General features: G+C 69.4%; 50 protein-coding genes. 29 read left to right on the top strand and 21 right to left on the bottom strand.

The features are described 5' to 3' along the window. Positions 1-568, top strand: a 568-nt coding sequence (locus LAO51_06535; GenBank protein ID MBZ5638402.1) for a hypothetical protein, incomplete at its 5' end; no start/stop codon positions are given. 167 nt (positions 569-735) lie between these two features. Further along, positions 736-1,476, top strand: a complete 741-nt coding sequence (locus LAO51_06530; GenBank protein ID MBZ5638401.1) for a hypothetical protein — start codon at positions 736-738, stop codon at positions 1,474-1,476. Between the two features lie 70 nt (positions 1,477-1,546). Here LAO51_06530 and LAO51_06525 read toward each other — a convergent pair whose 3' ends face one another. The 7 genes from LAO51_06525 to LAO51_06495 all read right to left on the bottom strand — a co-directional run bounded on the left by LAO51_06525 (position 1,547) and on the right by LAO51_06495 (position 8,067). Further along, positions 1,547-2,332: a hypothetical protein gene (locus LAO51_06525; protein ID MBZ5638400.1), complete on the bottom strand. Its 786-nt coding sequence runs from the start codon at positions 2,330-2,332 to the stop codon at positions 1,547-1,549. Between the two features lie 50 nt (positions 2,333-2,382). Then, positions 2,383-3,105, bottom strand: a complete 723-nt coding sequence (locus LAO51_06520) for a zinc-ribbon domain-containing protein (GenBank protein MBZ5638399.1) — start codon at positions 3,103-3,105, stop codon at positions 2,383-2,385. Next, complete coding sequence (locus LAO51_06515; GenBank protein MBZ5638398.1) at positions 3,102-3,983, bottom strand: M23 family metallopeptidase; 882 nt, start codon at positions 3,981-3,983, stop codon at positions 3,102-3,104. Before LAO51_06515 ends, LAO51_06520 begins: the two co-directional genes overlap by 4 nt. Before the next feature lie 95 nt (positions 3,984-4,078). After that, positions 4,079-4,867 carry a hypothetical protein gene (locus tag LAO51_06510; protein MBZ5638397.1) on the bottom strand — a complete coding sequence of 263 codons (789 nt, stop codon included), beginning with the start codon at positions 4,865-4,867 and terminating at the stop codon, positions 4,079-4,081. Positions 4,868-4,917: 50 nt separating this feature from the next. Further along, positions 4,918-5,829 (bottom strand): hypothetical protein, encoded by a 912-nt coding sequence (locus LAO51_06505; GenBank protein ID MBZ5638396.1) that lies wholly within the window; start codon positions 5,827-5,829, stop codon positions 4,918-4,920. Then, the gene (locus LAO51_06500) at positions 5,826-7,196 is read right to left on the bottom strand and encodes an SPASM domain-containing protein (GenBank protein ID MBZ5638395.1); all 1,371 of its coding nucleotides are present in this window, start codon (positions 7,194-7,196) and stop codon (positions 5,826-5,828) included. The genes LAO51_06505 and LAO51_06500 overlap by 4 nt, the downstream gene beginning before the upstream one ends. Positions 7,197-7,206: 10 nt before the next feature. Beyond that, positions 7,207-8,067: a hypothetical protein gene (locus LAO51_06495; protein MBZ5638394.1), complete on the bottom strand. Its 861-nt coding sequence runs from the start codon at positions 8,065-8,067 to the stop codon at positions 7,207-7,209. A gap of 84 nt (positions 8,068-8,151) precedes the next feature. Here LAO51_06495 and LAO51_06490 point away from each other — a divergent pair, with 84 nt between their 5' ends. The 3 genes from LAO51_06490 (at position 8,152) to LAO51_06480 (ending at position 12,392) form a co-directional block, all read left to right on the top strand. Continuing rightward, a complete protein-coding gene (locus LAO51_06490; protein ID MBZ5638393.1) occupies positions 8,152-9,225 on the top strand; it encodes an HlyD family efflux transporter periplasmic adaptor subunit in 1,074 nt (357 codons plus the stop codon). Next, complete coding sequence (locus LAO51_06485) at positions 9,222-10,982, top strand: ABC transporter ATP-binding protein/permease (protein MBZ5638392.1); 1,761 nt, start codon at positions 9,222-9,224, stop codon at positions 10,980-10,982. Before LAO51_06490 ends, LAO51_06485 begins: the two co-directional genes overlap by 4 nt. A 321-nt stretch (positions 10,983-11,303) precedes the next feature. Further along, positions 11,304-12,392 (top strand): TlpA family protein disulfide reductase, encoded by a 1,089-nt coding sequence (locus LAO51_06480; GenBank protein ID MBZ5638391.1) that lies wholly within the window; start codon positions 11,304-11,306, stop codon positions 12,390-12,392. Here LAO51_06480 and LAO51_06475 read toward each other — a convergent pair. From LAO51_06475 to LAO51_06465, 3 genes are all read right to left on the bottom strand, one after another. Continuing rightward, on the bottom strand, positions 12,382-13,122 hold the full coding sequence (locus LAO51_06475; protein MBZ5638390.1) for an HAD-IA family hydrolase: 741 nt from the start codon (positions 13,120-13,122) through the stop codon (positions 12,382-12,384). The two genes, LAO51_06480 and LAO51_06475, sit on opposite strands and share 11 nt — an antisense overlap. 137 nt (positions 13,123-13,259) lie before the next feature. Then, the gene (locus tag LAO51_06470; protein MBZ5638389.1) at positions 13,260-15,410 is read right to left on the bottom strand and encodes an insulinase family protein; all 2,151 of its coding nucleotides are present in this window, start codon (positions 15,408-15,410) and stop codon (positions 13,260-13,262) included. Positions 15,411-15,423: 13 nt separating this feature from the next. After that, the gene (locus tag LAO51_06465; GenBank protein MBZ5638388.1) at positions 15,424-16,947 is read right to left on the bottom strand and encodes an insulinase family protein; all 1,524 of its coding nucleotides are present in this window, start codon (positions 16,945-16,947) and stop codon (positions 15,424-15,426) included. 178 nt (positions 16,948-17,125) lie between these two features. On the opposite strand from LAO51_06465, the gene LAO51_06460 reads away from it, so the two are divergent. The 18 genes from LAO51_06460 to LAO51_06375 all read left to right on the top strand — a co-directional run bounded on the left by LAO51_06460 (position 17,126) and on the right by LAO51_06375 (position 33,422). Next, positions 17,126-17,788 (top strand): DUF1054 family protein, encoded by a 663-nt coding sequence (locus tag LAO51_06460; protein ID MBZ5638387.1) that lies wholly within the window; start codon positions 17,126-17,128, stop codon positions 17,786-17,788. A gap of 117 nt (positions 17,789-17,905) precedes the next feature. Beyond that, positions 17,906-18,577 (top strand): TetR family transcriptional regulator, encoded by a 672-nt coding sequence (locus LAO51_06455; protein MBZ5638386.1) that lies wholly within the window; start codon positions 17,906-17,908, stop codon positions 18,575-18,577. 10 nt (positions 18,578-18,587) lie between these two features. After that, positions 18,588-19,565 carry an efflux RND transporter periplasmic adaptor subunit gene (locus LAO51_06450; protein MBZ5638385.1) on the top strand — a complete coding sequence of 326 codons (978 nt, stop codon included), beginning with the start codon at positions 18,588-18,590 and terminating at the stop codon, positions 19,563-19,565. A gap of 14 nt (positions 19,566-19,579) precedes the next feature. Further along, on the top strand, positions 19,580-20,533 hold the full coding sequence (locus LAO51_06445; GenBank protein MBZ5638384.1) for an ABC transporter ATP-binding protein: 954 nt from the start codon (positions 19,580-19,582) through the stop codon (positions 20,531-20,533). Continuing rightward, positions 20,530-21,906 (top strand): TolC family protein, encoded by a 1,377-nt coding sequence (locus LAO51_06440; protein ID MBZ5638383.1) that lies wholly within the window; start codon positions 20,530-20,532, stop codon positions 21,904-21,906. The genes LAO51_06445 and LAO51_06440 overlap by 4 nt, the downstream gene beginning before the upstream one ends. A gap of 2 nt (positions 21,907-21,908) precedes the next feature. Next, on the top strand, positions 21,909-22,862 hold the full coding sequence (locus LAO51_06435) for an ABC transporter ATP-binding protein (GenBank protein MBZ5638382.1): 954 nt from the start codon (positions 21,909-21,911) through the stop codon (positions 22,860-22,862). Continuing rightward, entirely contained in the window at positions 22,859-23,977 is a 1,119-nt protein-coding gene (locus LAO51_06430; GenBank protein ID MBZ5638381.1) for an ABC transporter permease, read from the top strand. Before LAO51_06435 ends, LAO51_06430 begins: the two co-directional genes overlap by 4 nt. Positions 23,978-23,979: 2 nt before the next feature. Beyond that, a complete protein-coding gene (locus LAO51_06425) occupies positions 23,980-25,116 on the top strand; it encodes an ABC transporter permease (GenBank protein MBZ5638380.1) in 1,137 nt (378 codons plus the stop codon). A 117-nt stretch (positions 25,117-25,233) separates the two neighbouring features. Further along, positions 25,234-25,767 (top strand): hypothetical protein, encoded by a 534-nt coding sequence (locus tag LAO51_06420; protein MBZ5638379.1) that lies wholly within the window; start codon positions 25,234-25,236, stop codon positions 25,765-25,767. Between the two features lie 172 nt (positions 25,768-25,939). Beyond that, a complete protein-coding gene (locus LAO51_06415; protein ID MBZ5638378.1) occupies positions 25,940-28,894 on the top strand; it encodes a VWA domain-containing protein in 2,955 nt (984 codons plus the stop codon). Positions 28,895-28,964: 70 nt separating this feature from the next. Continuing rightward, positions 28,965-29,399 (top strand): hypothetical protein, encoded by a 435-nt coding sequence (locus LAO51_06410; GenBank protein ID MBZ5638377.1) that lies wholly within the window; start codon positions 28,965-28,967, stop codon positions 29,397-29,399. Positions 29,400-29,479: 80 nt separating this feature from the next. After that, complete coding sequence (locus LAO51_06405; GenBank protein MBZ5638376.1) at positions 29,480-30,436, top strand: DUF4097 family beta strand repeat-containing protein; 957 nt, start codon at positions 29,480-29,482, stop codon at positions 30,434-30,436. 82 nt (positions 30,437-30,518) lie between these two features. After that, the gene (locus tag LAO51_06400; GenBank protein ID MBZ5638375.1) at positions 30,519-31,019 is read left to right on the top strand and encodes a methylated-DNA--[protein]-cysteine S-methyltransferase; all 501 of its coding nucleotides are present in this window, start codon (positions 30,519-30,521) and stop codon (positions 31,017-31,019) included. 96 nt (positions 31,020-31,115) lie between these two features. Continuing rightward, entirely contained in the window at positions 31,116-31,487 is a 372-nt protein-coding gene (locus LAO51_06395) for an OsmC family protein (protein MBZ5638374.1), read from the top strand. An 11-nt stretch (positions 31,488-31,498) separates the two neighbouring features. After that, on the top strand, positions 31,499-31,993 hold the full coding sequence (locus tag LAO51_06390; protein MBZ5638373.1) for a hypothetical protein: 495 nt from the start codon (positions 31,499-31,501) through the stop codon (positions 31,991-31,993). 83 nt (positions 31,994-32,076) lie between these two features. Further along, positions 32,077-32,493 carry a hypothetical protein gene (locus tag LAO51_06385; GenBank protein MBZ5638372.1) on the top strand — a complete coding sequence of 139 codons (417 nt, stop codon included), beginning with the start codon at positions 32,077-32,079 and terminating at the stop codon, positions 32,491-32,493. A gap of 78 nt (positions 32,494-32,571) precedes the next feature. Further along, complete coding sequence (locus LAO51_06380) at positions 32,572-33,078, top strand: hypothetical protein (GenBank protein ID MBZ5638371.1); 507 nt, start codon at positions 32,572-32,574, stop codon at positions 33,076-33,078. A 14-nt stretch (positions 33,079-33,092) separates the two neighbouring features. Further along, the gene (locus LAO51_06375; protein ID MBZ5638370.1) at positions 33,093-33,422 is read left to right on the top strand and encodes a YbjQ family protein; all 330 of its coding nucleotides are present in this window, start codon (positions 33,093-33,095) and stop codon (positions 33,420-33,422) included. 31 nt (positions 33,423-33,453) lie between these two features. Here the strand turns inward: LAO51_06375 and LAO51_06370 are convergent, their stop codons facing one another. Further along, a complete protein-coding gene (locus LAO51_06370; protein ID MBZ5638369.1) occupies positions 33,454-37,566 on the bottom strand; it encodes a carboxypeptidase-like regulatory domain-containing protein in 4,113 nt (1,370 codons plus the stop codon). Positions 37,567-37,777: 211 nt separating this feature from the next. Between LAO51_06370 and LAO51_06365 the strand changes: the two genes are divergently transcribed. Continuing rightward, on the top strand, positions 37,778-38,209 hold the full coding sequence (locus tag LAO51_06365) for a response regulator (protein ID MBZ5638368.1): 432 nt from the start codon (positions 37,778-37,780) through the stop codon (positions 38,207-38,209). Between the two features lie 19 nt (positions 38,210-38,228). Here LAO51_06365 and LAO51_06360 read toward each other — a convergent pair whose 3' ends face one another. The 4 genes from LAO51_06360 to LAO51_06345 form a co-directional block, all read right to left on the bottom strand. Further along, entirely contained in the window at positions 38,229-38,504 is a 276-nt protein-coding gene (locus tag LAO51_06360; protein MBZ5638367.1) for a cupin domain-containing protein, read from the bottom strand. A gap of 67 nt (positions 38,505-38,571) precedes the next feature. Next, complete coding sequence (locus tag LAO51_06355; GenBank protein MBZ5638366.1) at positions 38,572-40,914, bottom strand: nitric-oxide reductase large subunit; 2,343 nt, start codon at positions 40,912-40,914, stop codon at positions 38,572-38,574. After that, a complete protein-coding gene (locus LAO51_06350; protein ID MBZ5638365.1) occupies positions 40,911-41,528 on the bottom strand; it encodes a hemerythrin domain-containing protein in 618 nt (205 codons plus the stop codon). Before LAO51_06350 ends, LAO51_06355 begins: the two co-directional genes overlap by 4 nt. Before the next feature lie 68 nt (positions 41,529-41,596). After that, on the bottom strand, positions 41,597-42,004 hold the full coding sequence (locus tag LAO51_06345; protein ID MBZ5638364.1) for an Rrf2 family transcriptional regulator: 408 nt from the start codon (positions 42,002-42,004) through the stop codon (positions 41,597-41,599). 214 nt (positions 42,005-42,218) lie between these two features. On the opposite strand from LAO51_06345, the gene trxA reads away from it, so the two are divergent. The 5 genes from trxA to LAO51_06320 all read left to right on the top strand — a co-directional run bounded on the left by trxA (position 42,219) and on the right by LAO51_06320 (position 46,508). Beyond that, complete coding sequence (gene trxA / locus LAO51_06340; GenBank protein MBZ5638363.1) at positions 42,219-42,599, top strand: thioredoxin; 381 nt, start codon at positions 42,219-42,221, stop codon at positions 42,597-42,599. A 91-nt stretch (positions 42,600-42,690) separates the two neighbouring features. Further along, positions 42,691-43,749, top strand: a complete 1,059-nt coding sequence (locus LAO51_06335) for an FAD-dependent oxidoreductase (GenBank protein MBZ5638362.1) — start codon at positions 42,691-42,693, stop codon at positions 43,747-43,749. Continuing rightward, complete coding sequence (ribA, locus tag LAO51_06330; GenBank protein ID MBZ5638361.1) at positions 43,746-44,480, top strand: GTP cyclohydrolase II; 735 nt, start codon at positions 43,746-43,748, stop codon at positions 44,478-44,480. The genes LAO51_06335 and ribA overlap by 4 nt, the downstream gene beginning before the upstream one ends. Further along, complete coding sequence (locus tag LAO51_06325) at positions 44,477-45,874, top strand: phosphatidylserine/phosphatidylglycerophosphate/cardiolipin synthase family protein (protein MBZ5638360.1); 1,398 nt, start codon at positions 44,477-44,479, stop codon at positions 45,872-45,874. The genes ribA and LAO51_06325 overlap by 4 nt, the downstream gene beginning before the upstream one ends. Before the next feature lie 52 nt (positions 45,875-45,926). Next, a complete protein-coding gene (locus LAO51_06320; GenBank protein ID MBZ5638359.1) occupies positions 45,927-46,508 on the top strand; it encodes a GNAT family N-acetyltransferase in 582 nt (193 codons plus the stop codon). A 4-nt stretch (positions 46,509-46,512) separates the two neighbouring features. Here LAO51_06320 and LAO51_06315 read toward each other — a convergent pair whose 3' ends face one another. The 6 genes from LAO51_06315 to LAO51_06290 all read right to left on the bottom strand — a co-directional run. After that, the gene (locus tag LAO51_06315) at positions 46,513-49,476 is read right to left on the bottom strand and encodes a hypothetical protein (protein MBZ5638358.1); all 2,964 of its coding nucleotides are present in this window, start codon (positions 49,474-49,476) and stop codon (positions 46,513-46,515) included. A 35-nt stretch (positions 49,477-49,511) separates the two neighbouring features. After that, the gene (locus LAO51_06310) at positions 49,512-50,069 is read right to left on the bottom strand and encodes a 2-oxoacid:acceptor oxidoreductase family protein (protein ID MBZ5638357.1); all 558 of its coding nucleotides are present in this window, start codon (positions 50,067-50,069) and stop codon (positions 49,512-49,514) included. Between the two features lie 22 nt (positions 50,070-50,091). Then, a complete protein-coding gene (locus tag LAO51_06305; GenBank protein ID MBZ5638356.1) occupies positions 50,092-50,922 on the bottom strand; it encodes a 2-oxoacid:ferredoxin oxidoreductase subunit beta in 831 nt (276 codons plus the stop codon). A 5-nt stretch (positions 50,923-50,927) separates the two neighbouring features. Beyond that, positions 50,928-52,088: a 2-oxoacid:acceptor oxidoreductase subunit alpha gene (locus LAO51_06300; GenBank protein ID MBZ5638355.1), complete on the bottom strand. Its 1,161-nt coding sequence runs from the start codon at positions 52,086-52,088 to the stop codon at positions 50,928-50,930. Continuing rightward, on the bottom strand, positions 52,085-52,366 hold the full coding sequence (locus LAO51_06295) for a 4Fe-4S binding protein (GenBank protein ID MBZ5638354.1): 282 nt from the start codon (positions 52,364-52,366) through the stop codon (positions 52,085-52,087). The genes LAO51_06300 and LAO51_06295 overlap by 4 nt, the downstream gene beginning before the upstream one ends. 31 nt (positions 52,367-52,397) lie before the next feature. After that, on the bottom strand, positions 52,398-52,718 hold a 321-nt coding region (locus LAO51_06290), incomplete at its 5' end, for a citrate/2-methylcitrate synthase (GenBank protein MBZ5638353.1).

Below are 52,718 nucleotides of genomic sequence, written 5' to 3'. Positions count from 1 at the left end.
GCCGATGACGCCGCCTGAGCCGCCGCCAACGCGCGAGCCGGTGATGAAGACCGTTCCCGCGGGCACGGCGATCGAGGTGGCGTTCCTCGATGGCCTCTCGAGCAAGGCCAGCCGGACCGGGGACAGCTTCCGTGCGCGCGTCGCCAAGGACGTGATGCTGGACGGGATCGCGGTGATCCCCGCGGGCTCCGTCGTCGTCGGCAGCGTGACCGAGGCGGTCCCCCTCAAGAAGATCGGCGGCCAGGCGAAGCTCGCGTTGGAGTTCAACAAGCTGGAGCTGACCTCGGGACGCAGCGCTCCCATCGACGCCTCGTTCGCCGAGCAAGGGAAGAGCGAGACCGGAAAGGACGCCGCGACCATCGGCGGCGCGGCCGCGGGCGGCGCGCTCCTCGGCCGGATCCTGAGCAAGAACGACAAGACCAAGGGGACCGTCCTGGGCGCCATCGTCGGCGCCGCCGCGGGGACCGCCGTCGCCTCCAAGACCAAGGGACAGGAGGTCGAGATCCCTGCCGGCACGGTCATCACGCTGAAGCTCGACCAGGCCGCGCAGATCACGGTCATACCCTAGGTGATGTCACCCGGCGGTGTCCCTCCGGGGGGACAGCTCCTCTCCCGAGCAGCCGCGCCGCGGCGCCGTTCCCGGAGCCGCGGCGTGGCCCGCCGATTGCAATTCCTCGGCGCGGCCGTGATGACCGAGATCGCCGCGCACCGGCGGCAGCGGCCGTGGGAGGAACGATGAAGCGCACAGCTTACCGTCTCGCGATCGTGGTCCTCGTCCTTGCGGCGGCCGCACCCGCATACGCCCAGCCCCGCGGCTCCGAGACCTCCGACAACTCCTTCCAGTTCCGCCTGGGGGGATTCTTCCCATCAGGCAACAGCGAGTTCTGGGACAACAACGAACGCGACTTCACGATGAGCTCGAGCGACTTCAACGACGGAGTGCTGGGGTTCAGCTACGTCACGAGCCTCAGCAACCGATTCGAGCTCGGCTTCAACCTCGACTTCTACGACTCGACGGTCCGCTCGTCCTACCGCGACTTCGTCGACCAGGATGGGTTCCCGATCTTTCACGACACCCGACTTCGCATGACACCGCTGACCGTGGACTTCAGGTTCCTGCCCGGCGGTCGCTACGGCTACCGCGGGCGGCACGGCGAGCATCGCGTGCACAAACCGGTTCCGTACCTCGGCGCAGGCGCGGGATTCAATTTCTGGAGGTACGAGGAAACCGGCGACTTCCTGGACTTCTCCCTGGATCCGCCGGAGGTCTTCTCGGACCGTTTCAAGGACAGTGGCGCCGCGTTCGAGACCCATGTCCTGGCCGGGATCGAGCTACCCATGGGCCCGACGTGGGGACTGATCTTCGAAGGGCGCCACTCGTGGTCGGAGGTGACCCCCAGTAGCGACTTCGCGGGGCTCGGCAAACTGGACCTCGGCGGCACCTCGGCCTACGTCGGCGCGGCCTTCCACTTCTGATTTCGGAACTCGAAGGCTCCTGCCGCGCGTCGCAAGGGATCGCGCGGCGGGAGCCGGCTCGTTTGACCGATCAAAACCGGAGCAGCAGGTAAGCCTGGTAGCCGTCGGTCGAAGCGTCGATCTTCCCCTCACCGTCCTTGTCCACCTCGAGACTCAGCTTCCGATACCCGGCGCCCACGCCGAAGAAGTGACCCGTGTACACCTCGGCGCGGACCAGGGTGTCCCGCAGGTCGGCGCGCAGCCTGCCGATCTTCCAACTCGCGCCGGTAGCCTCTCCGTACAGCCGGAGGAAGCCGAGCGGCGAGACCTGCACGCTGGCTCCGATCACCGGCACCGTCCCCCTGAGGGAGGCGATCGCGACGGCGTCAAGCGCGGTGATCTCTCCTTTCCCGTCGAGGATGTCGGCGCCGACGAGCACGGCGACGTTCACGAGATCCCGATTGACGATCGAATAGGAGTAATGGGCCTTGTAGAACTTGAGGTCCAGCGACGAGTCCACGGGGGTGTCTTGCGGGACGACGCCGAGATCGCCGATCCGGACCGGTCGCGGGAGGATTCGCGAGCCGTTCAGCGAAGCCGAGAACCCGGATACCCGGAAGCGGTGGCGTCCGAATGGGTGGAACCAGGCGCCTAGCTCGCCAACGGTCTTCTCGCCGTCGAGGCCGACGTCTCCCGGCAAGGAAAACGAGTCGCCCTGCACCTCCCCGTCGATCCGGGCGGTCCCGGTCAACGACTGCCGCCAGGCGTTCGTGTAGACCCCGACGCGATCGAGGACCGCGGCGCGGGCGCCTGAGGAAACCGCGGGCGCCAGCAGCGCAAGCGCGGCAGCGGCGGTCAAACCTCTCATCAGCCTCATCGAGCCTCCCTTGGCCGAGCTGGAAGCGTCGTCCTCAGCCCGCCGAGGCGTCAGCGCCGGTCCGGCTCCTCAGGGGCGGGTTCCCCCAGAAGAGCGCCGACCCTGCGCGCCAGCGATTCGCCGACGTGGATACCCTTGATGACGAGATCGTCCGCGCCGAGTGCGCGGAGCCGGTCCCAGGGCTCGCCGTACATCTCCGCCTCGTCCTCGGCGGTGAAGATCAGCACGGGACATCGCTTGACGGGCATCTCCCGGAGCAGCGTCAGGCCGTCCTCGCCTCCCTCGAGCGTCAGGTCCAACAGGATCGCGTCGATCCGGCCCGAGGACAGCGCCGCCCGAGCCTCCCGCAGCGACCTTGCCGTTCTGACCGCGTACTTGGGGGAGAGAGCCTCCTTCGCGATCTCGAGGAAATAGTCCAGGTCCTCCACGACCAGCACGGTCGGCCGGGTGGAGCCCGTCTCGGCGGGCGCACCCTTCGCCGGGGCGAAGTGCAGGCCGCAACGGGGACACACGACCTCCCCCCCCGACATTGATGGGGTGGCGGCGAGGCCGCTCGCGGCCGGCGCCGAAGCTTCACGCGCCGTCGAAACCGGAGCAGGCGAGGAGGGCGTCTGGCGAGCCGGTGCGGTCTGCGCCGGTGGCCCGACGGGTCCAGGCACCTCGATGGCCGCGCCGCAGGCCTTGCACCCAACCTTGGCGCCCGCCCGGGGTATCTTCGCTGGGTCGATGAGGTAACCGCGCCCGCACGCGGGGCAGCGGATCTCGACCTTCACGGGCGGGCCTCGGCCAGCCGGGAGACGTAGAGGAGAGGATCGACCGGGACTCGGTCCTTCCGAATCTCGAAGTGGCAGTGCGGCGTCGTGGCGTTGCCGGTGCGGCCAACACGGGCGATAGGCTGCCCCTTCTCCACCTTGTCGCCAATGCGCACGAGAACGGCCTGGTCATGCGCGTACAGCGACTCGATGCCGTAGCCGTGGTCCAGGATCACGAGATTCCCGTATCCCGTCCGGGTCCGCCCGCTGAAGGTCACCACCCCCGCTCGGGCCGCGATGATCTCCTGGCCCCGGTCACCCGCGATGTCGACGCCGGCGTGCCGGTGTGTGCGGCGGTGGGCACCGAAGTACGAGACCACGTGGCCGCCGGCGACGGGCCACTCGAAACCGATGTCGCGCGCCAAAGCGGCGGGGGCTCTCGGAGCGGGAACGGGGACCAGCGGGAGCGGCAGCGGGTACGGCGGGACCTCCAGGACGGCCGTTGCGCCAGGGATGAAGATCTCCTGGCCGACCTCGAGCTGGCCGGGATCATCGAGCCCGTTGACCCTCTGCAGCTCCTCTTGTGGCACGGCGTACGCGCGGGCGATCCGCCAGAGCGTCTGCCCGTCCCGCACGTGGTGGAACACCCCTTGCGGGGAATCGGTGTCCTCGCCACTCAGAGTTTCCAGGGCGCCCCGCGCTCCGACCGCCGCGTCGGCCTCGGGCGTCACCGCGATGGCTGGCTCCGAGGCCGGGACGGCGGCGTTGGCGGGGGGCCTTTGAATCCCGGCGCACCCGGCCGCGCCGACCACCCAGATGGCGATCAGGAGCGTCGCGAGGCCGCGGTCGGCACCCGCGCCCCTCGAGGCCCCGCGGCACTTTCCATCCGAGCTCGTCATCCAGGCGACTATAATTCCCGGCCAGCCGGCGAACAACCACGAAAATCGAAATAAACGATGGTAGGGCGAAAGTAAACCGCGTGCAGGCGGGCGCCCTAGGAACTTCCGGCCACGTCGCCGCGCTTCCATTTCAAGTCGGACTCGCGCATGAAGCCGGGAGCTTCGGCTTCCACGAGCAGGCGAAGCAGCTCGGCCAGCACGGCCCGATGGAGCGGCGCGTTCCCGGGATCGCCGCAGGGAGCGCCGAACCGGAATCGGACGTGCAACGATCGAGGGGCTCCGACGATCCGGGTGAGCGCGGGAACGAGCGTCAGGCACGCGGTCGGGATCCCGCGGTCCTCGATGCCGCGCGCCAGTAGACATACGGTCTGAACGCAGAGCGGGCAGCTCGGCAGCAGGAAGACCGCAGAGACCTGATCCTCTCGGAGCAGCGATCCCACCGTGTCCAGCGTCACGTCGAGCCCGGGGAAAGGCCTGACGATTCCCCCGGAGACGCTGAAGTGCCGTGGGGCCGGAGGGCCGATCGCTCCGTCGCGATGTAATCCCTCGAGCGCTTCGAGAGGAAGCGCGACCTCCGGGTCCGAAGGTATGTGCCTCGAGTCCACGTAGGGCGCCGACAAATCGAGTGCATCGGGCGGCGTGGCGCGCGGGATGACGCGAAAGCTCGTGTCGCCGAGCGGCTCGTCCATGCACCGGAAGGGTATGTCGCCTTTCAGGTGCAGGCCGGCGGTGGAGAGGAGGGCCACCGATAGGCCGCGCGCGGCCGCCGGCGGGCTGCACCAAGGTATCGGGCCAGGCGAGACGAAATCGAACGAGGGATCCACCTCTTCGCGCAGGATCCCGCGGATGCGTTGCAGGAGCGGATCTTCGATCTTGCGGCCCATGCCGAGCGACCTCGCGTTCCGGAGGCGTTCTCCTCGAGACCGAGGCCGCTTCAGACGCGCCCCAGCAGATGGTCGGCCAGGCGTCCCGAGATGTCGAGGCCCGCGCGCGCCTCGAAGGTGGCGAAGAACGGCGCCGAGTTGCATTCGAGAACGAGAAAGCGCCCCGATCGGGCGTCGCGCATGAAGTCCACCGCGGCAAACGGCATTCGCCAGCGCCGCGCGACCGCCACGGCGACCTGTGCCGCCTCACCTGGCAACACCATCCGGCGGATCCGGGTCTCGCCGTGCCGCGAGTCGATCTCGGCTCCCTCGACGGGAAGAACCTCCGCGGCGCCGATGACACGGCCGTCGAGGACGAACGCGCGGACGTTGTCTCCTTCGATTCGCTCCTGCACCATCCTCGCGGTTCCGTTGGGGGGTGCTGCGGCCTGACCGCATGGCGACAACGGTTCGTACGCCACCGTGTGCGAGTAGCCGCCGACGAGCCCCTTCGACACCCAGCCCCGGAGAGAGCCGTCGGGGAGGTCGCCGACCGCTTCGGGGTCGGTGGTCGCGACGGTCCACGGGACCGGGATGCCGGCGCGGACGTACGAGAACACTTCGAAAGGTTTCAGCGCGTGGAGATCGTGCGTGGCGGGAGGGTTCACGACCCGAGCGCGGAGCGAGAGGTGCTCGAGAAGGGCGTTCCACGCTGCCAGGTGCCGTAGCGACGCGGCCAATGCGTGCTCGCGAGCGGCCCCTGTGGGTACCCGGGGGGCCCGGATGCCCAGATCGGCCACGTAGGCTCCGGCAATCCCACGAAGATCGGCTCCGCACGCCCAGGCCCCGCGGCCTTCGATGGTGATGCCGGGGTCGAGCCGGGTGTCGAGGGCGACCGCTTCCACCCCGCGCTCCTCGAGGCGAACCTGGAGGCGCTCGATCTCCGGGCGATCCGGGGGGCCGATGAGGGCGACCCGGGTCACGCGCCTTCCGAGGAGGCGCCGCCTCTCCGCGGAGGTGCCCCGTCGCTCGGCGGTGCCCCGCGGACGTGCTGGATCTCGAGGATCGGGTCGAGGTGGTACCGGTAGTGCTCGCACGCACCTCGCGTCGATTCCGGTCGGGTCAGGGCCACCATCGGGCACCCGCCGTGGCACACGGGCAGGACCGAGCACGACCGGCATTCGCTCCGGTCCAGGGGGTTCCAGGCCAGCCATCGGGCCTCGTTCACCGCATGGAACGGCTGCTCTCCGTCTAGTAGGTGGCCCACGGCCAGCTCCGGTCCTGCGGTCACCTCGTGCCAGCACTTGAACAGGGCCCCCGACGGGGACACGACGAAGCCGGTGACCCGATCGGCGGTGCAGAATGCGCCCGGCAGTCGGAAGGGATAACGCGAAAGCGGAAGGCCGCGGCGGGCCGCCTCGCGGTAGAGCTCCACCTCGGTCCGGGCGAATTCCTCGTCGGAGAAGCAGGTTTCCTGGATGTTCCCACACGCGGACCCGGCGAAGGTCACCTGGGCGAGGTAGGGGCGGACCTTGCGCGCCAGGCCGGCGTGCTCCAGCATCTCCACCACCTCGAGGGCGGAGGCGGCGTTCCTCCGGTCGACGTTGATGCGGAGCTGGAACTGAGCGAGGTCGGCGCCTGCCCCGAGGTTCTCGACGATCCTTGCGAAGGTCCCCTGCCCCCCGGCGAGCACGCGGCGCCGGTCGTGAATCCTCGCCGGGCCGTCCACCGTTACCTGGACCTCCCGGACGGCGAGCCGTGCGAGGTGCTCCACCCGCGCGCGGTCGAGGAGATAGCCGTTCGTGACGAGCTGAGCCTTGTATTCGAAGCCGTGGCGCCCCCCCAGGGCGAGGAAAGCCTCGGACAGCGCCTCGACGACCTTCGTCGCGGCGGGAAGCGTCGGCTCGCCGCCGAACCAGGTCACGTGCAGGAGGTTGATCGTCGCCGCTCGCTCCTCCACGAACCGGACCAGGGCCTCCCGGACCGCGCGGCTCATCGTGACCCTGAGGTGATCTTCGTAGCAGTAGTCGCACCGGAAGTTGCAGTCGAGGGTCGGCGCGATCACCAGGAAGAGCTGATCCGTCCGGAAACGGTCGCGAAGCATGTCGGCGACCGTGGCACCCAGCTCGTCCACGTCGTCCTCGATCAGGAAGCGCGCGGCGCAGAGCGCCTCGCGGATTTCCCGTTTGTGAGGGCTGTCGACGGGGGTCCGGTCCGGGTCGGCCAGCATGGCCCGGATGAACGGAAGGTCCTCCGGCACGATCTCCGCGAGGGCGGTGGACCACCCGTTGAAGGCGAGGATCGCACCGTCCGAGGCCTCGAAGATCCGGTTGTATCGAGAGGGCTTCAACGCGCGTCTCCTATGCGACCGAGAGGGCCGCCTCGGCCAGCCTCTGGACGAGGATCGCGGGAAGAGCACCCGAGAGCAACGCGTTCCACGTGGCGAGATCGGGTGCGGCGTCGGCCAGGAGCACCCGCTCTTCGTCGCCGTCGGCGAGCAGGAACGCTGCGAAGTCGAGACCGAGCACGCCGGCCGCCCGGATCGCGAGGCCGGCTGCGCTTGAGGAGACGCTCCCGATCGCGGTCACCTCCGCACCATCGACCGGAGGCAGGTCCCCCCCGGCGCCCCGGCACGCGCCTGCGATCCTCCCTCCGATGACCAGGAGACAGAGGACCTCGCCGGGGATAGCGGATAGGACGAGCGCCGGCTCCCCCGCGGGCGGGCGAGATGTCCGATGCCAGCGCTCCCTCCCGACCGCGTCCAACACGAGGCACCCCGCCTCCTGTCCGGCGCCTGGCGCCGGCGCGAGACGCCAAGGGCGCACCGCGACGCCCGCGGCTTCGAGACGTGTCAAGGAGACGGCGGGAGAGGCCGCGAGGTGCCCGGTCTCCGGCCGGTTCCACACCGGGCGGACCTCCGCCGCGGCCCGGAGCGCCGAGAGCGCCAGCGATCGGGCTTCCCGCTCGGCTCCCGGCGCTTCCGTCGGGACCACCGGCTGAGGCCACGGGAACAGAGGCGCCTCGACGAGGATCGCACCCGCGTCGAGAAGGCTCGTCCCTTCCCAGAGCACCTCGCCCGGGCGGACGGTCACGGGCTTCCCGAGGAGCGGAGCGTCGAGCGAGAGCACACTGCAGGAGAGCCCCAGGCCTCGCGCGGCGTCGGCGACGCACCAGCCCATTCCGGACTCGGCAAGTCCGAGATAGATCAGGTTTTGCAGCATCGGGCGTAATATACCGCGCTACGGCGCCAGCCGCGCCCGACCCTTGCCACCGGGGCGGAACGCCGACCTCGAGAGAGTCGATCGATGCGCCGTCGCCTGCCTCTTCTCCGCACGCTCCTGGTCCTCCTGGGCGCTTTCCTGTCGTGCGCCGCCGCGATTCTCGGACTGTGGCGGCTGGATCGAGTCGTGGTGGCCGACGGGCGGCTCGCGGGGGGCTCCGTGCAGATCTGCTCGCCGCGGGACGGCGTGGTGGTGGAGGTGCGCGTGCGCGCCGGGGACCGGGTCGTCGGCGGAGACTTGCTACTACGGCTCGACAGCCGCGATCTCGAGTCCGAAGCTGCCGCGCGCCACGCGCGCTTCGAAGGCCTCGTCGCCCAACGAGAGGAGCGGCTCGCGGAGGCCGCGAAGCTCCGGGAGTCGGTGCAACCGCGCGAGCGCTTGGAGGCCGAGGAGGAGCGGGACCGGGCGCGGGTCGAGAGGGAGCGGGTTCAGATCGAGGCCACCGCGGCGCGCCGACTGGGCGACGAGGGGATCGTCGGGCGGATCCAGGTGGAAAAGGCGGATCTCGATCTCAAGCTGGCGGCCATCTCCGTCGAGCACGCCGAGCACGCCCTCGGCCTGCTCGACGCGCAGCAGCGCTCGACGCTGGCGGGCCTGATGGCCGATGCCCGGCGGCTCGAGGGGGAGGTCGAAGCGGAGAGGCTGACGAGCGAGGCGCTCGTGCGGGACATCGGAGCGTCCCAGGTGACGGCGCCCGAAGGGGGCGCCGTGGAAGGAGGCGACCTGGCGGAACTCCGTGGACGCGTCGTTCGCAAAGGGGATGAGCTTCTGAGGATCGGGCTCGGAGCGCCAGCCCGGTTCGAGGCGGCGTTGAGCGACAACGGCCGCGCCGCGGTCCGACCCGGGCAGCGCGCCACCATTCGCCTCGACGGGTTTCCCTGGCTGATCCACGGGAGCGTGCGCGCGACGGTCGCCCGCGTCGCGGATCGGCGAGGCCAGACCGGCGGCTTCTCGGTGGACCTCGACCTCGATCCGGTGGCCAGCGGACCCGGCCCGCTCCGTGAGGGAATGCGCGGGACCGCGCGCATCGTGGTCGGCGAGACGGTGTCGCTCGGCCGTCTGTTCCTCGAGCGGATCGCGGGGCGGTCGGCGCCGTGAAGACGGCGGATCCCCACCGAAAAGGCATGGTCCGGCGCTTCTTCGGCGGCTTCGTCCGCCCCTACCTCGGGCTCCAGGCGGAGATCGGGCTCTGCATCGTCGTGTCCGTGGTGCTCGGCCTGGTCGACCCCCTCATTCTGCGGGCGATCATCGACCGTGCGCTCGGCGACGGCGACCGGCGGGCGCTGTTCCTGCTCGCGGGCTTGCTGGCGGTGCTGCTCGTCTTCCGGGTCGCGTTTCGAATCCTCTCGACCTGGTTGTACAGCTACTCGGGGCTGAGGATCCTGTTCGATGTCAGGTCGAGGCTCTACGAGCACGTCTCGCGGATGTCCCCCTTCTTCTTCCGCGGCGAGCGATTCGGCGACATCCTCGCGCGCCTCACGTCGGACGTGGACGTGCTGCAGCGGGCCGCGGCGAACACCCTCGTCAATGCGGCGAGCGACGGCCTCACCGTCGCCGGGATCGTCGCGATCCTGCTCTGGCTCGATCCCGTCCTGACCGGCGCGATGGTCCTGGCCTACCCCCTCCTGCTGGTCCTCGTCGCCCGGGTCAACGCGCGGCTCCGCGACGAAGGAGGTCGCGCCCGGGACGCTTACGGTGATCTCTACTCTTTCTTCGAGGAACGCCTCACCGGGATGCGACTCGTGCAGGAGTTCCTCCGGGAGAAGGCCGAGGCCCGTCGGCACGTCGAGGTTTCGCGCCCGGTGATCCGGTCCAACCTGGCGCTCTCGATGATCGGCGCATGGCAGGTCGCTCTGGCGGACCTGGTGAACACGGGGGCTTTCGTCCTGGTGTTCCTCATCGGCGGCTCGCGGGTCCTGTCGGGGTCGTTGTCGGTCGGGAGCCTCGTCGCCTACTACACTCTCGCGACACGGCTCCTCCGGCCGATCGGCGGGCTGATCGAGATCAACGTGGACCTCCAGGTGGCAAGGGCCTCCCTCGCGAGGATCTTCGAGCTGCTCGACCAGGCTCCCGAGATCCGGGAAGCGCCGGGGGCGAGGGCGCCGTCGCCGGTCCGCGGCGCGGTGGTCTTGCGGGGGGCCGGGCTCACGTGGCCCGGCGGCACGCTGGCCCTGGAGGACGTCGGTATCGAGATCTCGCCAGGGGAGGTCGTGGCGCTCGTGGGCCCCTCCGGCGGAGGAAAGTCCACGCTGGCCGCTCTCCTCCCGCGTTACCTCGATCCGCAGCGCGGCGCGGTGCTCCTCGACGGTGTCGACCTACGGGACTGGCCCCTCCGGAATCTGAGGCGTGCGGTCGGCCTCGTTCCGCAGGAAACCCAGCTCTTTCACGACACGCTCGCCGCGAACCTGAGGCTCGCGGCGCCACGCGCGTCCGACGCCGCGCTCGGCGAGGTGCTCGCCGTGGCGGGGCTCGACGAGTTCCTGTCCACGCTGCCGCAAGGCCTCGAGACGCAGGTCGGCGAGCAGGGCCTTCGCCTTTCCGGCGGGGAGCGCCAGCGCCTCGCCCTCGCCCGGGCCCTCCTCAAGGCGCCCGCGGTGCATTGCCTCGACGAGGCGACGTCCGCGCTCGATCCGAGGACCGAGCGGCAGGTGCTCGCGCGCTTCCTCGAGCGGGTCCGGGGGAGCACGGTGATTCTCATCGCCCATCGGCTCACCAGCGTGGCCGGGGTGGATCGAATCTACGTGATGAACGACGGGAGGATCGTCGAGGTCGGGACCCACGACGCCCTTTACGAGGCGAACGGCCTCTACCGCAGGCTCTACGACGACCAGATGCGGCGGGGACACGTCCAGTAGGGGAGAGGGGGCGCGGAGATTGCCGGTCTGGCGGATCCCGGAAAGTCCGACCGGTCGGTCCGTCCTCCGGATCCCTCACATTCCGATGGGTCATGTTATGGGGGCTTCGAACGACCACGGGGTTCGGTTCAGGCACAGCGACCGTCGCACCTGCGAGTGAACTGTTCACCAGGCGGTCGCGGCGGAATCCCCTAACGAACCCATCGGAATGTGAGGGATCCGGAGGACGGGCCCCCCTGCCCGGCCCCCGATTTGAAGAATCTACGGGTCGCCCCCATAATTCATCGGCCCCTGTTCGGGCGCCCCGGAGGTAAGGACACCATGGCCGTCAGGCGACTCTCGAAGATCCTGCTCGTCGCGGGCGCGTTGACCCTCGCGCTCATGTCCCACGAGGTCGTGCTGGGCGCTCCCGCCCCGCCGGCGGCCCCGGTGCTGGCCGAGTTCGGCGAGGTATTCCCGACAGGTGTCTACGTCAATCTCGGCGCGGGGAGCGCGGAGGCGCCGAAGGTCGACCTCAAGGACCTCGTCGGGAAGAAGCCCGTGGTGTTCTGCTACTGGATCCCGGAGCACGTCCACTCGGAGGAGACCCTTCTGGCGGTCCAGCAGCTGGCCGACGAGGTGGGGCCGTCGAAGCTGGCCGTCTGCGGCGTCGTGGCGCCGCCGATGGGAACGAGTCCCGCCAACGCCGCCGACTGGCTCAAGGCAACCAAGGACCGAATCGCGGCGCTCAAGATCCATGTCCCGGTGCTGCAGGACGACGGGTTCAAGATCGGCCGCCTCCTCGGCGTCCGGACCGTTCCGAACGTGGCGGCCCTCGACAAGGAGGGTCGTCTGCGGATGTCGAACGCGGGAAGCCTGAAGCAGACGCTCGAGTACAAGATGGACGTGGCCGGCGCTCTCCAGCGCCTCGGGAGCACCGGTCAGCTCGGGACGTACGGCTCGCTGCCGACCTACTACCCGGCCGTGGAGCTGGTCGGCAAGAAGTGCCCGCAGTTCGAGGCGCCGCTCCTCGGCGGCGGCTCCGTTCGAAACAGCTCGAGCCTGCTAGCCACGGACAAGGTCAACGTCCTGATCTTCTGGGCCCAGGACTGCCCGCACTGCCGCAAGTCCCTGCCCGAGATCAACGCCTACCTCAAGGCGCACCCGGAGGGGCTCAACGTGATCGGGGCCGCGAAGATCCAGAACGAAGCCGCCCAGACGCAGACCGAGGAGTTCTGCAAAGCGGAGGGGCTCGTCTTCCCGACCCTGATCGACCAGGACCTCAAGATCGGTTCCCAGTTCATGGTGACCTCCACCCCGACGATCTTCATCATCCGCCCCGACGGGGTGATCGACTCGGTGTTGTTCTCCGGGGAGATCAACTACGGCGCGGCGTTCGAAGCGAAGAAGAAGCTGCTCCTCAAGTCCTGAGCGCGGCGCTCGGCAGCCCGTCCCGCACGATCCGGGGCAGCGGCTCGAAATCCGCTATCACTCCCGGCCCCGGCGTCAGCCGGCAGCGGCGATCCACGAGCACGCCGTCGATCCCGGTTGAGCGCGCGCCGTCGAGGTCCGTCTCGGGCAGGTCCCCCACGTGGAGCGTGAGCCGCGGATCGGCGCCGAGCGCCTCGATGGCGCTCCGGAAGATCCTCGGGTTCGGCTTTTCGACGCCCAGCATGTGGGAGCCCGCCACGGCATCGAACAAGTCGTCCAGGTCGAGCACCTCGAGAAGGTAGGGAAGGCGGGAGTCCCAGTTGGAGACCACGGCGAGCCGGCCGCCCGCGTGCCGGATCTCCGAGAGCGCCGGTCTGACGTCGGGAAACACGTGCCACGCCGCGGGATCGCGGAACGCCTCGCGGAGCGGCGCGAGCGCCGACTCGGCGAAGCCGCAAGGCATCGGCGCCCCAGCCGCCCGATCGATGGCGCCGCGGGCGAACCTGAGCCAGTAGCCGTCCTCGCCTCCGTCGAAGAACGCGTAGCGGTCCGTTCCGGGAGGAACCTCCCGGTCCATCTCGCGCCACGACTCGCGGATCGCCGATTCGAAGACCTCCGCCGAGCGGACGAGCCCCATCGGCGCCAGCACTCGGGAGTACACCGCGCCGAAGGACTCCCGCGGTCCGAACAGCGTCTCGCCCGCGTCGAGGAGAACGAACGGGTAGCGCATAGGGGAAAGATCGTACTACGGGGCATCCCCTCCAGAACGACCGAGCGAGGCTGGACCCCCCGGCGGTTCGCCCCGATCCAAAAGGAAAGGGCCCGGCTCGCGGGACCCTTTCCCGAACCGAGAGGATCGACGACCCGTCACGCGGCCGGCTTCTCCGCCGGCTTCTGGAACAGCTTTTCGTCCACCGGTGGATCGACCTTGAAGGACTCCAGCGTCAGCGTGATGGCGTCTTCGCCGTCCACGCGGACGACTTCCTTGTGCGGGACCGACCGGCCCTCGACCTCGTGGTAGTCGGAGAAGAGCACCTCGATCTGGGCCGGCGCCATCGTCAGCGGACTCACGCCCTGGTAGGCCTCCTTCAGCACCCTGCCGTCCGGCGCGACGAAGAGGCGGCAGTCCGACCCCTTGAAGCTGACCGAGACGACCTGGCATTTCGTTCCGTCCACCGTCTCCTCGCCCGCCGCCACCGCCTCCATCCCGGGATCGGACGCGTATCGGACGAGGACGCGGAGGTCACGCATCGTCTCCTTCTGGATCATCTCCACGACCGTCGGGGGCAGCGGGGACGTGTTGCCTCCTGCCGTTCTGAACCCCTCGCCGCCGGTCACGACGAGCGTCTGTTCCCCCATCGCGCTGGTCGAGACCTGGTGGACGCGATCGGGGAACACGAGCAGCTTGGTCCGCGCCATCTGCATCGTCTGGCCACGCACGCTCAGTACCAGCTTGGCGCTGGTCTCGATCGCCTTGACGTCGCCCGGGTTCTTCCCGCCGAGCGCGCCGACCACACTCGCCAGGAGCGCTCGCCCGACCGCGAGCGAGGCGGAGGTCTTCGCCGCCTTGGGCGTCTTGTCCGGCGGCGGCGGGATCGAGATGTCGATGTCCGTGACCTTGCCGAAGGTCGACACCGGCTTGTCGAATTCGTCCTTCTTCCCGACCACAAGCAGCGTCATCTGGTCGGGGTGCACGTACTTCTTCGCGACGCGCTCGACGTCCTGGCGGGTCACCTTCTCGATGTTCGCGCGATACTGCTCGAGGTAGTCCGCGGGGAGGCCGTAGAACGCGTAGGTCATCTGCTGGTTCAGGGTCTTCGCCTTGGAGTCGTAGTTGAACACGAAGGAGTTCAGGATGGCGTCTTTGGCCCGCTTCATCTCGTCGTCGTTCGGGGGATTCTCGATGATCCCGACCACCTCCGCCTTCACCGCCTCGACCCCCTGGGCCATGGTGGAGGACTTCGTCTGAAGGCCGGCGCGCAGAACGCCCGGGTAGAGATAATCGGCGCTCAGGTTCCCGAACACGTTGTAGGCCAGTCCCTTCTTGGAGCGCACGTTGCTGAACATGCGGCTCGCGAAGCTCCCGCCCAGCACCTCGTTCATGACCTGGACGGCGAAGTAGTCGGGGTTCTTCCTCTCGATGCCGAGGTGGCCCATGGCCACGTACGCCTGGGTCACGTCGGACTTCTCGATGAAGTAGACGCCGGGATTCGGGGTCGTCCGGAACGGAATCGGCGGAAGGGGCGCGGTCGGTCCCTTGGTCCAGTCGCCGAACACCGCGTCGACCTTCTTCTTCATCTCCTTGGGGTCGAAGTCGCCCACGATCCCCAGGTACACGTTGTTCGGCACGTAGTATTTCTTGTGCCACGCCACGAGGTCGTCGCGGTTGACGGCGGCGACGGTGGCGTACTCCTCATTTCGCGTCAGGGGCGAGTCCTTGCCGTAGACAAGGCGCGGGAACTCGCGGAACAGGATCCCCATCACCTGGTCGTTCCGACGCGCGATTCCGGTGTTGGCCTGGACCTTCGCCAGGTCCAGCTTGTCCTGGGCGAACGCGGGCGCGCGCAGCACGTCCGCGAAGACCTTGAACACCTCTTCGAAGTTGTCCTTGAGGCAGTTCATCGACGCGTGGCCGGAGTCGTCGTCGATCCCCGTTTCGACGGACGCCGCCCGGTTCGCGAGGAAGTCGTCGATGTCGTCGCCGGTCATGGACGATGTGCCGCCGGTGCGCTGCACCGTGCCCGTCAGGCCTGCGAGGCCCGTCTTCTCCGCGGGCTCCCAGGCCGAGCCGGTGCGGATCCGGGCGCTGACCTCGATCAGCGGCAGCTCGTGATCCTCCATCAGGAACACGGTCATGCCGTTCTTGAGCGTGTAGACCGCCGGCTTCTCGATCCTGAACTCGGGTAGCGGGGGATACTTGATGTCCTTGTAGTTCTCGACCTGGGCCGCCGCCGGAACGGCCAGGAGCGCGGCGAGCGCCGCCGCGGACAGCGCGACTCCTAGGCTCGTGGTTCTCATGTTCCGCCCTCCCCTAGTTCTTCGCGGACGGGGAGTCGGAGTTCACGATCATCCCCACGGTCCGGTTGGTCGGAACGAAGGCCGCTCGCGCCACGCGCTGGATGTCGTCCTTCGTCACCTTGTCGATCTTCTCCACGGCGTGAAACAGCTCGCGCCAGTCGCCGTAGAGCGCCTGGTAGGTCGCGAGCTGGTCGGCGATCCCCTGGTTCGACTGCATGCCGCGAATGAGGTCGGCCTTCGCGCGGGTCTTCACGCGCTTGAGCTCTTCGTCGGTGACCGGCTCGCCCTTGAGCTTCTCGATCTCCTCGCGAAGCGCCTTTTGGACCTCCTCGTTGGTGTGGCCGGGGGTCGGGACCGCGAAGAAGAGCATCAGGCTGGGGTACTTCTCGCCCGGGAAGCCGGAGATCGCGGCTGCCTGGGCGGCCACCTTCTTGTCGCGCACGAGGCTCCGGATGAGCCGCGAGGACCGGCCCCTCGAGAGCACGTCCGAGATCGCGGTGTACACGGCGTCGTCCGGGTCGGTCGTCGCCGGCCGGTGGTAACCCTCGATGTAGATCGGCTGGGACTTGTCCGGCAGCGCGATGGTCTTTTCCGCGATTTGCTTCGGCTCCTCGGTGCGGACGACCGGCGGCGGCGGGGCCGCGGGCAGCCGCCCGAAGTACTTGTCGAGGATCGGGATGATCTTCGCCGGCTCGACGTCTCCCACGATGGAGATCACCAGGTTGTTCGGAACGTAATAGGTCCTGCGGAACTGGTCCGCGTCCTCGCGGGAGAACGACATGAGGTCGCTCATGTAGCCGACCACCGGGTGATGGTACGGGTGGGCGGCGAAAGCCACGGACTCGAATTGCTCGATCAGCCGGCCGGTGGGCTGGCTGTCGGTCCGCAGCCGCCGCTCCTCCATGACCACGTCGCGCTCCTTGTAGAACTCGCGGAACACCGGGTCGAGGAAACGCTCCGACTCGAGGTAGGCCCACAACTCGACCTTGTTGGCCGGGAGGGAGTAGAAGTAGACCGTTTGGTCGGCGCTCGTGCCGGCGTTCATGCCGACCCCGCCCTCGCGGTCGATGATCTCCCCGAACTCGTTCTTGACGATGTACTTGTCCGCCGCATCCTGGGCGTCCTTCCATGCCTTCTTGAGCTCTTCGAGCTTCGCGGCGTCGGGCCCCCCGACCTTGTGCCGCTCGCGGTCGTAGGCATGGTAGGCCTCGTCCACCGCGGCCAAGGCCTTCTTCTCGCCGGCCCAGTCGTTGGTGCCGATCTGCGTCGTCCCCTTGAATGCCATGTGCTCGAACATGTGCGCGATCCCGGTGATCCCGGGAACCTCCTGCGCCGAGCCCACCTCGGCGTACGTGAAGAAGGAGACGACCGGCGCGGTCGGGCGCTGGTAGATCAGCAGCGTCAGCCCGTTGGCCAGCTTGTGCTCGGTCAGCTTCTTCTCGAAGGCTGCCAGGTCCTGCGCGCCCGTTGGAATCGCCGCGATCAACAGGACCGACACCGCGATCCATCCGACCTGCAAAACCCTTCTTGGCTGCATGCGACCCTCGCACGCCGGCCCATCGCCCCTTCTCAGAAGGGCTGAAGCAGCCGGCAGATTCGTCCGGTGAGGGTTGCAGTCTACGCCATTCGGGGGCCGGGGTTTCAATCCGGGATCGCCGACGGGAACTCGTTGTCGTGGCCGTGGGATAATGGCTCCGCGGCGAGGCGAGGGAACCATGCTGTTTCGCCCTGCACCGCGGTTCGACGGTTTGCCCGCCGGGGCCTTCGAGGCGTTCTCGATCCGAGACCGCGACGCTCGGCGGCGGGCGATCGTCGCGGGTTTCCACCCGGCGCTGAAGCTCCTCGGAGAGGATCTCTTGGAGATCCTTGCGCCGCTGACCGCGTCACCCCTCTACGCGCACTTTCCCCGGCTCGACTGGCCAGCGGGGTACCAGCCGTTCTGCACCTGGCTTGCGATCTCCCACGCGGCTCACGGCTACCAATCTGCGCCGCAGCTCAACGTCGGCGTTCACCGGGACCACCTGGCGGTCCGCCTCGGTTGGGACACCGACGCCTCCGGATTTGGCCGATTCGAGTTCCTCTGCTGGCACGGGGGCGTCGGGGCGGCGCTCGCGGACGCGGCGAGGGAACACGATCTCGCCTTCCGGGTCTACGCGGCGGCCGCATGGCCCGAGGGATCGCGCCGGGTGTTCGAATCGGCCTCGGACTGGGCCGGCTCGTTCGCCGAGGTGCGGCGACGCGGCGTGTGGTGGGAGCTGGGCGCGCGCTACGACCTCCCGCAAGCCGAAGAGAAGGTCGGCGGCAGCCGGCTCCTCGACGAAGCCGCACGAGTCTTCGGCGCACTTCTCGCGCACCTCGACCGAATCGTGGGGGTTTAGAGCCGCCGCCCGGGCGCGATCGACCGATAGGCCCTCCCCGAGCTTGACAGGCGGCGGTTCTCGCCGTATTATGTGATCTAAACGTTTAGTTAGAACATTTGGTTGATTGGAGAGTCGATGCAAGCCGCTGCGAGAGAGAGAGTTAGGGGCCAGCGCGGGGCCGAGGTCACGCAGGAAGCGATCAAGGCGGCGGGCTCGAAGCTCTTCGCCAAGTACGGGTTCGGTGGGACGACCGTCGACATGATCGCGCGCGAGGCCGCGGCCAACAAAGCGATGATCTCCTATTACTTCGGCGGGAAAGAAGGGCTCTACGAGCAGATCCTGATCTCGACGTTCCACGAAGCCGGCGCGCGGCTCGCGGCTCTGTTCGAGCAGGCGCTGCCCGCTGACGAGATGCTGCGGGCGTTCACCGGGATGTTCGCAGAGCTGGCCGCCGGGCGGCCTCATTTCCCCGCCATGATGGTCCGCGAGGCGATGTCGGGCGGCCGGCACCTCACCGAGCGGGTACTCCCGCATTTCCTCGATCTGTTCGTGAAGGTCCGGAGGATCTACGACCAGGGCATCGAGGAAGGGGCCTTCCGGCCCGTCGATCCTGTCCTTACCCACCTCGTCGTGATGGGAAGCCTGCTCTTCTTCTTCGCCTCGGAACCCATGAGAAGCCGCCTCGTCGCCGACGGGAGGCTGCCGATCACCCAGGCTCCCTCGACCGAAGCGTTCGTTCGCAACCTGCAGGAGCTGATCGTCCGCGGTCTCACCGCACCGCCGGCGGACGGAGCCGGAAAGGCATAGGAGAACCGCCATGGCGCGTATCGCATCCCTGGTGGCCGCGGTGCCCTTCATCCTGACCGCAGCCTCCTGCGGCCAAGGGCGCGATCCCTCGCTCATCGTCGCTTCGGGACACGTCGAGGCGACCGACGTGCGGATCTCCACCAAGATCGGAGGGAGACTCCAGTCGTTCCCGATCCAAGAAGGGGACCGGGTGGCGAGAGGCCAGGAGCTGGCGAGAATCGACACGACAGATCTCGATCTCCTCCTCGAGCAGGCGAGGGCGGAACGTGCCCAGGCCGACGCCGATCTGAGGCTTCGCGTCGCCGGCTCGCGCAAGGAGGACGTCGCCGTGGCGGCGGCACAGGTGGCCCAAGCCGAGGCCGACCTCGCGGGCGCGCAGAAGGACCTCGACCGGCTGCAAGGGCTCCTCGACGCCGGGTCCGGCACGAGCAAGGGGCGCGACGACGCCCTGACCCGCCGCGACGTCGCGTCCGCCCGACGGGACGTGGCGCGAGAAACGCTCGAGCGGCTCCGGGCGGGATCCCGCTCGGAGGAAATCGACGCCGCACGCGCCCACCTCGCGACCACCGATGCCAGGATCGCGCAGCTGGGGCAGCAGATGAAGGACGCGGTCACGACGAGCCCGCTCGCCGCGGTCGTGACCGAGAAGATCGCGGAGCAAGGAGAGTTGCTTCCGCCCGGCGCGCCCCTCTGCATCGTCACCGACCTCGGGGACGCATGGCTCACCGTCTACGTCGCCGAGCCCGACCTCGCGCGGATCCGGATCGGCCAGGAGGCGGATGTCGTCACCGACGGCGGGCAGTCGAGGAAGGGCAAGGTGACGTTCGTGGCGTCCGAGGCGGAGTTCACGCCGAAGAACGTGCAGACTCGCGACGAGCGGGTGAAGCTCGTGTACCGGGTCAAGGTCGGCCTCGAGAACGGCGACGGGCTCTTCAAGCCGGGGATGCCCGCGGAGGCGCGGCTCCGGTCCGCGGGGGACGGGCGGTGACCGGCGACGGGTCGATGATCGAGGTCGACGGCGCGGTCCGCCGCTTCGACGGACTCACCGCGGTGGACCGGGTCTCATTCGACGTGCGGCGCGGGGAGATGTTCGGCCTCATCGGACCGGACGGCGCGGGGAAGACCACGACACTGCGGATGACGCTGGGCCTCCTCGCCCCCGATGAGGGAAGCGTTCGGACTTGCGCGCTCGATCCGGTCCGGCACGCACGGGAGCTGTCGCGCCGCGTCGGGTACCTCCCGCAGCGCTTCTCGCTGTACGGTGACCTTTCGGTGGAGGAGAACCTCGCCTTCTTCGCCGAGGTTCACGGGGTCAAGGCCTCCCGGGAGCGGCGCAACGAGCTGCTCCACACGCTCAAGTTGGCCCCGTTCGGGAAGCGCCTCGCCGACCGCCTGTCGGGCGGAATGAAGCAGAAGCTCGCGCTGGCCTGCAACCTGATCCACACCCCCGAGCTGCTCGTCCTCGACGAGCCGACCACCGGCGTCGACCCGGTCTCGCGGCGCGACTTCTGGAAGATCCTGGCGGATCTTCAGAGCGGGGGTCTCACCATCCTGCTCACGACGCCCTACCTCGACGAGGCGGAGCGGTGCCGCCGCGTCGCGCTGATGAGCCAGGGCAGGCTCCTCACCGTGGACGAGCCCGGGGCGCTCAGGGCCGCCGCTCCCGGATCGGTGATCGAGGTGCTGGCGGTGCCTCGACGCCGGGCGGCCGACCTGCTGGCGGCCCGGGTCGGCGTCGCCGACGTCCAGTCGTTCGGCGAGCGGCTCCACGCGACGCTGCCGGATGTCCCCCCGTCCGCGTCCGCGGACGAGGCGCGGCGGATCGCGCTGGACCTTGCTGCCGCGGGAATCGAGGTGGAGTCGGCCCGGCCGACGGCCCCTTCCCTCGAGGACGTCTTCATCGCGAGGATCCGCGCCGCGGAGAGCGCCTCCGAGGGCCGGGAGGTATCGACATGAATCGTCCGATGGTCGTAACTCTCGCGACGCTGGTCGCCGTCGCGTCCGCGTTCGCACGCCCTCCGACGGAACCTGTCGGCCGACTCGAAACGGCGGTAAGGGACGTTTCCTTCCGCGATGAGGTGAACCCGCTAGTGCGCCTCTCGCTGGCGGAGGCGATCGCACGCGCGAGGGAGCAATCGCCGAGGGTCGCGCAGCTCACCGCGCTCGAGGCGGCGGCCGGCGCCGGACTCGAAGGAGCGAAGGCGCAGCGGATGCCGTCGGTGGACCTGACCGCCGGCTACACGCGCAACTCCAACGTCCCCGAGTTCTCGCTCCCCCCGCCGATCGGCCGCACGATCTTCCCGAACATCCCGGACAACTGGCGGACCCGTCTCGGCGTGACCGCGCCGCTGTACACCGGACGCCGGATCGAGAGCGGGATCGACGCCGCCTCTCGCGAGCGCGAGGCTGCCGGGAAAGACGTCGAATCCGGCGTCGATGACCTCGTCCTCGAGACCACCGCGGCGTACTGGTCGCTGGTCACCGCGAGGGAGAGCGCCCGGGTGCTCGACGAGGCGCTGGGCGCCTTCGATGCGCACCTCGCCGACGCCGGGAACCGCCAGAAGTTCGGCATGGCGGCTCGCAACGAAGTCCTCGCGGTCGAGGTGGAGCGCGACCGCGCTTCGCTCGCGCGCCTCGATGCAGACAACGAGGTCGAGGTCGCTAACGCAAACCTCGTCCGCCTGCTGAATCTCCCACCGGACTCCCGCTTCGAGGCGGCCGACCCGCTGGTCGCTCCGGACGTCCTGCCCGGGAACGTCGAGAGGCTGGTAGAGGCTGCGCTGGCGGCACGCCCAGAGCGGGCGGCGCTCCGCGCGCGGCTCGCCGCAGCCGAGGCCGTCGTCGCAGCGCAGCGCTCTTCCAGGTATCCCCAGGTCAACGCCTCGGCCGGCTACGACTTCGCCGACCCGAATCCAAGGATCCTGCCCCCCGAGGAGGCGTTCAAGTCGACCTGGAGCGTGGGGGTCGGCCTCTCGCTCAGCGTGTTCGACGGCGGGCGGACGTCCGCGGCGGTGGCGCAGGCCGCCGCGCGGGCCGACGCGATTCGACGCCAGATGGACGATCTCGACCGGAGGATCCGTCTCGAGGTCACCACGCGCCACTTGGACGTGCGGACGGCGCTCGGCGCGGTCGACGTCGCGTCGAGGGGCCTCGAGTCGGCCACCGAGAACCGCCGGGTCTCCTCGGACCGGTTCAAAGCCGGGGTCGGGCTCTCCTCCGACCTGCTCGATGCCGAGACGGGCCTGATGCGCGCGGGGCTCGACAGGACCGCGGCGCTGGCCCGCGTCCGCCTGGCGCTCGCCGCCCTCGACCGCGCGGTGGGGAGGTAGGCGTGACGGTGGCGCTGGAGGTTCAGGGGCTCACCAAGCGGTTCGGAGCGTTCACCGCTGTCGACGACCTTTCCTTCTCCGTCGAGGAGGGAGAGGTGTTCGGCCTCCTGGGAAGCAACGGTGCCGGCAAGTCCACCGCGATCCGCATGCTCGTGGGGCTCTTGACGCCGAGCGCCGGCCGCGGAACCGTCCTCGGCGTCGACGTCGCAGAGGATCCCGAGGGGGTGAAGCGCCGGATCGGCTACATGACCCAGCGGTTCAGCCTGTACGAGGACCTCACGGTTCGCGAGAACCTCCGCTTCTTCGGCGGGGTCTACGGCCTCGATCGGAAGGAGTCGGAGGATCGCGCGGCGTGGGCCGTCGCGATGTCCGGCCTCGAGGGGAAGGAGGACCTTCTGACGGGATCCCTCGCGGGGGGGTTCAAGCAGCGGCTCGCGCTGGCCTCGGCGGTGCTTCACCGGCCGAAGCTAGTGTTCCTCGACGAGCCGACCGGGGGAGTGGACCCGATCTCGCGGCGGAGGTTCTGGGGGTTGATCGACGCGATGGCGGGAGAGGGGGTCACGGTGATCGTGACCACCCATTATCTCGACGAGGCGGAGCACTGCGCCCGGATCGCGCTGATGCACGCCGGCCGGCTCGTGGCCCTCGGGAGCGTGGCGGGCCTCAAGGAGGTGTTCGCAGGCCGGGTGGTCCTGGAGGTGAGCGCCCCGAGCTTCCACGACGCGTACCGGCGGATCGAAGGGGAGCCGTGGGCGCTCGAGACCTCGGTGTTCGGGACCCGCCTCCACGTGGTGGTCGAGGACGCGGCCGAGGGGCGCCGACTAGTGCTGGAAGCGCTGGAGCGCGACGGGAACGTTCCGGCGGCTGCGGAGCGGATCGTTCCGTCGCTCGAGGACGTGTTCATCCACTACATCGAGCGCGAGGGCGCCGCCGGCGGCGCGGGGAGCGCGCGATGAGGAAGATCCTCGCGGTCGCCCTGAAGGAGCTCCGGCAGGCGTCGCGGGATCCGCTGAGCCTCCTGCTGCTCCTCGGCATGCCGGCGATGATGCTCCTCCTGTACGGCTACGCGGTGAACTTCGACGTGCGGCACGTCCGGCTGGCGCTCGAGGACCGGGACAAGAGCGCGGCGAGCCGGGACCTCATCGCGTCGTTCGTGAACTCGACCTACTTCGACGTCGTCCTGGACCTGCCGTCGGGCGCCGAGCTCGAGAAACTGCTCGGACGGCGCGTCGCCAAGGCCATCCTGGTGATCCCGGAGCGGTACTCCGGCGATCTTGCGGCGGGGCGGACGGCGAAGGTCCAGTTGATCCTCGACGGGAGTGACGCCAACACCGCCACCACGGTGCTCGGGTACGCGTCGGGCCTCGTGGCAGCCGCCAACGCCGGCCGAGCGCCGAACGGGACGGGGAGAAGGGTCGAGGCCGTTCCCGTCGCGTTCGAGCCTCGCGTTTGGTACAACCCGGAGCTGAAGTCCACGCGGTTCCTCGTTCCGGGGCTCATCGGATTCATCCTGATGATCACCGCGGTACTTTCCACGGCCCTCTCGGTCGTTCGCGAGAAGGAGCGCGGGACCCTGGAGCAGCTCCGCGTGACGTCGCTTCGCCCGAGCGAGATGATCGTCGGGAAGACGCTCCCGTACCTCGCGATCTCGCTGACGGCCACCGCGGTCATCATCGTCTCGGCGCGCTACCTGTTCGGCGTGAGCGTTCGCGGCTCGTACCTCGACCTGTTCCTGGCCACCCTCGTGTACCTGATCGGCGCGCTCGGGTACGGCCTCCTCGTCTCGAGCTTCGCCGGATCGCAAGCCATGGCCTTCCAGGTCGGGGTCCTGACCTCGATGCTCCCCGCGATCTTCCTCTCGGGGTTCATCTTCACGATCCGGTCGATGCCGCCGGTCCTCCAGGCGATCACCCGAATCGTCCCCGCCCGCTACTACCTCGTCATCCTGCGGGGGGTGATCCTCAAGGGGGCCGGCCTGGGAACGTACCTCCCGGAGATGGGGTTCCTCGCTCTCTTCGCGGCGGCGGTCCTGGGCATCGCGTGGGTCCGTCTCGTCCGGCGGGAGGTCTGACCGTGCGCGTCCTCCTCCACGTGATCGTCAAGGAGCTCCTCCAGCTGCGGAGGGACAGGAAGATGATCCCGGCCATGGTCGTCGGTCCGATCATGCAGCTCTTGGCGCTGGGGTACGCGGCGAACATGGACGTGAAGGAGATCCCGCTGCTGCTCGTGGACCAGGACAGGACGTATTCGAGCCGGGCGCTCCTGGACCGGTTCGAGGGGTCGGGCTACTTCCGCCTGGTCGGGAGCGAGGACGAGCCGGGCGCGATCGAGCCATGGCTGGTAAGGGGTCGCGCGCAGGTCGCCCTGGTGATCGGAGCGGGGTACGGCGATGCCGTGGCCGCGGGGCGCCCGCCGAAGGTCCAGGTGATCGCCGATGGCTCGGACGCCAACTCCGCGGTGGTCGGCCTCGGCTACGCGTCGCGGATCGTCGCCGCGGCGGGAGCGAGGATGGTCGGGAGCCGTCTGGAGGCCGGCGGGAGGGTGCGGGCCATGGCCGCGACCGGAAGCATCGAGATGGTCCCGAGGGTCTGGTACAACCCGGACCTCACCACGCGCTGGTTTTACGTCCCGGCGATCCTGGCCATGACCCTCATGCTGATCACCATGATCCTCCCGTCGGTGGCCGTGGTGCGCGAGAAGGAGATCGGGACGCTGGAGCAGCTCAGCGTGACGCCGGTGCGTCCCTGGCAGATGATCCTCGGCAAACTGTTCCCGTTCGCGGCGATCGGCATGGTGGACCTCGTTCTCGTCACCGCGCTGGTGGTGCTCCTGTTCCGTGTGCCACTCCGGGGCTCGTTCCCGCTCCTGGCGCTCCTGACCGTGCCGTTCCTGATGACGACGCTGGGCCTCGGCCTGCTCGTGTCCGCGGTGGTGCGCACTCAGCAGCAGGCGATGATGACCTCCGCGTTCGTATTCATGGTGCCGATGATCCTCCTGTCGGGGCTCATCTTCCCGATCGAGAACATGCCCGTCGCGATCCAGTGGGGAACCCTCGTGATCCCCCTCCGGTACTACAACAACATCATTCGCGGGATCTTCCTCAAGGGGTCCGGGATCGACGTGCTCTGGCCCGAAGGGGCGATCCTCACCGGGATCGGCGTCCTCGTGCTCGCGACGGCATCGCTGAGGTTCAGGAAGAGCCTGGATTGACGAAAGAGAAGAGCACGGGCGCGGCGGTTCGAACCGCGATTCCACGAGTCGGGAACTTCCGTCTTGTACGCTTGTCAGAGCGGTCATGTGCGCACACGCGCCACCGGAGGAAGCTCCATGAAATCCACGACGCGTCTTGCCGCCCTTCGCTCGGCGCTCCGTGCCGCCGTGACGGCCATGGTCGTCCTCGCTTCCTCGCGGTCGCCCGTGCGGGCCGTGCCCGAGCAGCCCCCTGATTTCGGCCTTCGCGGCCTCCGCCGGGTCCAGCTCGTGTTCCTCGCTCCGAGGGCCGAGGAGGACCCGTTCAAGCGGGCCGAGTGCCGACCCATCGCCGAGCTCCTGGTGGGAAAGGGGCTCGAGGTCGTCGACGGCTGCCGCCGGTACGACGCGGCGTGCGGCAAGCTCTTCTTCACCGTGGAGAGCAACCCGATCATCGGGGGCGAGGGAAGCGCGTACGTGGCGGAAATCGCCCTGTCGCAGCAGGTCCAGCTGGTGCGCGAGCCCGCGCGGGAGCTCACCGCTCCCATCACCTGGTCCGAACGTCGTTTCGGAACGGTCGACGCGCACCATTCGCTGTCGGAGGAATCGTGCCTGCGGCTCCAGGACCTCGTGATCCGGTTCACCGTGAGCTGGCAGCTGGCGAGTCGGTGAGACCCGCGACCTCGGTTTCCGGGCAGCCAACACGCTGCATCCCGTCCGCGCCCGGCGGGCGCCGTGCTGGGTAGGCGCAGCAACGACGACCGTATTCTCAGCCTCTCGGAACTTCCTATCGGTACGGTTGTCTCAAAGGCAAGTCCGCCCCTGTGCCAAAGGAGGACGCGCCATGAGAAGCCAGACGTCGCCCGTGATCCTGCTCCTCGCGTTCCTCGCGCTTCCGGCCGTCGCCGTCGCGTCGGACGATCCCCGCCCGACGACGGGGTCCCTCGCCGTCGTGGAGGCCGGAGGAGCGATCGTCGAGATGCCGCTCCGGCACACCCGCGTCCGGGTCGAGGTCTCGGCGTTCGTCGCCCGCGCCGAGGTGGAGCAGACCTTCGCCAACCCGTACGACCATCCGGTGGAGGCCGTCTATACGTTCCCTCTGGGCGACAAGGCCGCCGTGGACGATTTCGAGCTGACGGTCGGCGAGCGGACGATACGAGGCGAGATCAAGCGGCGCGACGAGGCTCGGCAAATCTACGAATCGGCCCGCGACGAGGGGTGGGACGCGGCGCTGCTGGAGCAGGAGCGCCCCAACGTCTTCACCCAGTCGGTCGCGAACCTCGAGCCGGGCGCCGACGTCAAGGTCCGTCTCATCACGGTCGAAGTCCTGCCGTACGACGCGGGCCTCTACCGCCTGACGTTCCCGCTGGTCGTCGGCCCCCGCTACATCCCCGGCGGCGCGGCTCCCGTCGGCGCGATCGCCACGGAAGCGGCGAATCCCACGGCCGCCGTCCCCGACGCGGAACGGGTCACGCCCCCCGTCCTCCGGCCCGAGGTCCGGTCGGGTCACGACGTGGAGATTTCGGTCGTCCTGGACGCCGGGGTTCCCATCGCGAACCTCGCGAGCCCGAGCCATCGGATCGCCGTCGAGCGCCCGACGCCCTCGACCGCGCGGGTGTCCCTCGCTCCGGACGACCGGATCCCGAACAAGGACTTCATGCTCCGCTGGAGCGTCTCGTCCGATCGCCCGTCCGTGGGCCTCCTCGCGCATCGCGAGGGAGACGACGGCTTCTTCACGCTCCTCGTCCAGCCCAAGGGGACGATCGGTCCCGACGAAGCCGCACCCAAGGAGATGGTCCTGGTCCTCGACACCTCGGGAAGCATGGAAGGGATCCCGATCGAGGCCTCGAAGCGGTTCGCTCGCGAGGCGCTCTCGAGCCTCGGCCCGCGGGACACGTTCAATCTGGTTCGCTTCGCGTCGGGCGCCGAGGTGTTCTCGAAGGAGCCGCTCCCGAGCGACAGGGCGTCCGTCGACCGGGGGCGAGCCTGGATCGAGGCGCTTTCAGGCGGTGGCGGCACGGAGATGCTCACCGGACTCAAGGCGGCGTTCGAGCGACCCGCCGACCCGAACCGGCTTCGGATGGTCGTCTTCCTCACCGACGGCTTCATCGGCGACGAGAACAGGATCCTGGCGGAGATCTCGCGGGTGGCGGGCGACGCCCGGATCTACACGGTGGGGATCGGCTCCTCGGTCAACCACTACGTGCTCGACCGCATGGCGGCCCTCGGGCGGGGGACATACGTCTTCGTCCGGCCCGACGAAAAGGCGGACGAAGCGCTCGAGCGCTTCCGCGGTTGGGTCAGCCGGCCGTACCTGACCGATCTCCGCGTGGACTGGGGCGCGCTCGCGGTCGCGGACGTCGTGCCCGAGACGCTGCCGGACCTGGGCTCCGGCCAGAACCTCTGCATGGTCGGACGCTACCTCGCTCCGGGAACCGGCGAGGTGGTGTTCCGCGGACACCTCGGCGGCCGGTACTGGGAGCAACGCCTGACCGTCGCGCTGCCCGGGAAGGAGGGATCGCATTCTGCCCTCGCCTCGCTGTGGGCACGGCACCGGATCGAGGAGCTGCTCATGAGCGTTCCCGACGGCGTGCCTCCTTCGGTCGAGGCCGAGGTCACGACCCTCGCACTCGGGTACCGGCTGATGAGCCCGTTCACGTCGTTCGTCGCCGTGGACGACTCGCGCGTGGTGGGCCCCGGTGGCAAGCCCGAGACGATCCGTCAACCGCTACCGATCCCCGAGGGGACCTCGTTCGGAGGGGTGTTCGGCAAGGAGGGGCCCCGAGTCGTCCGGACGCCGGCCAAGGCTGGCGATGGCGCTTCCGATGTCGAGGAGACGCTCCCGGAGGATCACGCCGAGCGCGAAGTGCGGTCGGCGCCGCGTCACCCGACGGTCGCCAATCCCCAGGGCGCCACCGGGGCGGTCGGCGGAGTCATCGGCGGGGTCCTGGGCGGCGTCCTGGGTGGCCCCGCGCTTTCGCCGGCGCCGAAGGCGCTTCCCGCCAGCAATAGGGCCGTCGTTCCGGGAGACCCGCTAGCGGCTCTCTCGGCATCCGCCGTCCGCGCCGACGCGATCGAGGAGGTCCTCATCACGACGGCCGGGGCCGGTGTCACGTACGGTCGAGCTCGAGGTGGGTTCGCCACGATCATCCAGCGGCAGGGAGACCCGCGCTCGGAACCGGAGGCTGCCGCGCCGACCGGCGCGGCCGGGTTAACTGCAGGATGGGCTGCAACGAGGCCTGCCGCCGGGTTGCCGGCACGCCTCGCGTCCCTCCACGGCACCGACGCGGGCGACCGCCTTCTGATCACATCGCTACGCGTCCTGGCCGACCTGGCGGAAGACGGGCGACTCGGGCCCTCCGAAGGCAAGCCTTCGCTCGCCGCCCTCCTCGGCGCTCAGGTCCCGTCCGGCGCGATCGCCGAGGATCCGAATGTCCAAGCGTTTGTCGCCTGGGCGCTGGCCGAGGGCGCGGCGGCCTTGCCCCACGACCCGTGGGTCCGGCAGGCCGCGGAGCGAGCCGCGGCCGACCTCGCGCGTCGTGCGACGTCGGCAGGGGGCTCGACCGCATGCCGCCTCGACGCGGAGGACGCGCGCTGGGTCCGGCTGATCCTGGGCTGGCTGCGGCCGGGCAAGCCACTCACGCCGGGGGCGCCAACGGGAGACCCCTCGGCTCCATACGTCGATCTGTGCCGGGCAGCGTCGGGCGAGGCTGTCCCCGCTCGAGGCGCCGGCCGACGGACCTCGTGGGACAGGCTTCTCCGCGCCATTCCTTTGGGTCACCTGACGTACGTCCGCTGAAGTACGGTCCGCCTGGGCTATATTTGCCATCGGCGCGAGGCTACGTGCCCTCGGCGCCGGTGGTGTCCGGATGAAGCGTCCGAAGCATCGCAGGACCCGGGGGATGCTGACGTCCCTCGTCAAGTACCCGAAGGGTCCGACGCACAAGAACGACTCGCTGTGGCGGAAGATCGGCCTGTGGGCCGGCGGGACCGTGCTCGTCGCGGTCCTCGGGGTCGCGGTCGTCGGGTTGTTCGTCATGATGTTCAAGCCGGACCTGGCCGTCGTCACGAAGGAAGGGAACTTCGAGGTGCTGGACGTCGAGAGCCCCGCGGGGAGCTTCCCCGCCGAGGAGCAAGCGGTCGCGGCCGCGGTCATCTCCATCGAGGGCCGCTGGATTCGGGTGCCGCTGCGGGCAGACAACCGCTCCGGCGTGGAGAAGCACAAGACGCTGCACGTCCGCTACACGCTCTCCCCCCGGGTCGGCGTCCTGAAGATCGAGAGCTGGAACCTCGTCAAGGGCTGACGTCCTGCCGGGCAGCCGGCCTGGAACCTGAGAGCGCGGTCGCCCGTAACATCCCGCGGGAAGACCCCATGGAGGCGATCATGGCACGGCACCGTCGCGCGATCCAGCTGCTCGGAACGTCCTTTCTCGTCCTCGCGCTGGCCCATCCCGCCCTCGCGGGGAGCCGGATCGAGAAGAACCTGACCCTCGGGCCTGGCGGGAAGCTCGTCCTGGACACCGAGGCGGGGAGCGTCTCGGTTTCCGGAAGCACGGAGGCGGGAGTCCACGTCGTCGTGACCTCCAGGTCGGACGACCTGGAGAAACGCTACAAGTTCGAATTCCAGGAAGCACCTGGGGAGGTCCGGATCACCGGCAAGAAGGCCGACACCGGCTGGCTCCGGGGCATCTCGGTGCATTTCGAGATCAGGGCGCCCAGAGCGACGAGCCTCTCACTCCGCACGTCGGGCGGGTCGATCGAGGCCTCCGGCCTCGCCGGGACAGCCGACGTGGACACGTCCGGCGGCTCGATCTCGATCGACGACCTCGAAGGAGCCCTCAAGGCCCATACCTCGGGCGGGAGCATCACGCTCCGCGAGATCAAGGGGGACGTGAGGGTGGAGACTTCCGGGGGGAGCATCAACGCCTCCTCGATCGCCGGAAGTCTCGACGCCCGTACCAGCGGCGGCCACGTCGACGTCGAGAACGTCACGGGCGACGCGGTGCTCCGCACTTCAGGCGGCTCGGTCAAGGCGCGGAACGCCGGCGGTCGCGTGATCGCCAAGACGTCGGGGGGTTCCATCGAGGTGTCGTTCGCGCGGGGCAACGCGAGGGGCGGCGAGTTGGAGACGGCGGCGGGGTCCGTCGAGGTGACCGTGGATCCCTCGGCGAGCCTCACCGTGGACGCTACCACCTCCGCCGGCCGGATCTCCACCGACTTCCCCCTGCAGGTGACGGGCTCCATCGGCAGCTCGAGCGTCCACGGGACGATCGGCAAGGGAGGCGAGTCGCTCACGATCCACACAAGCGCCGGGTCGATCGAGCTGCGGTCGCTGAAGTAGCGGCCGCGAACGGGTCGGCTCCGCGGGGCCACCCGCGTCGCCGGTTCCGACCCTAGATAGGAGCGACGACGGGAGGCGTGGCATGGCCGTGGGCTTCGCGCGATTGGAGACGCCGGTGGGCGCGCTGTGGCTGTTCGCGATGGACGGCGCGCTCGCGGGGCTGGCGTTCGAGGACCGGCGCGCTGCGCTCAAGAGCCACTTGAACCGGCGATTCGGCGGTCAGGTGATCGAAGAGGTGGAAGATCCGGCGGGCGCCGTCTCGCGTCTCGCGGCCTACTTCACCGGCGACCTCGAGGCCATCGATGCCATCCGGGTGGATCCCGGCGGCACGCCGTTCCAGCGCGCGGTCTGGTCGGCGCTCCGGCGCATCCCGGCGGGCCGGACCGTCGCGTACTCGGAGCTCGCGAGCCTCTCCGGGCATCCGAGGGCCGTCCGAGCGGTTGACCTGGCGAACGCCCGCAATCCGATTGCGATCGTGGTTCCCTGTCATCGCGTGATAGGGGCCGACGGTTCCCTCACGGGCTACGGCGGCGGCCTCGAGCGCAAGGCTTGGCTCCTCAGCCACGAGCACGTCCTGCTGTGAGGCCGCACGCTCCCATCGTCGCTCTAGCGGGCGTGACGCTTCGCGGCTGGCTGCATCTACGACCATGGCCCCACGACGGCGGCGGAAGGAGCGGGAATGGAAATGGCAATCGAGTTCCCCGGCGGCGACCGGGTGGACGCTTGCTTCGACGGGCTCGAGATCGTGACGAGTCAGGATGGGTCGGCACCGTCCCCGTTCGACTTGTTCTTGGCGTCCATCGGGACCTGCGCCGGGATCTACGTGGCCCGGTTCTGCCGGCAGCGTGGGATCTCGACCCAGGGGCTCCGGATTCGCCAGCGCGTCGCGGCCAACCCCGCCTCCGGGATGGTGGACAGGATCGATCTCGAGATCCAGCTTCCTCCCGGCTTCCCGGAACAGTACCGCGAAGCGGCGATTCGCTCGGCGAACCTCTGCGCGGTCAAGAAGCACCTCGAGCACCCGCCTCGAATCGAGGTCCGCGCCGCCTGACTCGGCTCGCCGTGCTCGCGGCTCTGCTCGCTCCGCTCACGGGCTGCTGCGAGACCTGCGGCTCCTTCCTCGGACGCGAAGACACCGAGTATCTGGCCCACGACGTGCTCGAGTCGCCATCGTCCGGGCGCTCGTTTGTCGCCGATGTCCGCCACGCCCTCGAATCGATCCCCATGGTGTGCAGGCCCATCGACTTCCCGACCGTGGACGTCGGGGGCGATCCCGCCTCCTGGCAGTGCCTCACATGCTCCCCGTCGGAGACGTCGGTCAACGTCGAGGTCGCGATCGGAGCCTCGCTGGCCGTCGTCGAGGTCGAAGAGGTTGCCGGCCGATGCCGCCCGTCGGCCGGCTTCTCGACGGTGAGGCGGCAGGTCTCGATCGCGCTCCGAAGGGGGTTCCCGTCGTCGAAGCTGACGCAGGAATTCCCGTACGCGCGGAAGCACTTTCCAGCGTGGAGATCCGACCGGCGTCGCCCGACACGCGATCCGATGTCGCGATGGGGCTAGCGCGTGCCGGTGTAAGATCGCGCCTGCGGCCGTGCCGATCAACGGTCGGCCTGACCGTCGGGCCGCCGGCCGCGGAGGTCCCCATGCCGGTCACCTACCGGATCGACCAGGAGCGGCGCCGCATCAGCACGACATGCGTCGGCGACGTGAGTTTCCAGGAGGTCATGGACCACTTCGCCGCGCTCGAGACGGACCCGCATTGCCCGGAGCGCCTCGATGTCTTGCTGGATCTGACGACGACGACGTCCCTTCCCGACGCGGAGCAGGTCCGGGCCGTCGGAGCTCACATCGGCGAGACGCGGCGCCGAGTCCGGTTCGGCGCCTGCGCGATCGTGACGGACCGGGATGCCATGTTCGGAATGAGCCGGATGCTCGAGGTGCTCGCCGAACCGCATTTCAAGTCGACGTCGGTCTTCCGGAAACTGGAGGACGCGGAGCGGTGGTTGGATGCGGAGGGGTCGCCTGCTGGCCGGGAGCGCGGCCACGATGCGCGAGCCTGATCACGCGACCTCCCGCCGGCTTCGGCCCGCATTACGCCGCGGCCGGGCGCCCTCGGCCTGTGCCCACGCCGGTCTCCCGTGAAGGGAGTCAAGGCGGTCGGTTGGGGCTGCCTGGCCTTCGGCGCCTTTCTCCTCTGGTCCGCGGGGATGTCTCTCGCGCTCTGGTATCTGGCCCCAGAGGCCTTCGGTCCGGCGCTGTCGTCGGCGGGCTCCGACCTCCCGGGCATGTCGTGGATTCGCGCCCACTGGACGACCTACGCCTTCGGCCAGGCGGTCGTGGGCGCGGCACACGTGGTGATCGGCGTGGGGCTGCTGCGATTGCGGCGATGGGCTCGCGCGGCCCTCGAGGTGATGTGCTGGCTCGCTCTCCTCGGAACGGTCGCTTCGGGCTGGCGGCTGCGCTCGGCCTTTACCGGGGTCCCTGCTGGCTCGCGAGGTTCCACGGAGGGGATCATGGACGTCGTCGCGGTGCTCCTTGGCGTCGCCCAGCTCGTCGGCCTCGCGCTACTGATCGTGTTCCTGCGACGCCGGACGACTCGGGCCGCCTTCGGCTCGTCGGCCGGGAAGGCCGGGCGGGCGCCGTGACAAGGGGGATCGACATGCAGCACGCGATGACCACGACCGCGTTCACGATCGACGGGTACCGCGTCAGGAAGAACCTCGGAGTTGTTCGGGGCGTCACGGTCCGGTCGCGCTCGGTCTTCGGCACCGTGGGCGCGGCGCTCCAGACGCTCGCCGGCGGCAACATCACCCTGTTCACCGAGCTGTGCGAGAGGACCCGCGCGGAGGCGTTCGAGCAGATGCTTGCGCACGCGGAGCAACTCGGCGCGAACGCGGTGATCGGCGTCCGCTACGACGCGAACGACGTGATGCAAAGTGTGACCGAGGTGCTCTGCTACGGAACGGCCGTGGTCCTGGAAGAGGCCTGACCACGCGCCCTCCCGCGGCGAGGGGCCCCGATCACTGGAGGGTCAGCACGGCAGCGGCCCCCGGGGCGGTCTGCGCCGTACCCCGCCACGTCTGACCGTCCGACGCCGAGACGGACACCGTCCACGCTCCCGGCGGGAGATCCTCGATCCGCACCCGTCCCCCGCTGAGGCGCCACTGGCTGCGTGGCTCGTCGTACCAGGCCACCTCCCGGTAGGGGCGGCCGTCGGCGCCGGTCACGGTCGCGGTCGCCACGGCAGAAGACCCCTCGAGCCCCGGCACCGCGACGTCGAGCGTGCACGCCGGCGGCAGCGCGACCGGGACCGGACCGCCAGGAGCCGAGGCGCGCAAAGAGGCGGTGCCGCTCCCGTTCGCTCCGACGAGCAGGTCCCACGATCCCGACGGCACGGTGGAGAGCCGCACGCGGCCGTTCTCTCCGGTCGCGAAGCTGCCGCTCACGACCGCGCGCCCCGCGGGATCGAGGACGGCGACCACCACCTCGTCCGGCGGGTGACCGGACGGCAGCTGCACCTCGATCGAGAGGCCATCCGTCGGGTCGAGCGCGAGGCCGACGTTCTCGACGTCGTGTCCGCTCTTCACGGTCGCGGTCGCGGCTTGCGCCGCGTAGCCCTGCGCGGTCGCGGAGAGCCGCCATGTCCCGTCGGAGACGTTCGAGATCGCGAACCGGCCGTCGAGGTCGGTGGTCGCGGAACGGTCGAAGCGGAAGGCGGAGGCTCCGGAAGCGTCGCCGTCCTGCGGCGCCAGCGCGACGCGGGCGCCGGAGACCGGCCGGCGGTCCGCGGAGTCCACGACGCGCCCCGACACGCGGGCGGTCGGTATCCGGACGACGACTTCGCGCGGGCCGCGCACCTCGTACGTCTCCTCGTGGAAGAGGCCGCTCTCCCACTGGTTCAGCTCCAGGCGATACGTTCCGGGCTCGAGGCCCCCCACGCTGAAGCGCCCGTCGGAGTCCGTTCGGCCGCGGCCCGAGGAGTCCACGTCGGTTCCCTGCGCGAAGACGTCGGCGCTGCTCACGGCCGCGTCTCCCTGTACGACGCGTCCCGATAGCGTGAGCCCGCCGCCGAAGCGTAGGTCGAGGCTCGCCTCCGTGGCGCCTGGCGCGATCGTCACGTCGCCCCGTGCCTGCTGGCCGCCCGACGGATGGGACGCGGTGACGCGCCACGAGCCCGCCGTGAGATCCTCGAGGCGGTAGTGACCCTGACGATCCACGGGCGACTGGGAGTGCGGCCACGACTCGCCCGCCTTCACCGCGCTCACCTCCACCTGCGCGAGCTTGCCCGGGTCGAGGCCGGAGACGGCTCCGGTCAGCACCGCGCCCGCGGAGAGCCTCACCTCGATCCCCGCGACGGGGGCGTCGGCGACGTGAACCGGAGTCCTCGTGTCGGGGGAGGCGAGTCCTCGCTTCCCCGCCGTCAGCTCGTAATCTCCTTCTCCCACGCTCTCGAACTTGAAGGAGCCGTCGGTGCCCGACGTGACGTCCGGGCCGCCGAAGAACCGGCCCGGCGCGGCGAGCCGCACCCAAGCTCCGGCGATCGGTCCGCCGGCCGCATCCACGACCCGGCCCGAGACGTCCTGGCCCCCTTGGAACTGGAGGTCGAGGGCGTTGGTCCCGGTGCGGGCGTCGATGTCCTTGACCACCCGAGCCCAGCTCTCGTGGGTCGCCTCGACGGATACGTTGCCGGGTGCGAGCCCCTCGATCCGGTAGTTCCCGTCGCCGTCGGTCGTGGTCCCGCGGAATCGCACCATCTGCGCCTGCTCGGCCACCTTCGAGACCTCGGCTCCGACCGCGGGCTGCCCATCCGGCGCGAGCACGCGCCCCTCGACGATCGCTCCCGGCTTCAAGGGGAGCTCGACGCCCGTGAGGTCCTGCCCCTCGACGACCTCGAGGTCGTCGAGCTTGGCTTCCTGCCAGCCGGTGGCGTTCGCCGACAGATCGATCTTCCCGGGCTCCACGTCCTCGAACAGGAATCGTCCGCTGGCGTCGGCCGACCCCTGGTTCCTCATGATCATCATCATTCGCTGGCCGCCGACCCCGCCGCCGCGGTGCTGGGTGAGCGTCACCTGGGCGAACGGGACCGGCTTCGAGTCGGGGTCGAGAACCGCTCCGGACACCTTCGAGGACGGGTGCAGCACGATGTCCAGCGGATCGCGGCGGGGGACCTCGACGCCGGACTGGCGCTTCGCGAGGTAAGCGGTCCGGGTGAAGGCGAGCGAAAGCGGCTCGCCGCGGAGCAGGTCGTCGATCGAGAACCAGCCGTCGGGACCGGTGACGGCCTCGGGCGGGGCGGTCGGCGCCGGGCCGAACCCCATCGGCCCTCCCCCGTCCTTCGCGATCGAGACTTCGACGCCGTCGATGGGCTTGCCGGCCGGATCGACGACCCTTCCTTGGACCCTCTCTCCCGGAGCGAGGACGATCTCTCCGAGGTCCGCGGGCTCGGCCGTGTCGGCGACCTCGATCCGCTCCAGGGTCTTTCGCGCGAAGCCCTTGTGGCGCACCTCGAGGTCGAACGTCCCGGCGGCGAGCGCGGTGATCTCGAAGCGCCCGTTCGCGTCGCTGACGGACTTGCGCTCCTCGGGCTCCGGGCCGCCGCCGGCCCTCATCGCGATCACGTGCTCGCCGCGCCGCGCCGCAGCCCGCATCAGGACCGCGGCGTCCTGAATCGGCCGCCTGTCGCCGTCCAGGATCCGGCCGAAAGCCTTCCGTCCCCGCGCGAGTTCGATCCGCTGGCCCTCCAGGGTGCGCCGGCGCTCGAGGGGGGCCAGCTCACGGGTGGTAGGCGCGAACCCTGTCGCAGAGACCGCCAGATCGTACCGGAGCGAGGCGTCCACCGGGCTCAAGCGGAACCGCCCGCGGGAGGAGGTCACCGCGTGCGGAGCGTTCTGCCGTCCCCCGATGAAGAACTGGACGCTTCCGCTCTCCATGCGTCGGACGAGATCCACCTTCGCCCCAGGGACCGGCTGCCCGCCGACGTCCACCACCGTCCCCTCCATCGCCGCAGCGGGCTCCAGCGCCAGGGTCGGGCCGGGGCGCCGGCCCGCGGAAGCGGAGACCATCCGCGGATCGCTGGGGAGATAGCCCGTTGCCCCGCCGACGAGGACGCAGTCGACCCCCAGCTGGAGGCCGAACGCGTAGGCGCCGGCGTCGTCGGTGGGGATCGCCTCCCACGGGCGTCCCCGGTTCCAGACGAGTGCACCTGCCAGCGGGCGGCGCGTCTCGAGGTCGATCACGTGCCCCGACACGGTGACGCGCTCGGGCAGCACGATTCGAATGGGACCCGGGCGGTCCTTCGGAGGGGGCGATATCCGCTGCTCGACCTGCCGGCCGTCAGCGGCCGCCAGAGTCACCGTGAGGTCGCCCCGTGCAAGCACTGCGAGGTCGAGGCGGCCCTTCGCATCGGTCGTGCCCAGAGGATGGGAGCTGGGACCGATCACCGCGAGGACCCCCGGGGCCGGGGCCCCGTCGGCCCCACGGACCTCGATCGGGATCGGCACTCCCTTCTCCAGCTTGACCGTGAGGGAGTTGCCGCGGACTCCGCGGCGCTCGGCGACCAGGTAGCCTGGGGCCGAGATCGTGACGACGCTCAGGTCCGAATCCGCCCGCGGGAGGTGGGCCGTGCCGTCCTTTCCGGTGAAGACCGTGAGGGCGGGGACGCTCCAGCGGGGGTCCGCGAAGAACCGCAGCTCCGGGTCGGCCACGTGCACGGCTGCGCCCACGATCGGAACACCCGCGCTGTCGCCGACGCGCACGGTCAGGCCGTTGTCTCGGGCGAGACTGACCTCGACGAGGTCCACCGGCTCCAAGAGCGGCCGGAGGAGGATCTGTCGGGGCGCGAAACCCGTCGCATCGACCCGCACTCGGTAGACGCCGGCCCTCGGTGCGGCGAGGCGGTAGATGCCCTGGGCCGTGGTGACCCCCCTGGCAGCGGGCTCGGGAAGGCTGGCGTCGCGATCCAGGCGAGCCGCCGCGACCGGATCGAGGACCGGCAGCAACAGCACCTGGGCGTCGGAGACCGGGCTCCCGCCGGGCCCCACGACCTGGCCGGTGATGGGCACCTCGCCTGCGGTCGCCCCCGCGGCCGCGGCTAGGAAGGCGAGCATCGAGATCGTGAAGAGTCGGCACGGCATCTCGGTAACCTCCTGCGCCGGGTGCGACGCGCAGGATGATACGCTCCGCCCCGTCAGAAGGACGACCACTGTTGCGCCCTCGCAACCCGATTTGATGAGAGACGCCGTCGCAGATGTCCCTTTCGCGTAAGCTCTCACCCGTCATGGCCGGAAGGCCGGGCGGCCGTTGCGGGACGGCAACCGCGCGGAAGCCTCGGTCGAGGGGGAGCCGATGGCGATCTTGGCGGTCGATGACGAGCCGTTCGTCGTCGAGATGATCCAGGACGTGCTGGAAAAGGAAGGGCACACCTGTCTCACAGCGGCGAGCGTCGAGGAGGCGGAGTGGATCGCCGGGCAGGCGCCGATCGAAGGGCTCATCCTCGACATCGGCATGCCCGGAAAGGCGCCACTCGACTGGCTCGAGGAGCTGGCCCTCGCACGACCCGAGCTGGCCAGGCGGACCTTGGTGGTGACGGGCTACACGCTCGAGGAGGGGCTGGTCCTGAGAATCCACGGCTGCGGGGCGAGGATCCTCTCGAAGCCGTTCAACATCCGTGAACTCGTGGAGGAGGTCCGTCGGCTCGCGCCCCCGCCGGCCGCTTCCTCCTCCGAGGCTCACCCCTTTCCCAGGAGGCCGAAAGGAACGGACCCGCCGGCCCGCTAGGTCCGTCCCCGTCGTCTCGTCACGGGCCGACGACGCTCGGGCGGCCGCGCGCCATCTTGAGGAGGAACACGAAGCGCTCCTTCGCGTTGACCGCGTGCGGGAGACCGCTGGGCATCACGTAGAGGGCACCCGGGCGCGCGTCGTGGATCTCGCCGCCGAGCTTCAGCTCGGCGCTCCCCTCGAGAACCTGGATCACCGCCTCGAACGGCGCCGAGTGCTCGCTCAGCGCCTGGCCCGGCTCGAAGCAGAACAGAACCAGCTTCAGGGCGGGGGAGTCGTACAGCGTCTTGCTCACGATCCCACGTTCGGCGAACTGCACGAGCGTGAGGAGATCCTCGGAAAAAACCTAGGAGCTTCGTGGGTCATGCGACGTGCCTCCCCGGTGCGGCGGCCCCTGCGCGGAAACGATCTCCGCCGGTCGCTCCACCCGGCGTCAGGTCCCTCTTCACCACCGAACGCAGCACCGCGAGGGTGAGCGGCACGACGCCGAGCAGGATCACGGTCAGGTCGCCGACGATCCTCAGCCACTCGAGCTTGTGGAACGTCCCATTCATCAGGAACTCGACCTGCCGCGCGTGCCAGTACCCGTGCTGAATCACATCGAGGAGCTGCAGCACCCCGGCGGGAAACAGGTTGAGGACCAGCATGAGCGCCAGGCCGACGTTCATCCCCCAGAAGCCCGTTCTGACGTAGCGCTCCGTTCCCGCCCAGGCCTCGTCGCTCTGCATCGAGCGGAGGCCGAACACCATCACCGCCAGGGCCAGCATCCCGAACACGCCGAACATCGCGGCGTGGCCGTGGTTCGGCGTGAGGAGCGTCCCGATCTCAAAGTAGGAGACGATCGGGAGGTTGATCAGGAACCCGAACACGCCGGCGCCGACGAAATTCCAGAAGCCCACCGCCATGAGGAAGTAGATCGCCCACCTGTGGCGCCTCGCCGATTCGAGGACGCCGCCCTTGTGGCTTGCCTCCCGCCTCAGCCCGATGAAGTCCCAGGCATCGAGCGTCAGGAGCGTCAGGGGCACGACCTCCATCGCGGAGAAGCAGGCGCCCAGCGCCATCGCCATGGTGGTCTGGCCCGTGAAGTACCAGTGGTGCGCCGTGCCGGCGATCCCGGCGCCGAGGTACAGGATCGCGTCGAGGTACACGACCCGCGTGGCGGTCCTCGCGCTCACGAGGCCCATGCTCGCGAACATGACCGCCACCAGGACCGTCGCGAACAGCTCGAAGAACCCCTCGACCCACAGGTGGATGATCCAGAACCGCCAGTTGTCGATCACCGCGAAATTGGTGTGCTTTCCGAAGAAGAACGCCGGGAGGTAAAAGAGCGGGATCGCCACCGCTGCGTAGAGGAACAGGGACGAGAGCGTCGCCTTCTCCCGGTCGCGGATCGCCGGCCGGAGCGCCCGGAACATCAGGAAGAGCCAGAAGACGAGTCCCGCCGCCAGCAGCACTTGCCAGAAGCGGCCCAGGTCGAGGTACTCGGACCCCTGATGGCCGAGCCAGAACCAGAGGCTTCCCAATCGGTCGTTGATCCCGAGGTACTCGCCGAAGAGCGAGCCGAACACCACCACGGCGAGCGCGCCGAGGAGGACGAGAACGCCGGCCCGCTGCCCCTTCGGCTCGGCGCCCCCGACCAGCGGGGCGAGGAAGAGGCCGCCGGCGACCCACGCCGTGGCGATCCAGAACACCCCGAGCTGCAGGTGCCAGGTCCGGAGGAGGTTGTAGGGGAGGGTCTTCGCGATGTCGATGCCGTAGAACGCACCGGGCTCCACGCGGTAGTGCGCCATCGCCCCGCCGGCGAGCACCTGCAGGAGAAACAGGAGCGCGGCCACGACGAAGTAAAGGCCGGTCGCCCACTGGCTCGGCGTGAGCCCGCGGTCCTGGAACATCGGTGACGGCCGCGGCTCCGACGGATGTCCCTTCCACCCGAGGAAGTCGAACTTCCCGAACACGAACAGCACGAGCCCGAGCCCACCGAGGAGGAAGACCAACGAGAGCGCGCTCCAGAGGTAAGCGGAGCTGGTGGGGCCGTTACCCGCCAGCGGCTCGTACGGGAAGTTGTTGGTGTACGAGTAATCCCTTCCCGGACGATTCGCGCGGGAAGCCCAGGAGGCCCAGGCGAAGTACGAGACCAACCGGTCGAGCTCGCCGTCGTTCCGGATGTACCGTTCCGGAAGGCCCGGCGCCGCATCCTTCACCGTGAAGTAACGGGCCCACTCGCTCCTCTGGAGCCGCCACGACTCGGCCTCGCTCTTCGTGAACGTCAGGACCGAGGTGGCGGGATCGTACCGGTTCGTCTTCAGCGAGATCTTGACCGAGTCCGCGACGGCGTCCTGCTCGGCCTGCCCGAGTGCGGAGAAGCGCCGGCCGTATCGGTCGTTCGCGAGGACGTCCCGCGAGATCTCCGCCTCCCTGTGCAGGTAGTTCGTTCCGTAGTCGGGACCGAGGTAGGCGCCGTGCCCGAACAGCGTCCCGTGCTCCATGAGTCCGTACTTGAGGAAGACCTCCTGGCCGCCGAGGATCTCGTCCTGGGTGAACAGCGCCGCGCCGGACTCGTCCACGACCTTCGCCGGGATCGGTGGGGCATGCCGGTAGGTGTTGTAGGTCATCAGGCTCAGGATCGCGAAGCCGACGAGCGTCACCAGGACGGCGCCGTTGCGCCACCAGGAGGAGAGAGGCGGCTCTCCGGCCGGGCCGCTCATCGCTCGGACTCAGCCCCGTGCGCGGCGCACCCGAGGCACGACGGGCCGGCCCCCGCGGCCTCCGCCGGCGGGTACGACGCGATCAGACGCTCCGCGAGGTGGCGCAACTCCTCGTGCGTCCCTTCGCCCATCGCGCCGTGCTCGTGGTCATCGAACTCGCGGGAGAGCTGCTCCAGCACGTCCGCTGGGAGCGCCTGGCGCGCCATCGGGTAGAGGACGTTGTCCTCCTTCATGATGTGGGACCGGAGCAACGGCACGTACGCGTGAATGTGGAAGAGGATCGAGGAGCGCTCCTCGGCCGAGAGGGGCCCCGCGCTCTCGCCGGCCTTCGCGATCGCGCCGACATGCGCGCGCCCCTCGACGTGGTCGGACAGCATCACGGCGATCGGGCCGTGCTCGCGCGGGAAACCGTGGCGGACCATCTCGACGAAGAGCCGGTCCTCCTCTTTGGCGTGATGACACCGGTCCGCGAAATCGCGGAAGAACCGGCCATAGTCGCGAAGGGTCGGTCGCACGTCCGAGTCGCCGAGCCGCCCGCCGAACGTCTCGAGCGATCCGAGCACTTGCTCGATCACGCGATGCTCTTCCATCAGGGTTTCGAGTGCCTTGCTCATCGCTTCTTCCTCCGTTACGCGGCATCACCCCGACGCGAGTCGAGACGGGGTGGGGTCTTGATCAAGTGTCATCGACGTGACGCCGTCAGATCTCCGATGGACGTCCCGCCGAGCATCTTCCCGTAGGCTCCGCGGATGCTCTCCCAGAACGGATGCAGGGGGCAGGGGGCCTCCGGATCGCATTTGGAAAGCCCGAAAACGCACTCCACCGCGCCGCCCCTGCCCTGACCCTCGAAGACAGCCACGACGTCGGTGATGGGCCGCCCGAGCGCCTCGCGCCGCAGCACGAAGCCCCCGCCCCACCCCTTGCGCGAATCGACGATGCCGGCCTTTCTGAGCTGGTTCAGGATCTTGGACAGGTAGTTTGCCGGGATCCCCGTCGCCCCGGCGATCTCGTCCCCTCGGACCCACCCTTCCCCGTGACTCCTCAGGTAGCCCAGGATTTGGAGTGCGTACTTCACCGTTTGAGTGAGCATTTCAATATCTCAAGACATGAGTATATGCCTTGAAATGGATCGTGTCAAGTCATGAAGCGGGGGATCGAGAGCAAGCCGTCGAGCGCATGAGGCCCCGCTGTCCGTCACGAGTGGCGTGACCTGCGTCGGAACGCGAATCCACCGGGCTGTATCCACACGCGGGACTTCGGCATCTTCCCTCCCCAAGGGCGGCAATGAAGCCCCGGAGGCGACGATGGACACGACCACAGGGACGGCTGAGACGGCGGCTGCGGCGATAACCCACGCGACGGACGATTCCTTCGAGCGAGAGGTCCTCGGGGACAGCGGGCCGGTGATGGTGGATTTTTGGGCCCCCTGGTGCGGGCCCTGCCGGGCGATGGGAGCGACCCTCGAGCGGATCGCCCCTGAAATGGCGGGGCGCGTGAAAATCGTGAAGGTGGACGTGGATTCCAACCCCAAGACCGCCTCGCGATACGGGATTCAGGCGATCCCGACGCTGCTCTTCTTCGAGAAGGGCGCTCTCATCGGGACAATTCCCGGGGCGATCCCTGCCGATCCGCTCAAAGAGCTGCTCGACCTGCACTCGGAAGGGCGCCTCCGCGAGCGGCAATGACGAGTCCCACCGCCACCGCTGGGGTATGATGGCTCGGCCGCCTGGCCGACCGCGGCGTTGAGCCTTTCGGGACGCGTCCCGCGACGCGCGGGTGACTCCCCGGGGGCGGGACGGGGCACCTTTGAAAGTGGACGTCGCCGTGGTGGGCGCCGGCGTCGCCGGCTTGGCGTGCTCCAGCGCTTTGCGGGAATCCGGACGGGTCGTCGTGGTGCTCGACAAGGCCCGCGGCGTCGGGGGACGTTGCGCGACGCGGCGCGTCGATGGTCAGCCGGTGGATCACGGCGTGGTCTTCCTGCACGGTTCCGACCCGGAGTTCCTCGCCGCGCTCGATCCCGAAAGGGCTCCCGGCGTGTTGCCGGGTTGGCCCGAGCGGATCCACGGCTCCGGTCCCCCCTGCCAGCCCGGCGCCTTCCTCGCCGGCGAGCGGCGCGCCGCGATGCGGCAGGGGATCAGCGCCTTTCCCAAGCGCCTGGCCGTCGGGCTCGACATCCGTACAGGGTGCCTCGTGGTCTCGCTCTCTCCCGGGGAGCGCTCGGTGACGGTGCGGTTGGAAGGAGGCGGACAGGTGGTCGCGCGGACCGCGGTCCTCGCGCTGGCGGCGGAGCAGTCCCGTGACCTCGTCGCCACGCTGCCTCCCGGGATTCCGGAAGTCGAGGCTGCGAGAATCCTCCTCGAGGCGGCCGGCACCCATCCCTGCCTGACCGTGATCGCCGGGCACGCACCGGATACCGAGGCGCCCGACTGGGACATCGACTACCCGGAGGACTCCAGGATCCTCCAGCTGATCTCCCACGACTCGGTCAAGCGGGAGAAGCCGGATTGGCTCGTGATGGTGTACCAAGCGCGACCCAGGTGGTCGCGAGAGCGGCTCTCCCTCCCGCCCGAATCCTGGTCGGCGGAGGTGCTGGAGGAAGCGGCGCGGCTGATCGGTCCGTGGGCGGCGAGGCCCGTCTGGCATCAAAGCCACACTTGGCGGTACGCGCGCGTGGATCTCGGGAGCGAGCTCACGGGGCCGATGCTCGTGCTCCTGCCCGGCGGGGGACGTCTCGGCCTCGCGGGGGAGATCTTCTGGCCCGGCGGCGGTGTCGAGGCCGCCTGGTCGTCCGGACGGCGACTGGCGCAACGAGTTCTCGCGGAGGCGGAGCCATGACGACGAGCGATGCGGCGCTCGATGCGCTGGTCGAGCGGGACCGCGAGCACGAATGCGAAGGGTACGGCTCTCAGCGGATCTGCGTGAGGATCGCCGGGGTCGCGGAACTCCCCAGCCGCTTCGGCGATTTTCGGATCGTGGCCTTCTGGAACAACCGAGACGCGAAGGAGCACGTCGCCATGGTTCACGGCGACGTCGTGGGTGCCGACGAAGTGCCGACGCGGCTCCACTCCGAATGCCTGACGGGAGACGCAATGGGCTCCCTCCGCTGCGATTGTCGGGACCAGCTGGAGGCGGCTCTCGCGGTGTTGGGGACGATGGAGCGGGGACTCCTGCTCTACATGCGGCAGGAAGGGCGCGGGATCGGGCTGATCAACAAGATCCGGGCGTACGCTCTCCAGGACCGCGGGCTCGACACCGTGGAGGCGAACCTCGCCCTCGGCTTCCGTGACGACGAGCGCGACTATGCGGTGGCGGCGCACATGATCATGAGCCTCGAGGTGCGCTCGCTCCGGCTGATGACCAACAACCCGTCCAAGATCGCCCAACTCGCCCGATACGGGATCCGGGTCGACGAGCGCATCCCGCACGTGATTCCCCCGAACCCGTTCAACCGTTTCTACCTCGAGACCAAGGCCGCGCGCTCCGGCCACTGGATCGATTTTTCCGGAAAGCGGCGCCTCCCGGAGCAGAGCGATCCGCCGCGGGTGCAGGGGATGCCGGAGGAATGACCTGCCCCCGGCCCGTCCCAAGACGGCTCGCGGCGCGGCTCGCCGCCGCGACGGCGGGCCTCGCGCTCGCGGCCGGCATTCCGGCGCTGGCCGACGTCCTCCGGATCCTCGATGGGGACCAGGAGGCCGCGCAGGCCCGCATCGACCTGATCCAGCAGGCCCGCGTCTCGCTGGACGTCGAGTATTTTCTGGTCGAGAGCGACGAGGCGTCCCTGGTCGGCCTCGCGCTTCTGCGCGACGCCGCGCGGCGCGGCGTCGCGGTGCGCCTGATCGTGGATGCCAGCTTCAACCGCATGGCGCGGCCGATCCAGGCGTATCTCGTGTCGCAAGGGGTCGAGATCAGGGAATACCACCCTCTCCGCCTGACGAAGCCCTGCTGGATGACGCGGCGGCTGCACGACAAGCTGCTGTTGGCCGACGGTAGCCGCATGCTCACCGGGGGGAGGAACATCGCGAACCCTTACTTCGGCTTCGGCGAGAGGAACTACGTGGACCGCGATGCCTTCGTGACCGGAGGGTCCGTCGCGGACGCGCGCGCGTACTTCGACGACCTGTGGGAGAGCCGCGAGGTCCGCGGGACGCGGCTCAGGGGATACGACCCGTCGGTCCGGAACGCTCGGTGCGAGGACGTCTCGCGGGAGGATGAGCGCTGGCGCTGCACCGCGCGGCGGAACCTCGCGATCAAGGGCTACCAGCGTGCCGAGCAGGAGCTCGACCGGGCGCTCGCGGGGCTCAAGCAGGCGAGCTGGGTGCGCTGGGACACCCGGAACGACTGGGCGGAGGGGCAGCGCGACGTGGGGGAGGTGCGTTTCCTGCACGACCCGGTCGGACGGAAGGAGGGCCAGCGAGGGATCGGGGACGAGATTCTGGACCTGATGGAGTCTGCTTCGTCTTCGCTGACGATCGAATCGCCCTACCTCCTCCCGTCCCGGGCCTTCCTGCGCGCGCTCAGGGATCTTCTGGGCCGCGGGGTCGAAGTCCGCGTCCTAACGAACTCCCTGAACTCGACCGACAACCTCCTCGCACAGGCGGGTTACGTCGGCCGGAAGGAGAAGCTCGTGCGGATGGGGGTCGAGATCTGGGAATTCCGCGGTCCCGAGTCGATGCACGCCAAGTCCGCGGTGATCGACGGCGCGATCTCGATCGTCGGGACGTTCAACATCGACCCCCGCTCGGAGTACCTCAATACCGAGCAGGCGGTCGTGGCCACCGATCCGGATCTCTCGGTCCGGCTCCGTGCTTCGATGGACGCGCACCTCGTGAACGCGTACAAGATCGGGACCGACGGGAGGCCCATCGGCGAGAAGCGGCGCTACCCAGGCGCCTCCTGCTACAAGATCTTTAAGCTCACGCTCCTCCGCCTTCTCGCGCCGTTCATCCGGAAACAGCTCTGAGGCGGCACGACCGCCGGGCGCGCGTGCGGCGCCAGGTTCGTAGGAGATGGGAATGCGGCTCACCACGAGGGAAGTGGATCCGGAGTCCTTTAGGGACGTCGAAGCCTTGTTCGGGAAGAACGGTGCCTGTGGCGGATGCTGGTGTCAGGCCTGGAGGATCGAGAAGGGCGAGCGTTGGAACGAGATCAAGGGGGCGCCCGCCAAGAAGCGGCTGCGCAAAGGAATCCTCGCCGGCGCCACCCACGGCATTCTCGCGTTCGATGGCGGGACACCGGTCGGCTGGTGCACGTTCGGACCCAGGGACTCCTTCCCCCGGCTGAATCGCGCTCGCAGTCTGAAGTGCGACGATGCGTCACGCGTCTGGTCGCTGCCGTGCTTTTTCGTGACGCGGGGCCATCGCGGCCAGGGTGTGGCCAAGGCCATGCTCGTCCATGCGCTTCGGGCCATGAAGGAACGTGGCGCCGAGATCGCCGAGGCTTATCCGTCCAAGCCCGGCCGAGACGGGCGCTACATCGCCGCATTCTCGTGGACCGGCACGATGTCCCTGTTCGAGAAGGCGGGCTTCGTCGTCGTCGGCAACCCGCACGGCAGCAAGCGCCGGGTTCGAAAGGAACTGCGACACCACCCGAGGTAGGCGGCTACGAGACCGGTACGAGGATCTCGGGCAGCAACTCCTCGATCGCGCGCGAGGCGGCTTCCGCTCGCCGCTCGACGTCGCGGAGGAGATCGGCGGCGGGGTCCACGACGCCAGGAGGGGCGTAGCCGAGGATGCTCGCGGGGAGGGCGAGGTGGTCCTTCCGGATCTCGTCGGAGGCGGCGACGCAGACCCGCCAGACGGAACGGACGGCCACCAGGAAGCGGCACGCGGAGGCGAGCGTCTCGTACAGCGGCCGGTGGTCGGGGTCGTGGCGCGCGAGACTCTCGAAGGGATCGTCTTCCACCGCGTTCCACGCCTCGAGCCGCGCCATCGTCGCGGCGACGCAGAGGTCGATCTCCCGAAGTCCGCCCGGGATATCCTTCAGGTGGATCGACCCATCCGGCGACGGGCGGAACCCCTCGCGCCGCTCCCGGATCTCCCGCGCGACCCGTTCGGCGAACCGCCCCGCGGTCTTGAACACGCGAGGTTGCAGCACTTTCTCGAGCAACGCCTCCTCGATCTTCCGGCCGCCGGTGATCATCCTCGATCCGAGGAGCTGGCAGCGGTCCACGAACAGGTCGTCGTCGAGGCCGTCGAGCATGCGGGCCAGGTCGGTGAGAGGCGTCACGAACCGGCCGAGGCGCTCGCCGAGGCGGTACTGGACGACGACGCCGCGGCGGGCGATCTCGCGGTTCATCCGCACCACCGCGGTCTCCGCGATCCGGAGCGCCTCGGGATCGGTCGAATCGATGAGCGCCAGCAGGTCGTAGTCGTCGTCGTACGGCCGACCGCGCGCGTTGCCTCCCGCGAGGAAGATCCCGAGGAGGTCCCGGTCCGGAAGGCGGCGCGCGGCCTCCCGCTCGACCTCGCGGAGGCAGAGGTCGAACAGGTTCGTGAGGTAGGTCCGGGTGATCTCCAGGAACGAGGATCGGGTGGCTTCGCTGGGGTTCGCCTGGAGCGTTCCCATCGCGGTACGGAGGAACGACAGATCGTAGTAGTCGCCGAGCTGGCGCTTCTGCTCCTCGGGATTCGCGTGGGTCTCGCTCGCCGCGAGACGCCCGAGCGCGAGGGTCCGAAGCGCGACGGCGTCGCCGAGGGCCAGGACGGTCGCCGGGTGGCGAACGGTGACCCGGGCCAGGACGCGCTTCACGTAATGGCTGGTCTCGCGATGGACCTTGACGAGCGCCGTGAACCGGTCGCGCGCCGCGGCCACCTCCGGGTCGCCGATCGGGGTGGCGAGGACGCGGAGGACGAGGTCGAGGGCGTGGTCCTCCAGCGTGAGGAGGAAGCGGTTCATCAGGTCCGGGTACGAGCGGAAGACCCGGGATAGCGCGCGGACCTCCTCCGGCCGCGTCCCGAGACGCTCCAGGAACGCCGCGCGCATCTCCGGTGCGGGGGTGGGGGGGGAGGGGGATCGCTCGTCCCGCGCCAGCAGCGTCAGGAGCGTCACGATCGCGAAGGGCGCGCGGCGGCCCCAATCCGCGTAAGCCTCGGCGAGCCCGCGCCTCTCGACGTCCGGGAGGCGCCGCCAGCTTTCGCGGAACTCCCGGAGCAGCCGCCCGCCCGGCTCGGCGAACGCCTCGAGAACGTCGTCCCAGAATCGCACCCCCCGAAACGACCGGTCCGCCGCGGCGAAATCGCCCGCCAGCTCCCGCGCCAGGTCCGGAGCCGCCGCGCCGCGGATCCAGCGCGCCGAACGCGTGATCGACGCGAGGTGGCGGGCCAGCTCTTCCATCAGGCGCGGCGCCACGGCGTGCGCTCCCTCGACCGCCTCGTGATAGTGCACGAGCAGGTGGTCCACCGCCTGGACCGCGCCGCGGTCGCCGTAACCCATCGCGCAGGCGACCCTGCGGAGGTTCTCGCGGGCGGCGGTCCCGTCCACCTCGACCTCCTCCTCCTCGACGATCAGGAGCTGTGCGAGATGGCGGAAGGTGTCGAGGAAGACGTAACTCTCCTCGAGGCGGGCCAGGTGCGCCCGAAGGGAGCGGCGGCGGATTCCGAGGATACGAAGGAGCTCGATCGGACGCGTCTCGCGCAGATCTTCCACCACCTTGAGGGCGCTGGCGAGGCCGAGGACCAGGCGAAGACCGTCGTCCTTCGGGTGGACCGAGGACGCGGACGGGGGGCGGAGCAGCAGGGAGCGGGTCTCACCGAGGATTCCCCGGAGGTAGAACTCGTGTGCCGATTCGTCGTGACCGGGACGGTGGAAGTACTCCGCGGTGATCTCGTCACGGAATCGCCGGAAGAGCCCGCGGCTGCCGGCAACGGGCTCCGCGCGGAGGAGCTCGGTGACCAGGACGAAGTCCGGGCGCCCCGCGCGGAGCGCCTCGCCGAGGATCCTCGGGGAGACGCAGAACCCGTCGAAGCCGAGCTGCTCGGCCAGGTAATGGTCGAGAGGGCTCGCGTACCGGAGCATCTGTCCGGTCAGCACGGCGAAGGCGCGCTCCAGCGCGGCGCGGTCGGCGTCTTCCTCGACGATCACCGCGGCGTCCATGTCGTCCTGATGCGAAGGGGTGCCGACGGAGAGCATCACGTATGCCCGCCGCAGCCTGGGCGGGAGCGCGACCCGGAGCACGCGGCGGACGTAGGCCGCCTCGAGACGCGAGAACTCCGACGCGGCGCGTCGCAGAAACGCGCGACGGACGGCATGGCGGTCGGGGCGCTCGGCGTTGCCTTCGGCGAGCCGCCGGAGCGACGTCACGTTCAGGTGGAGGAGCTGGATCGCGTGAAACGTCCCCAGCAGCGTCAGGGTCTCCGCCGGGTTCCGCCCCGCGGCGGCGACCCGGTCGAAGTCCTCCTCGAGGGATGGGGCGGCCCGGTCCAGGTGGACCCGGGACACGCCGCCCGACGTCTCGAGCCGGGAGAGCAGGAGATCGCCGTGCTTCTCGACGGCGCGGAGGAACTTCCTCGCCGGGTTGCCCAGCGCTTGGGCCCGGACGACGACGGGCTGCAGCGCGCGGTCCATGTTCCGGGTGACGCCGCCTACGCCGGCGCGCGGTGTCAGACCGAGGAGGGGACGATCGCCTCCGCCGCCTCGAGCCCGGCGCGGAAGGCGCGTCGGTTCAGGTCCTCGGTCCCCTTCGGTACCCGCGCCAGGATCGCCTGCTCCGCCGCCGGCTCGCTCACGGCACGGGAGAGGCGGACGATGAGCCCGAGCGCGACGATGTTGGCGACGACCGCCTTGCCCAACTCCTCGCGTGCGGTACGGACGAAGGGGAATCTCACCACGCGCCACTTCCCTGCGGGGATCCGGGTGACGGCATCGGAGTCCACCACGAGGTATCCCTCGGGCTTCAGCTCGCCCAGGTACTTGTCCAGCGCCTCCTGGGTGAGGGCGAGCAGGAGATCGATGCGCTCCGCCTTCGGGTAGTCGATATCGCCGTCCGCGATGATCACGTCGGACTTGCTCGCGCCCCCGCGCGCCTCGGGGCCGTAGGACTGGCTCTGGGTGGCGTTTCGGTCGTCGTAGATCGCGGCGGCTTCGGCCAGGATCTTGCCGGCGAGGACCAGCCCCTGGCCGCCCTCGCCGCTCAACCGCAGCTCGTAGCGGAACCCCATCAGACCTTCTCCTCCACCTCGCTCATGCGCGGCCGGCCGGGACCGGACCGCCGAGCCTTTTCACGAGCGCCGCGTACTGCTCGGTGTACTCCGGCTTGTTCAGGTCGACGAAGATCCCGGTGGGGATGGCGTTCTCGCGCTCGTCCTCCGGCAGCTCCTCCGCGCGCCCCTTGGCGACCGACCGCTCCTTCAGGTCGAGCACCATCTCCACCGGATCCGCCGGCTTGTTGCGCCGGCCGTACGTGGTCGGGCACGGGGTCATCACCTCGACCAGGGAGAACCCCTTCTTGCGGATGGCGCGCTCGATGAGCTTGTCCAGCACCAGCGGCTTCGCCACCGTCTCGCGCGCGACGAACGACGCGCCCGCGCCGGCGGCGAGCGCGACGATGTCGAAGTTCGGCTCGAACGAGCCGAACGGCGCCGTCGAGGCGCGCTTTCCCGCCGGCGTGCTCGGCGAGACCTGGCCCCCGGTCATCCCGTAGATCCAGTTGTTGTAGAGGAGCACCGTGATGTCGATGTTCCGCCGGGCGGCGTGGATGAAGTGGTTCCCGCCGATCGCCGTCGCGTCGCCGTCGCCGGTCACGACGATCACGGTCAGGTCCGGCCGGGTCATCTTCACTCCCGTGGCGAACGTGATCGCGCGCCCGTGCGTGGTGTGGAGCGTGTTCACGTCCACGTACCCCGGGGTCCGGCTGGAGCAGCCGATCCCCGAGACCATGCAGATCTCGTCGCGAGAGAGGCCGATCCGGTCGATCGCCCTGAGGATCGCCTTCAGCACGATCCCGTCGCCGCATCCGGGGCACCAGATCAACGGAAACTTGTCGAGACGCAGGTACTGGTTGTAATCGGTCATGACATTCAGGACCGGCCGGAGGCCGCCTCCTCGATGAGATCGAGAACCTGGGCCGGGCTGACGGGCAGCCCGTCCACTCGGCCGAACGGGATCACAGGGCAAGAGCCCCGAACGGCCCATTCCACCTCGTGCGCCATCTGGCCGAGGTTCATCTCGGGCACCACGATGGCGCGCACCCTCTGACCCAGCTCAGCGAGCTCGACGCCGGGGAACGGCCAGAGCGTCCGGGGGCGGAGCAGCCCCGCGCGGATCCCCTTCTCCCGCGCGTCTCGGACCGCCTGATTGGCGGCACGGGAGACCGAGCCGTAAGCGAAGACCGCGATCTCGGCGTCGTCGCAGCGCTCGCGGACGACCTCGACGATCGCGTCGCGATGGCGTTCGATCTTCCAGTTGAGGCGCCGGTTCAGCAGGTCGATCTCCTTCGGGTCGTTGGTCGGGAACCCCGTCTGGTTGTGCGCGAGGCCGGTGACGTGGAACCGGTAGCCGTCCCGACCGTACGTCGCCATCGGCGGCACGCCGGACTCGGTGTGGCGGTAAGGTAAATAGCTGTCGGGCGGGGCATCCGGGCCCGTTCGATTAACGACCTCGACCCTGGCGGGGAGCGTCACCTTTTCGTTGACGTGGCCGATGATCTCGTCGAGCAGGAGGATGACCGGGGTCCGGAAGGCTTCCGAGAGGTTGAACGCTCGGACGGTGAGGTCGAAGGTCTCCGCCACCGAGTTGGGAACGAGCGCGATGGTCGGGTGGTCGCCGTGCGTTCCCCACCGCGCCTGCATGACGTCGCCCTGGGCGGGCATCGTGGGCAGCCCGGTGCTGGGCCCGCCTCGCTGCACGTTGACGACGACGCAGGGGACCTCCGCCATGCACGCGAAACCGATGTTCTCCTGCTTCAGAGAGAACCCGGGGCCGCTCGTGGCGGTCATCGCCTTCGCCCCGGCGAGGGCGGCGCCGATCACGGCCCCCATCGCCGCGATCTCGTCCTCCATCTGGATGAAGGCGCCGCCGTGTTTCGGGAGGAGCGTGACCAGCTCCTCGGCGATCTCGGAGGACGGCGTGATCGGATAGCCCGCGAAGAATGAGAGCCCTGCGGCCATCGCCCCCAGGGCGCACGCCTCGTTCCCGGACATCACCTGCACGCCGGTGTGGGGCTCGACTTTCGCGCTCATCGCGGCTCGCTTTCGTCCGCACCCGTCTCGACCGTGCCCTCCTTCACCTCGATGGCGAAGTCCGGGCAGATCGCCTCGCACTGGAGGCACCGGGTGCATCTCTCGGCGTGGACGACCTGGGGAAGGACGCCGTCCATCTTCAAGACGTCCCGATTGCAGTACTCGACGCAGAGGCCGCACCCTTTGCACCAGGAGACCTTGACCTCGATGACGGGGATCGGCTTTTCGCCTGAGTTGGGCTTGATCGTGACCCGGGGAACCGGCTCGGAAGTCGGCATGATCGACCCGCAGCATCGCGGCGCGCGCGTCTCACCGGCTGGCCGAGTCCCCGGGGGGGCGCGATCCGTGAGCGGAGGAAGCCTGCCACGGAATCCGTGGTCGGGACACGATAGCACGAACGCCCGGAGGCGTCCCCTCCGCGGAGACCACGCGCGCCACGATGTCGAGGATCTCGACGTTGGCGGTGCTGCCGGCCTGCCGGCCGAGCTCGAGCGCCAGGCGCTTGAGGTGCTTGGCCCGCGGGTCCTCCACGCGGTACACGCGGTGGCCGAAGCCCATGATGCGCGCCTTGTCGGCGAGGGCCTGGCGGATCCAGCGGTCGGCCCTGGCCGGGTCCTTGATCTTCTCGAC

Source organism: Terriglobia bacterium, assembly GCA_020073205.1.
Taxonomy (GTDB): domain Bacteria; phylum Acidobacteriota; class Polarisedimenticolia; order Polarisedimenticolales; family JAIQFR01; genus JAIQFR01.
The sequence above is the reverse complement of the archived record's forward strand: the minus strand, read 5'-3'. Positions and strand labels throughout refer to the sequence as shown.

Excerpts from the sequence above, each read along its gene's own strand:
- ribA (MBZ5638361.1), top strand. The coding sequence starts at position 43,746 with ATGACGACGAGCGATGCGGCGCTCGATGCGCTGGTCGAGCGGGACCGC.
- LAO51_06350 (MBZ5638365.1), bottom strand. The coding sequence starts at position 41,528 with ATGAGCAAGGCACTCGAAACCCTGATGGAAGAGCATCGCGTGATCGAG.
- LAO51_06430 (MBZ5638381.1), top strand. The coding sequence starts at position 22,859 with ATGAGGAAGATCCTCGCGGTCGCCCTGAAGGAGCTCCGGCAGGCGTCG.
- LAO51_06450 (MBZ5638385.1), top strand. The coding sequence starts at position 18,588 with ATGGCGCGTATCGCATCCCTGGTGGCCGCGGTGCCCTTCATCCTGACC.
- trxA (MBZ5638363.1), top strand. The coding sequence starts at position 42,219 with ATGGACACGACCACAGGGACGGCTGAGACGGCGGCTGCGGCGATAACC.
- LAO51_06365 (MBZ5638368.1), top strand. The coding sequence starts at position 37,778 with ATGGCGATCTTGGCGGTCGATGACGAGCCGTTCGTCGTCGAGATGATC.
- LAO51_06405 (MBZ5638376.1), top strand. The coding sequence starts at position 29,480 with ATGGCACGGCACCGTCGCGCGATCCAGCTGCTCGGAACGTCCTTTCTC.
- LAO51_06510 (MBZ5638397.1), bottom strand. The coding sequence starts at position 4,867 with ATGGGCCGCAAGATCGAAGATCCGCTCCTGCAACGCATCCGCGGGATC.
- LAO51_06355 (MBZ5638366.1), bottom strand. The coding sequence starts at position 40,914 with ATGAGCGGCCCGGCCGGAGAGCCGCCTCTCTCCTCCTGGTGGCGCAAC.
- LAO51_06415 (MBZ5638378.1), top strand. The coding sequence starts at position 25,940 with ATGAGAAGCCAGACGTCGCCCGTGATCCTGCTCCTCGCGTTCCTCGCG.
- LAO51_06440 (MBZ5638383.1), top strand. The coding sequence starts at position 20,530 with ATGAATCGTCCGATGGTCGTAACTCTCGCGACGCTGGTCGCCGTCGCG.
- LAO51_06460 (MBZ5638387.1), top strand. The coding sequence starts at position 17,126 with ATGCTGTTTCGCCCTGCACCGCGGTTCGACGGTTTGCCCGCCGGGGCC.
- LAO51_06470 (MBZ5638389.1), bottom strand. The coding sequence starts at position 15,410 with ATGAGAACCACGAGCCTAGGAGTCGCGCTGTCCGCGGCGGCGCTCGCC.
- LAO51_06345 (MBZ5638364.1), bottom strand. The coding sequence starts at position 42,004 with ATGCTCACTCAAACGGTGAAGTACGCACTCCAAATCCTGGGCTACCTG.
- LAO51_06490 (MBZ5638393.1), top strand. The coding sequence starts at position 8,152 with ATGCGCCGTCGCCTGCCTCTTCTCCGCACGCTCCTGGTCCTCCTGGGC.
- LAO51_06420 (MBZ5638379.1), top strand. The coding sequence starts at position 25,234 with ATGAAATCCACGACGCGTCTTGCCGCCCTTCGCTCGGCGCTCCGTGCC.
- LAO51_06455 (MBZ5638386.1), top strand. The coding sequence starts at position 17,906 with ATGCAAGCCGCTGCGAGAGAGAGAGTTAGGGGCCAGCGCGGGGCCGAG.
- LAO51_06375 (MBZ5638370.1), top strand. The coding sequence starts at position 33,093 with ATGCAGCACGCGATGACCACGACCGCGTTCACGATCGACGGGTACCGC.
- LAO51_06315 (MBZ5638358.1), bottom strand. The coding sequence starts at position 49,476 with ATGGACCGCGCGCTGCAGCCCGTCGTCGTCCGGGCCCAAGCGCTGGGC.
- LAO51_06530 (MBZ5638401.1), top strand. The coding sequence starts at position 736 with ATGAAGCGCACAGCTTACCGTCTCGCGATCGTGGTCCTCGTCCTTGCG.
- LAO51_06445 (MBZ5638384.1), top strand. The coding sequence starts at position 19,580 with ATGATCGAGGTCGACGGCGCGGTCCGCCGCTTCGACGGACTCACCGCG.
- LAO51_06300 (MBZ5638355.1), bottom strand. The coding sequence starts at position 52,088 with ATGAGCGCGAAAGTCGAGCCCCACACCGGCGTGCAGGTGATGTCCGGG.
- LAO51_06305 (MBZ5638356.1), bottom strand. The coding sequence starts at position 50,922 with ATGACCGATTACAACCAGTACCTGCGTCTCGACAAGTTTCCGTTGATC.
- LAO51_06475 (MBZ5638390.1), bottom strand. The coding sequence starts at position 13,122 with ATGCGCTACCCGTTCGTTCTCCTCGACGCGGGCGAGACGCTGTTCGGA.
- LAO51_06370 (MBZ5638369.1), bottom strand. The coding sequence starts at position 37,566 with ATGCCGTGCCGACTCTTCACGATCTCGATGCTCGCCTTCCTAGCCGCG.
- LAO51_06465 (MBZ5638388.1), bottom strand. The coding sequence starts at position 16,947 with ATGCAGCCAAGAAGGGTTTTGCAGGTCGGATGGATCGCGGTGTCGGTC.
- LAO51_06295 (MBZ5638354.1), bottom strand. The coding sequence starts at position 52,366 with ATGCCGACTTCCGAGCCGGTTCCCCGGGTCACGATCAAGCCCAACTCA.
- LAO51_06310 (MBZ5638357.1), bottom strand. The coding sequence starts at position 50,069 with ATGGGGTTCCGCTACGAGCTGCGGTTGAGCGGCGAGGGCGGCCAGGGG.
- LAO51_06525 (MBZ5638400.1), bottom strand. The coding sequence starts at position 2,332 with ATGAGGCTGATGAGAGGTTTGACCGCCGCTGCCGCGCTTGCGCTGCTG.
- LAO51_06495 (MBZ5638394.1), bottom strand. The coding sequence starts at position 8,067 with ATGCTGCAAAACCTGATCTATCTCGGACTTGCCGAGTCCGGAATGGGC.
- LAO51_06395 (MBZ5638374.1), top strand. The coding sequence starts at position 31,116 with ATGGAAATGGCAATCGAGTTCCCCGGCGGCGACCGGGTGGACGCTTGC.
- LAO51_06410 (MBZ5638377.1), top strand. The coding sequence starts at position 28,965 with ATGAAGCGTCCGAAGCATCGCAGGACCCGGGGGATGCTGACGTCCCTC.
- LAO51_06480 (MBZ5638391.1), top strand. The coding sequence starts at position 11,304 with ATGGCCGTCAGGCGACTCTCGAAGATCCTGCTCGTCGCGGGCGCGTTG.
- LAO51_06515 (MBZ5638398.1), bottom strand. The coding sequence starts at position 3,983 with ATGACGAGCTCGGATGGAAAGTGCCGCGGGGCCTCGAGGGGCGCGGGT.
- LAO51_06385 (MBZ5638372.1), top strand. The coding sequence starts at position 32,077 with ATGCCGGTCACCTACCGGATCGACCAGGAGCGGCGCCGCATCAGCACG.
- LAO51_06400 (MBZ5638375.1), top strand. The coding sequence starts at position 30,519 with ATGGCCGTGGGCTTCGCGCGATTGGAGACGCCGGTGGGCGCGCTGTGG.
- LAO51_06325 (MBZ5638360.1), top strand. The coding sequence starts at position 44,477 with ATGACCTGCCCCCGGCCCGTCCCAAGACGGCTCGCGGCGCGGCTCGCC.
- LAO51_06320 (MBZ5638359.1), top strand. The coding sequence starts at position 45,927 with ATGCGGCTCACCACGAGGGAAGTGGATCCGGAGTCCTTTAGGGACGTC.